Below are 55,631 nucleotides of genomic sequence, written 5' to 3'. Positions count from 1 at the left end.
TTGAGCAAGCAGGCAACGACGTGTTGTTGCTGGAAGAACCCGGCATGACCCACGACTTTATGCGCATGAGCGGCTTGCTGGAGGAAGTGCCGGGGATCCATGCGCGGGTGGTGGGGTGGTTGGATGCTCAACTGGGGAATTAGTCCCCAAACCCGATTTGCGCAATCATGGTTTACCGTGCAGGCGCTACTTTCAGTTGCCACGGTTTAAAGCTCAGCCACAACAACATCCCCGGCATCTGTAACGCAATCATGATTCCCAGCGACCACTGATAAGCCTCCACTGGGTGTCCTTGTTCGGTTGACGGCCACAGACTCAGAATTTCCCCCATCAGCCACTGCAAGATAAACGCAAGTACGAATACCACCAGATTGAACGATGAACTGACCCGTCCTGCCAGTTCAGGAGATACCGACTGAGCGACTATCGCGTAGTTCATGGTGGTAGAGGTGCCGAAGAAGCTAAATCCCATAGCAATCAACAGTGGTGATATGGGCAGCCCGCTGATCATTAGTGATTGAAACGAGATGAAGACCAGAACCCCGGTACCGCACACCATGATGGGCTGTACGCCAAAGCGCCGCAGATAGTCGGTAATCGAACCAAACACCAGCGAACCAGCCACCATGGCGACGGTCCCCCAGAGCAAGGTATTGGCCATGCCGGAACCGCTTAATTGAGCGACGTCCCGTAGCCACGGCCCCATCCAGAGCGACAGCACTGACATATAGATCGCATGGGCAAACACTGAGTACAACGCAAGACGCCAGAATACCCACGAGGAATAAAGTGCCCCCACGGCCTTGGACATTTCCGCGAGCGTGGTTTGTTTGGGTTTATAGGTGCGCGGTACGCTGAGATGAATGATCACGCAGACGAATAACGTCAGTAGCGCCAGAATTAAGAATGCTTCTCGCCAAGAGATCCACTTGAGTAGCTCATGCAGCGGAGTGGTAGACGCCATGGCACCCAAGCCGCCGACTGACAACAGGCACGCAGTACTTAGCGGCAGGCGTTCAACGGGCAGCCAGATAGCGCACGCTTTGATCGCACTCATCAGCGAACCAGCAACCCCTAAACCAATCAGGCCGCGACCCATCATCAAGCCCAGTTCGGTGTGGGAGAGACTGAAAATCAGCGAACCCACCACAGCGAATAGCAGCATGGGGGCCTGCACGCTACGTGGACCGTAACGGTCGAGCATGACGCCGAGCGGGATTTGCGCTGCCGCAAAAGTCAGAAAGTACACACCCGTCAGCAGGCCTAGACTACTGGCGGGCAGGTGCAGTTCTCGCTCTAGGTCTACATAGATCAAGGCGTTGACCGTGCGAAACAGATACGACACGAAATGACCGAGGCCAAACGGAATGAATATGGTCAAAAACAGGTACAAGAATGTTTGCTTGATCTCTGGGTCGGCCTTGGTGCAAGAGTTTGTATTCTCATTGCTCATATTGGAACAGCCTCATCTGTTGAGAAGGTTGTGCGTATTTCACAGCAGAAGCGACCCCGTGTGTCTTCAAGCCACAGCTATTGTCGTATGGTCCGGTCTGTCGATTTGAACTGGAAAAAGGCATCGACTGGACGACTTTGGATTCCTGGCGGGCACTTGGGCAAAGGCTTCTCAGTGGGGAGGCGCAGCCCATCGCAGCCTGCAGCAGCGGCTACAAGGAGTTGTGGGAATCAATCCCCAAACCCGATCTGCGCAATCAGCCACACATTCGCCCCGCTGATCACGGCAAACAGGAACCACGCCAGCAGCTTTGTAGGCAGCCGATTCGCGAAAGGCCCCATGAGCTGTTTATCGCTGGTCATGCGGATCAGTGGGTACAGGGCAAAGGGTAATTGCAGGCTCAGTACCACTTGGCTGAGGATCAGCAGTTTGCCTACTGCGTCGTCGCCCATCAGCCATACACCGAGAAATGCCGGGATCAAGGCCAGCCCTCGGGTGATCAGACGGCGCTGCCAGCACGGGATTCGCAGGTCCAGGTAGCCTTCCATGATCACTTGCCCGGCAATGGTGCCAGTGAAGGTCGAGCTTTGCCCCGAGGCCAGTAGTGCCACGCCAAACAGGATGCTGGCCATTGCGCCGCCGACCAGTGGGTCGAGCATGCGGTAGGCGTCTTGTATTTCGACAACGTCGGAGTGGCCGGTCTGGTGGAAGGCGGCCGCAGCAAGGATCAGGATGGCCGCGTTGACCAGCAAGGCCAATGCCAGCGAGCCGATGGTGTCGATGCGCGACAGGCGCACGGCGTCCAGTTTGCTGGCGTAGTCGGTGCCGGTCAGGCGGGTTTGCACGATGGAGGTGTGCAGGTACAGGTTGTGCGGCATGACGGTGGCGCCAACGATGCCGATTGCGATGTACAGCGGCGCTGCGTCACTGATGGCTGCGAGTGAAGGCTTGAAGCCTTCGAACACGTCCGGCCAGTAGGGTTTGATCAAGACCAGTTCGACAAAGAAGCATGCGGCGATGGTCATGACCAGTGCCAGCATGATGGCTTCCAGGCGGCGAAAGCCTTTGCCTTGCAGGGCCAGGATCAGCAGGGTGTCGAAGGCGGTGAGGGCGATGCCGAAGGTCATCGAGCAGCCCAGCAGCAGGTGGAAGGCCAGTGCACAGCCCAGGACTTCAGCAAGGTCGGTGGCGATGATTGAGATTTCCGCCAGTAACCATTGCACCCGCGCCGAGCGTTTGCTGTAGCGCTCGCGGCACAGTTGCGCGAGGTCGCGGCCGGTGGCGATGCCCAGCCGTGAACACAGGCATTGCACGGCCATCCCAGCCAGGCTGGCGAGCAGCACCACAAACAGCAGGTTGTAGCCGTAACGTGAACCCGCTTCGATGGCGGTGGCCCAGTTGCCGGGGTCCATGTAGCCGATGCTGATCAGCAGGCCAGGGCCGGCAAAACGCAGTACGCGCTTCCAGAAGGGTGCACTGGCGTTGACGGGGACGCTGCCACTGACCTCTGGAGGACAGAAGGGGGCAGTGGCCATTTTTGGCAGGCTGAATTTCAAGCGCGGGCTCCGCAGGTTTAAGAATCAGGCGGGCTCAGGCAGCGCCACGGGAGTCAGTACGGGCTGGTCGGCAAAAAATGCCAGCAGATTTTTGACCACCAGTTGCACGGTGCCTTCGACCGCTTCGGGCGATTGCCCGGCCACGTGCGGGGTCATGACCACATTGCCGAGGGTTTTGAGTGCATCCGGTACCAGTGGCTCTGTTTCAAAGACATCCAGCCCGGCCCCGGCGATCCGGCCGGTGGCAAGGGCGTCGATCAGGGCGTCAGTGTCGACGACGCTGCCGCGTGCGATGTTGACCAAATAGCCGTCAGGGCCCAGCGCATCGAGCACGCTCGCGTTGACTAAATGATGGGTGGAGTCGCCCCCGGGGGCGGCGATGATCAGAAAATCGACCGCGCTGGCCAGTTCGAGCGCATTGGCGCAGTAGGTGTAGGGTGAGTCGTCGCGTGGCTGGCGCGTGTGGTAGCTGATGTGCATGTCAAAGCCTTGGCCTGCGCGTTTGGCGATGGCTTGGCCGATGGCCCCCAGGCCGATGATGCCCAGACGTTTGCCGGTCAGCGACGGTTGGCGCACTTTGACCCATTCATTGCGGCGGATGCTCGCGTCGGCCTGAGGAATGCCGCGCACCGCTGAAAACAGCAAGGCCATGGCATGGTCGGCCACGGAGGAGGCGTTGGCGCCTGCACCGTTGGTGACGATGATGCCGCGATTGCTGGCGGCTTGCAGGTCCACGGCCTCATAGCCGGCGCCGATCACACAGATGATTTTGAGCAAGGGCAGGGCGCCAATCTCATCTGCGCGCAAGCCCAACGGACCTCGGGTCAGTACGACGTCGATGCGGTCAGCGTGTTGGGCGATGGCTTCGGCGCGGCTGGCGGGGGTGGGTGCAAGGATCAACTGGTAACCCTGGTGCTCCAGCAGGTGCAAATAATCATCAACGGTTTCAACCAGCACCAGCACTACGTGGGTCATTGCGTGTCTCCTGACAGGGAATACCGGGAATGGGCCGAGATTAGCATCTATGCCGTGGGGCTTTCCCTGTATCAATTCGATACAACTGCTCTATTTAAGGTTTTTTCATCTATGTGTCGGGTCATCTGTCTTTGGCGGCGTACTGCGCTGGAGCCAAGCCGGGTCGGCCTGTTAAGATTCGCCCTTTGTTTTATCTCTACTTCGAGACCGCCCATGACCACCGTTCGCACGCGCATCGCGCCATCGCCTACCGGCGACCCCCACGTAGGCACTGCCTACATCGCTTTGTTCAACTACTGCTTTGCCAAGCAGCATGGCGGCGAGTTCATCCTGCGGATCGAAGACACCGACCAACTGCGTTCGACCCGCGAGTCTGAGCAGCAGATCTACGATGCCTTGCGCTGGTTGGGGATCACCTGGAGCGAAGGCCCGGACGTAGGTGGCCCGCACGGCCCGTATCGCCAAAGCGAACGTAGCGACATCTATAAGCAGTACACCCAGCAACTGGTTGACATGGGCCACGCCTTCCCGTGCTTCTGCACCGCCGAAGAATTGGACCAGATGCGCGCCGAGCAAATGGCCAAAGGCGAAACGCCACGCTACGACGGCCGTGCCTTGCTGCTGTCCAAAGAAGAAGTGGCCAGCCGTCTGGCTGCTGGCGAACCACACGTGATCCGCATGAAAGTGCCGACCGAAGGCGTGTGCGTGGTGCCTGACCTGTTGCGCGGTGACGTTGAGATCCCATGGGACCGCATGGACATGCAAGTGCTGATGAAGACCGACGGTCTGCCAACGTACTTTCTGGCCAACGTGGTCGATGACCATTTGATGGGCATCACCCACGTATTGCGTGGCGAAGAGTGGCTGCCATCGGCGCCAAAACTGATCCTGCTGTACGAATACTTTGGCTGGGAACAGCCGCAGCTGTGCTACATGCCGCTGCTGCGCAACCCGGACAAGAGCAAGCTGTCCAAGCGCAAGAACCCGACCTCGGTGACGTTTTACGAGCGCATGGGCTTTATGCCTGAAGCGATGCTCAACTACCTGGGCCGCATGGGCTGGTCGATGCCGGACGAGCGCGAGAAGTTTTCGCTGCAAGAAATGGTCGATAACTTTGACCTGTCCCGCGTCTCCCTGGGCGGGCCGATCTTTGATGTGGAGAAGCTGTCGTGGTTGAACGGTCAGTGGCTTCGTGATCTGCCGCTGAACGAGTTCGCCAGCCGTGTTCAGCAGTGGGCGTTGAACCCCGAGTACATGATGAAGATCGCGCCGCTGGTGCAGGGTCGGGTCGAGACGTTCAGCCAGATCGCGCCACTGGCCGGGTTCTTCTTCTCGGGCGGCCTGCAACTGGACGCCAAGCTGTTTGAGCACAAGAAGCTGTCCAACGAGCAAGTGCGTCAGTTGATGCAACTGATTCTGTGGAAGCTCGAAAGCCTGCGTCAGTGGGAAAAGGACGCGATCACCGGCTGCATTCAAGCCGTGGTGGAATCCCTTGAGCTGAAGCTGCGTGATGCCATGCCGCTGATGTTTGCTTCGATCACCGGCCAGGCCAGTTCGGTATCGGTGCTGGATGCGATGGAGATTCTGGGGCCGGACCTGACGCGTTTCCGTCTGCGTCAGGCGCTGGACCTGCTGGGCGGTGTGTCGAAGAAAGAGAACAAAGAGTGGGAAAAGCTGTTTAACGCAATGGCTTGATTTGCTTTTATGTGTAGCCGCTGCCGTAGGCTGCGATAAGGTCCGAAGGACCTTCGCTTTCTATTTAAGGACAGTAGGGCCGTTGGGCAGCCCATCGCAGCCTGCGGCAGCGGCTACATTTTTTGCATGCGTCAACCCGTGTTTTCGGGGTTTTAAGGGTAAGTGGTTGTTCTCTCGATAGATTTTTTTAAAAAACTTTGAAAATAAGTTTGACAGCCTACCGATCCAGTCTTAATATGCGCCCCGTCCACACAGCAACACGCAACACTGACTGTTTGGGGCTATAGCTCAGCTGGGAGAGCGCTTGCATGGCATGCAAGAGGTCAACGGTTCGATCCCGTTTAGCTCCACCAAATTTACAGTTCAATGCCTGGCCACACCGGCATTGAATCGATCAGCACTCAGCGCTGATCAGTTAGGAGGTTTGTGTCCCCTTCGTCTAGTGGCCTAGGACACCGCCCTTTCACGGCGGTAACAGGGGTTCGAGTCCCCTAGGGGACGCCAGTTTTACAGAAGCAGCACTTCGGTGTTGCTCCGCCGCCAGGCGATAAATCGGGGCTATAGCTCAGCTGGGAGAGCGCTTGCATGGCATGCAAGAGGTCAACGGTTCGATCCCGTTTAGCTCCACCAATTTACAGTTCAATGCCGGGCCACACTGGCATTGAATCGATCAGCACTCAGTGTTGATCACTGTTAGAAGGGTTTGTGTCCCCTTCGTCTAGTGGCCTAGGACACCGCCCTTTCACGGCGGTAACAGGGGTTCGAGTCCCCTAGGGGACGCCACGATTACCCGCTCTGCGGGATTTTTAAGGGTCATTCAATTATTGAATGGCCCTTTTGTTTGTCTGGCGTTTACCAAATCCATCCCCCTTTTCTCTAAGCTCTCATCCCGATCGTGCCTTTGTGCAGAAGGGGTGCGTTACACTGCGCGCTTCATTTGTGTGCAGGGAGACAGGCATGAGTTGGGATCTGGCAACGCCGTTCATTATTGATCTGCACGTGCAGGCTGAAGACATTGACGGCTTTGGTCATGCCAATAACGCCGCCTATGTGGTTTGGCTGGAGCGTTGCGCCTGGCGCCACTCGCAGCGTCTTGGGCTGGATTTAACCGAGTACCGCAGACTCGATCGGGCAATGGCTGTTGCGCGCCATGAGATCGATTACCTGGCCAGCGCCTATGAAGATGATGAGTTGCAACTGGCGACCTGGATTGTCGATTGCGACAAGCGCCTGCGCATGACTCGGCACTTTCAATTGGTCCGGCCTGCTGACGGCGCCACCTTGCTGCGTGCGCAAACCACGTTCGTCTGCATCGAATTGTCGACGGGCAAACCCAAGCGTCTGCCGCCCGAGTTCATTGAAGGCTACGGCCCGGCGGTCGTGACGGCCTGATCACGATACCGATTGGCCGCAGAACCCCGTAAACTGCGGCACGTTTTTTATGAGAGTCACCCATGCAAATTGCTTTGGCGCCGATGGAAGGGTTGGTTGACAACATCCTGCGTGATGTCCTGACCCGCACCGGCGGTATTGATTGGTGCGTGACCGAATTTATTCGGGTCACTGAGCGAGTATTGCCAGAAGCGTACTTCCACAAATTCGCCCCGGAACTCAAGCATGGCGCGCAAACCCGCTCTGGCGTGCCGCTGCGCGTGCAATTGCTGGGCTCCGATCCGGCCTGTCTGGCGGATAACGCGGCGTTGGCCTGTGAGTTGGGTTCCGGGGTCATTGACCTTAACTTTGGTTGCCCGGCCAAGACCGTGAATAAATCCCGTGGCGGTGCGGTGCTGCTTAAAGAGCCCGAGTTGCTGCACGCGATCTTGCTGCAGGTTCGGCGCACGGTGCCTGCGCATATTCCGGTCACTGCGAAGATGCGTTTGGGCTTTGATACGCCTGACAGCGCCAATGAGTGCGCGATTGCCCTGGCAGAAGGCGGCGCGAGTCAGATCGTGGTGCATGCGCGGACCAAGATGGACGGCTACAAGCCGCCTGCGCACTGGGAATATATCGCCCAGGTGCAAGATGTGGTCAAGGTGCCGGTGTTCGCCAATGGCGACATCTGGTCGGTTGAAGATTGGCGCCGTTGCCGCGAAATTAGCGGTGCAGAAGACATCATGCTGGGTCGCGGGCTGGTGTCGCGTCCCGATCTGGCGCGGCAAATTGCTGCTGCCCGTGCAGGCGAAGAAGTGGTCGAGATGACCTGGGCAGATTTGCAGCCAATGATTCGCGATTTCTGGGCGCAGGCCGAAGCGCAACTGACGCCACGCTCAGCGCCGGGGCGGCTCAAGCAGTGGCTGGCCATGCTGACTCGTAACTATCCTGAAGCTGTGGTGTTGTTCAATGCCATGCGCCGTGAGACAGACTGCGAGAAGGTCCGGCATATGGTCAATAATCCGCCTGCGGACGCTGCTTGAAGCGTCTGAAAAAAATTCAAAAAACCCCCTTGAAATGGTTATGCCGGTCCCTATTTAGGGGTTAAGCGATGCCGAAACCGGGTCGCGGAGACAAAATCTCGCTGAAATCAGGAGGCTAAATTATGAGCAACGCATTTTCCATGGCGCCACTGTTCCGTAATTCTGTCGGCTTTGACCGTTTTAGTGATTTGTTTGAAACCGCGCTGCGCAATGAGCCAGGCAGCAGCTATCCACCTTACAACGTCGAAAAGCACGGTGAAGACAGTTATCGCATCGTGATCGCGACGGCAGGTTTCACTCAGGAAGATCTGGACCTGCAAGTAGAAAAAGGTGTGTTGAGCGTCAGTGGCAGCAAGCGTGAAACCTTCGGTGACAACACCGAGAGCAGCACTGAGAGAAGTGCATCAGGCGTGACCTATTTGCATCAGGGGATCGCGCAACGGGCATTTAAGCTGTCCTTCCGTCTCGACGATCATATCGAGATCAAAGGCGCGAACTTGAGCAATGGCTTGCTGAGCATCGACCTGCAGCGGGTGGTGCCAGAAGAAGCAAAAGCCAAACGTATCCCGATCAATGGGGATCAACAGCCTGCTCTGCAAAACTGATCTGAGCCTGTGCTAGTCAAGAACCCCGTCTTTTAGGCGGGGTTCTTGTTAGGCTCTGTACGAAATGTATCTGCGCTCGGTTATGCCGCGTTGAAAACAGGCTCGGAATGCTCATTTACAACTAGTAAACTCCGCTTCCTCGCCTGTTTTTGCCTTGCCTAACCTTCGCTCGAAAACATTTCGTACAGAGCCTAGCGGGAGAGAGGGCTTCAACTGATCTGCAAGCACGTGTTTCTGAGGCCCGAAAAGGTGCCTGACGTCGACTAGTCTGCTGGGACCGACCTCATTGGAGGGTCTCTCACTGGAACTTAAGATGAAGAACAAGCGCGCACGTGATTCAGAAACAGGTCTGTTTATTCCGTTGGATGAGGCCAAACGTCGTCCGAAAGAAACCACCGTCGAAACCATCAAAAAAACGCCTAGGCCTGCACCCAAGCGTTAACGAGCAGCACGCAGGCATTTGCTTCCGACTCTCTCCCCGGGGCAAGTGCCTGCTTTTTTTCGCCTGTTATTGTGCAGTGTTGCTGCGCTCAGGGCCCAATAGCAGCCAATACAGCACTTCCCGATTGCAGGCCAGCGTCGCGCTGCTGACCGGGCCATGCGCAGGCCTGAACAAACACCTGAGATACGCTAAGCCAGGCCCGGGATGCCGGGCCTGGTCCACGAGGATTACTTTGCGGCCTGAGCCACATTGCCCTGGCGGTGTTGCAGGTTTTTGTCCGCTTTATAGCGCAGGGCTACGTCAGGCACGCTACCGGTCTTGCCGGTTTCAACCCAGTTGCGAATCCGTCCTGCATCGGCAAAGTGGGTGTACTTGCCGAACGCATCAAGAATGACCAGCGATACAGGGCGATTGCCCATTTCGGTCACCAGTACCAGGCAGTGGCCGGCCTGATTGGTGAAGCCGGTTTTGGTGATCTTGATGTCCCATTTATCTTTGTTGATCAAGTGGTCGGTGTTATGGAAGCCCAGTGTGTAGTTGGGTTTGCGGAATGTAACGGATTTTTCTTTGGTGGTGCTCAACTGGCTGAGCATGGGGTAGTGGCGTGCGGCGGCCAGCAGCTTGCTCAAGTCGCGTGCGGTAGAGACGTTGCGAGGCGACAGGCCGGTCGGCTCAACATAATGCGTATTCATCATGCCCAAGCTCTTGGCCTTGGCATTCATCGCCGCAATAAACTTTACATAGCCGCCCGGGTAGTGGTGCGCCAGGCTGGCCGCTGCGCGGTTTTCCGATGACATGAGGGTGATCAGCATCATTTCGTGGCGCGACAGTTCACTGCCCAGTTTCACGCGTGAAAACACGCCTTTCATTTCCGGGGTGTCGCTGATATTGACCGAGATGTACTCGTCCATCGATTGCTTGGCGTCCAGCACCACCATCGCGGTCATCAGCTTGGAAACCGAGGCGATAGGTACGATCACGTCCGGGTTGCTGGCGTAAATGACTTTATTGGTTTGCAGGTCGATCAACAGGGCACTGCCCGAGGCAATGTGCAATTTGGAGCTGTCCCGTGGGGACGAAGTGCTTTCAGTCGCTGCGGCGATTGAGGGAGCGGCTGTGCCTGTGAGAACTAAAAATAGGCTCAAAATCGAAAGATGAATTTTCACGCAGATTGACTCAATGGTGGTTAGGGAATTCTGGGCTGTAGCCGTTCGTATACATATAACGTTACATTTTTTGAGTATGGATTAATAACGTCAAAAATGCCTGATTTAGCAGGGGTTTAGCAGAGATATTTCGCGCTATAGGTGATGAGCGGTTTTTAACCTTGCAGACGTGGGCTCTGCGGGTTCCTCTGCCAATGAAGCGTGCATCGCACGAGCCTAGCAGCGCAATGCTGTTCGCTGGCTGAACAGACTTGAGGGTTGGGGGCTGAATGCACTGTGCAGCGCAAAGCGCCCGTGAGGTGTCTATCTCACGGGCGCAATGGCAGTTGAGTGGGGGTGGCAAGAGCGGTTTTATGACTCTGGTCGATAGTGCAGCAAGTCCCCTGGCTGGCAATCCAGTGCGATGCAAATGGCTTCCAGAGTCGCGAGCCTTATACCTTTGACCTTTCCTTGCTTGAGCAGTGAAAGGTTTTGCTCAGTAATCCCGATCATTTGCGCGAGGTCTTTGGACTTGACCTTGCGTGTGGCCAGCATGACGTCCAGCTTTATATCTATCGGCATCTTGCCCTCTTAAACAAACTGCTGATTCTCTCGTGCCAACGAGCAGGCGTTGTACAAGCTGCGGGCGATGATCATAAGAGAGGCGGAGAGAAATAAGGCAACAATATGTGACGGATCAAAGCTCAGCGTAAACAAGCGTTCGCCAACAGGGCGGGTAAACGTGAGCCAGACACTCATGACCGGTGTCAGCAACAGGCTGGCCAGTACCCATAACGTCACGCTTTTGCCGACTTTGCCCAGCAGTTCGGCAGACTCGGCAGAGAAGTATTCTCCTTTGCTGTAGGCCAGGAACAAGCTGCGCAATGCCAGCAAGCCTCTAGCCAGTATCAGCAAGGGGATGCTGGACAGAACGATTCCGCCCGCCGCCTGCCACCAAGGCATGAGAAGGATGTCTGCCTGCAATGTTTCGGTCAGAGCGCTCAAGCTAAAGCTGCCCACGTACATGCCGATGGCGGCAGGGAAAATCCAGTAGGCGATATTGGTCAGCAGCATGCTGACGACCAATACCAATGTGGCTGTTGCCAGGACCCGGCTGCGATTGGCCAAGAGATCTGTTTTCATCGAACAATCCTTTTGAGTTGTAGTCATCGATTTAAGTGTCCGGACACTGCGCAGTTCTTCCGGGTAGATCCACGCAGTGATCGCATCGTAATTCGATAATAAATGATTGTAAAACGATAATTTCGTGGCGTTGCAAGTGCGCTTCGTAAGTGGATTGCTCTGTATCAGTCAGGCCGCTGTTACGTGTTGGTTAGGTGCGCCCCGGCAATTGTGTAAAATGCCGGCCCTTGAAATTGACCGGCCAGCCCGATGACCCCTGAAGCCTTAACGACCCTGCATCTGCACTTATTAACGGCCCTGGAGACTGCGCCCAGTGAAACCCGGCGTATTTTCCATGGGCGCGGCCGCTGCTGGCCCGGTCTTGAGCAGTTAACGGTGGACTGGCTGCAGGGCGTGGTCCTGGTTTCGTTATTCAAAGAGCCTGAGCCCGCGCAGCTTGATGCGCTGAAGCAGTTGCTGCTCAATCTCGCGCAGTCGCCCGTGTGGCAAGCCAGTGGAGCTCACACCCTGGCGCTGCAACATCGCTATACGTTGCAAAGTGATACCGAGTGGCTGGTCGGTGAGGTGATCGATGAGTGGACCCTCACCGAGGGTGGGTTGCGCTATCGGGTGGACTTGGGCCGCAAGCAGAACAACGGCCTGTTCCTCGACATGCGCTACGGCCGCGACTGGGTGCGGGGCCATGCCGAGGGCAAGCGGGTATTGAATCTGTTTGCCTACACCTGCGGTTTTTCGGTCGCCGCCATTGAGGGCGGTGCGCAGCACGTGGTCAACCTCGACATGTCACGGGCGGCGTTGAGCCGCGGCCGCGATAACCACCGGCTGAACGGGCATGACATGAGTAAGGTGAGTTTTCTCGGGCATGAGTTGTTCAAGTCGTGGGGCAAGGTCAAGAGCATGGGGCCTTACGACATGGTCATCATCGATCCGCCTTCCTTCCAGAAGGGCAGCTTTTTGCTGACCAAGGACTACCAGCGTGTGGTGCGCCGCTTGCCAGAGCTGCTCAGTGAGAACGGCACGGTACTGGCCTGCATGAATGACCCGGCGCAGGGTTCGGATTTTCTGATTGATGGCATGACCCAGGATGCTCCGAGCCTGCGTTTTGAGCAGCGACTGGATAACCCGCCGGAGTTTCCGGACGCTGATGCTGAGTGCGGTTTGAAAGCCCTGGTGTTCAAGCAAGGCGTTTGATGGACGAAAAAAAGCCCGCGGGGGAGAGTGCGGGCAAAGGGTTCATTGAATGAGCGGGGCCAATATACAAGTCGCCGTCTGTAATGAGGGTGAAACAAAATTCATCATTCGGTAGCCGCTGCGCTCGCCATCGAAGCCTGCGGTAGCGGCTAAAGAGTGCTTGGTTTATTGGGTGCGCGAGGACTCAAACAGGAACCAGACGCGGCGTTCGGCCTCGTCGATCCAGTTTTCCAGCAGGCTGGCGGTCGCTACGTCGCCCAGTTCAGAGCACATGTCGTGGGTGGTGCGCATGTAGGCAGCCAGCTGGATGTTGTCTTCGCGCAGCTCGGCCAGCATGTCTGCCGGGGTCACAAAGTCAGCATCGTTGTCCAGCAGGCGCTGTAGCTTCTTGATGTGGCCTATCGAGCGAATGGTGGTGCGCCCCAGCTTGCGCACGCGTTCGGCAATGGCGTCGGTGGTGGCAAAAATCTGATCGGATTGTTCGTCCAGCAGCAGGTGGAAATCACGAAAGTGCGGGCCGGACATGTGCCAGTGGAAATTCTTGGTTTTGATGTAAATGGCAAAGGTGTCTGCCAGCAGTGCATTCACTTCTGCAGCAATGTTGATGCAAGCTTCTTCGCTCAGCGCCGAAGGTGTCCGCAGATCGGCCTTTCTGCTTTCCTTGGCGGATTTCAGGTCTTTCATGGTCGTTCCTCGTGTTGGCTGTGAATGGGCTTAAACGAATGAATTGTGGGGCTGACTAAAGACCACGTTCGGTGCTGCGTCAAACCCGGCGAGTCGCTCAACAAGGGCGGCTAATGGTTGCGACCGGGCGAAGAGCAAGATCGTTCAAGACATTTCACGTTCAAGTTGCGACTCTTTGTCACTGTTAACTGCCGGGATGTTTTTTGATGTCTACTTCGCTTCCTCGCGTCGCTTTCATGCGCGGCGCGATTGCTTGCCTGCCATTGACGTTGGCGTGCGCGCCCTGGGGGCTGCTGGCCGGATCGACAGCAATTGATGCTCAGTTGACCCCGATGCAAAGTCAGGGCCTGTCGCTGTTTGTGTTCGCCGGTGCGGCCCAGTTAGTGGCCATTGGGATGATCAAGGGTGGCGCCAGTGCGCTGTCCATTTTGCTGACGACCTTACTGCTCACCTCGCAACACTTGCTCTATGCGATGCATCTGCGACCACTGGTATCGCCCATGGAGCCGAAGTGGCGCATGGGGCTTGGCTTTTTGCTCACCGATGAGTTTTTTGCGCTGGTGAGCCCATTCGATCGCCAGACGTTCAACCGCTGGTACGCGCTGGGCGTTGGCCTGTGCATGTATGTGGGCTGGAACCTGTTCACTTGCCTGGGCGTGATTGTCGGCAAGAGTATTCCGGGGCTGGATCAACTGGGGCTGGAGTTTTCGATTGCTGCGACGTTTATTGCTCTGATCACGCCGATTGTGCGCGACGTGCCAACGGTCATCTGTGTTGCAGTTTCGTTGTTGAGCGTGGTGCTGTTCAGTTATTGGCAGTGGGAGTCGGCGATTGTCCTGGCCGGGCTGGCGGGCATGGCGGCCGGGTATCTTGGCAAGCGAGTGGGAGCGTATTTCGCATGATGATATGGCTGATTATTGGCGGGATGACGCTGATTCTGTTTTTCAACCGCTACCTGTTTCTGGAGCCGCGCTTGCCGATTCGCTTGAATCGCGGGGTCAGGGAGTTTCTGGGGTTTGCGGTGCCGGGCATGCTGACTGCGATTTGCGGGCCGATCATTTTTATCAAGGATCACACGCTCGATTTGAGCCTGGCCAACCCCTACCTGCTGGCGGGGTTGTGCGCGATAGGGTTGATGCTCTGGACCCGCAATGTGTTGCTCAGTGTCGTGTTAAGTGTGGCGTTGTTTTATCTGTTTCGCGCGTGGCTTTGAGTTGGGCGGCGGCGCGTGAAGTAAAAGGGCCGCTGACGGGGACGCCGTCGCTGACCACATACCAGCACGCCAACAGGCCGTCCGCGCGAAGCGGTGCGGGGACTGCGCTGCCGATAACCGACATGATATGGACCTTGGCCATAGGAACCTCCTGCAAATAATGTGGCTACCTTACGGCCTGAGCTGCAGCGCAAAAAATCATTACGCGTGATAGTCGCCATTGATGCTGATGAGGTTATGTGTGCAATGGCTTAATCGACGACTTGATCGAGCATGTGCATGACGTCCTGGTCGCTCAACAAACCCTGATTGACGAGGTGTTGGGTCAAGAGTGAAACGAGCTTTGCCGTGCGGTGACCTTCGAGCTGCTTGAGTTCGGTCAGCGTGTTGTAAACCTTGCTCGACGTGCACAGTCCTGCAGTGTGGTGCGGGTTTTGTGTCGGCATACAGGTCGTCCTTATTTTTATAAAGTGCAAATGGTTACGGTAAGAGCATCAAATGTTCGCGCATGGGTGATGCCGTAGTTTGAGTCAATACTGTGTATTGGCCGTGACATTCGCAACCTTTAATAATCAGACCTGCCGGCAGCTGTACAAGCCTGCCGGTGCACCAGGGGGGGATTACCAGCGCGGTGGGCCGTAATAACCGCGTGGTGGGCCGTAATACACCGGGTGTGGCCGGCCGTAATAGGCAGGTTCATAAACGGTTTGTGTTTGTACGTACACCGGCTGCGGCTGGTAGTACACCGGCGGTGCTTGTACATAAACCGGTTGTGGCTGCACATAAACGGGCTGCTGGACGTAAACCGGGCGCTGTTGGCTGGCGACTATCGAACCAACAACCGTAGCACCGACCACAGCGCCTAATATCGCCGGGCCAGCACCCCAACCGCCACCATGGGCGGATGCCTGGCCAGCGACTGCCAGGGCGCCGATAAGCAAAGCAACTTTGGGGAAGGTAAGCATCATGAGGATCCTCTGATTTCAACCCCACGACTTGGCCTGCACCAGGCCACATAAATAGCGGGGATAACACTAAGACAGTCATTTTCAAAAAAATTGCAAAGTGTTTCGGTAAAGTTTGTGTAAGGTCTGCGGTCGCTGACACGTTTCAGCGAGCCCGATCAGGCTATGATCCGGCAAAACTACCTTGGCGGCTTGAGCCGTTTATCCGAAAGCACATTGCGAGGAGATGAGTATGCAAATGAATCCGAACAAAGACACCCGGCTGTGTATCTCGCTGTCAGGCAGACCCGGAAATTTCGGACTGCGTTTTCATAATCATCTGTACGAGCAACTGGGTCTGAATTTTTACTACAAAGCCTTCACCAGCAAGGACCTTAAAGGTGCGGTGACCGGTATTCGGGCCCTGGGGATTCGCGGTTGCGGGGTGTCGATGCCCTTTAAAGAAGACTGCATTGCGCTGGTCGATGAGCTGGACGCTTCAGCGCAGGCTATTGCGTCGATCAACACCATCGTCAACACCGATGGCCACCTCAAGGCTTACAACACCGATTACATCGCCATTGCGCAATTGCTGCGCAAACACGAGGTGGCCCTGGACACTACGTTTGCCGTGCTTGGCAGTGGCGGCATGGCCAAGGCGGTTGCATCGGCCTTGCGCGACGGCGGTTATCGTAACGGCCTGATCGTGGCGCGCAATGAGGTGACGGGCTCGGCGCTGGCTAAAAATTGTGGCTATGAATGGCAAGCAGAGCTGGGGCAGTACAGGCCGCAAATGCTGATCAACGTAACGCCGGTGGGCATGGCGGGCGGGGCAGAGGCACATGATCTGGCGTTTTCAGAAGCGGCGATTGATCACGCCGAGATTCTTTTCGATGTGGTGGCGATTCCGGTCGAAACCCCGCTGATTATTCGTGGCCGCGCACAAGGCAAGCGGGTGATTACAGGCCTTGAAGTCATTGCGATTCAGGCGCTTGAGCAATTTGTGTTGTACACCGGGGTCCGCCCGACCCCTGAGCAGTTCGAGGCCGCAGTGGCGTTTGCGCGCAGTTGAGTAAAGAGCAGGGCGAGGCAACTCGCCCTGCCAGGCGTTTTATTCGAGTTCCGCCAGGCGGGCTTCGAGGGCTGCGATGCGTGCCTCCAGCGCTTCAAAGCGCTCCAGCGACACCCCGGACGCGTTACTGCGTTCGCTGGGGTGCTGGCGGGCCGCCATGATTGAATCGATGTCTGCCGGGTCGCCCAGCGCGTGGGTGTAGCGATCTTCGCGCTGGCCGGACTGACGCGGTATTAGCAGCGCCAAATCGCGGGCTATCAGACGTTCGAGCTGATGCTGGACTTGTTCGGTGTCTTCAAAGTCATGCATGCGGCTGCTGCGGGTCAGTAGTTCGCTCAAGGTTTGCGGGCCACGCAGAAACAATAATCCCAGCAGCACGACCTGCGCAGGTACCAATTCCAGTGCCTTGTCGACCTTGTGTTCCCAGCGATCAGCGCGACTGCCCATGACCAGACGGGTAAAGCCACGGCCTTCAAGGGCACGCAGGCTTTGGCCGACTTGACCTTGGGTGAGGTTCATGACCGGCTCGCGGCTGGTCTTCTGATTGCAGGCCAGCACCAGTGCATTAAGGGTCAGCGGATAGGTTTCAGGATTAGTGGCTTGTTTCTCGATCAAGGAACCGAGGATGCGGATTTCGGTGCTGTTGAGCTGAGGTCCGGTGTCGGTATCGTGTTCAGTGCTCATCACGCTTTCCTTGTGCGTTGTAAAGGTAGTTAGCCTAGGTTCATCTGTTGTCAAAAGACAAGCCGCTTCGTGTGCGTCGTATGACTATAATCTGCGCGCATTAACTTCCTGCCCACAGACTGTCGAGACTTTCATGACTATCTCTCTGTACGCTGCTTCCGTTCCTGTTTTCAAGCAAATGCTCACTGCCCTGAGCGGTGTGCTGAGCAAAGCCGAAGCCCATGCGACTGCCAAGAGCATTGATCCTAGTGTGTTCCTGCAAGCACGTTTGGCGCCGGACATGTTCCCACTGGTGCGTCAGGTACAAATCGCTGTTGATTTCGCCAAGGGTGTTTCGAGCCGTCTGGCTGAAATCGAAGTGCCAAAATACGAAGACAACGAACTTACGTTTGCTGACTTGCAGGCGCTGATCAGTAAGGTTCTGGCACATCTCGATGCGCTCAAGCCTGAGCAAATCGATGGCAAGGAAGGCATCGAAATCATCACCCGCGAAGGCACCCCGAAAGAAAAGCGCTTCACTGGCCAGGCTTACTTGCTGACCTACGGTCTGCCACAGTTCTTCTTCCACGTGACCACCGCTTACGCAATTCTGCGCCACAACGGCGTTGAAATCGGCAAGCGCGACTACATGGGCGCGTTCTGATCGGGTGGTTTGACTGTCCGCGCTGACTGCGCGGCTGGTTACAGCTTCAGGAGTCGCCGTACAGGCGCTCCTGAATCTGCCAAGGCTTAGCCTTGTTGGGTGGTTTGCTCTTCCTGGGCCAGGCAGACCGCAGCAGTGAACAGCACGTCGGTAGAGGAGTTGAGCGCGGTTTCGGCCGAATCCTGCAGGATGCCGATGATGAAACCGACGGCCACAACTTGCATCGCAATTTCGCTCGGGATACCGAACAGGCTGCACGCCAGCGGGATCAACAGCAGCGAACCGCCCGCTACACCCGAGGCGCCACAGGCGCACACGGCTGCCACCACGCTGAGCAAAATAGCGGTTGGCAGGTCAACCTGAATGCCTAGTGTGTGAACGGCTGCCAGGCTCAAAACGGTGATGGTGATTGCAGCACCCGCCATGTTGATGGTCGCACCCAGCGGGATCGACACTGAGTACGTGTCTTCATGCAAGCCCAAACGCTCGCTCAACGCCATGTTTACCGGAATGTTGGCCGCAGAGCTGCGGGTGAAAAACGCGGTAATTCCGCTTTCACGCAAGCACAGAAACACCAGCGGATACGGGTTGCGACGCAGCTTCCAGAACACGATCAACGGGTTGACCACCAGCGCGACGAACAGCATGCAGCCAATCAGTACCGTGAGCAGGTGCAGGTAGCCCAGCAGGGCGCCGAAGCCCGAAGTCGCCAGGGTCGAGGCAACCAGGCCGAAGATGCCCAACGGAGCGAAGCGAATGACCACGCGCACAATCAAGGTCACGCCGTTCGATAAGTCGCTGAGCACGGTGCGGGTGGTGTCGCCTGCATGGCGAATGGCAATGCCGATGCCGATGGCCCACGCCAGGATGCCAATAAAGTTAGCGTTCATCAGCGCGCTGACCGGGTTGTCGACCACGCTCAGCAGCAGGCTTTGCAGGACTTCACTGATGCCGCCAGGCGCGGACACGGCGATATTTTCAGTGGCCAATACGAGGCTGGACGGAAACAGCATGCTGGCGATTACCGCCACGACGGCGGCGGCAAAGGTGCCGAACAAATACAGCACCAGGATGGGGCGGATATGAGTTTCTTGCCCATGTTTATGGTTGGCAATGGAAGCCATGACCAAAACAAACACCAGAATAGGCGCAACGGCTTTCAAGGCGCTGACGAACACTTTGCCGATAAAGGCCACTGAAAGTGCCGCAGCCGGGAAAAGCCAGGCCAGTAAAATGCCGGCGATCAGGCCAATGACAATCTGGGTCACCAGGCTGGTGCGTTTGAGCTTCTGCAGCAGAGTAGGCGGAGCGTCAGTCATTAAAATGTCTCTAGTTGTTGTGGGTGGCGCATTCAAGACTCTGGTTAAGCCAAGAGAGCACTTAAACGTAATGAGTAAAGCCGAGTGGAAGGGTCGAGTTTAGTCGTGCGTGCTGAACACGTCTGTCTGACTAAGACCAGCGCGGGGGGGCGGACTTTACCATACAGAAGTAGGCGCTTTCCTAAACAGGGCAATCTGTCACACGGTGGCGCGTCGTACGTTTTGGCGAGCCGCCTTTGTAGTGAATCATTCTGTTACCATTGCGCATCCCTACTTTTCTTCACGTCAGCGGGCCTTTTGGGCTTTCGCTGATGCCGTCGTTTTGGAGTTATTCATGCTGTTGCCCATCCTGCTCTTGTCTGCGGCCGGTTTCACCGTGCTGACGACGGAGTTCATTATTGTCGGCCTGCTGCCTGCGATTGCCCGCGATCTTGAGGTCAGCGTGTCTCAGGCAGGCTTGCTGGTCACCTTGTTTGCTTTCACCGTGGCAGCGCTGGGGCCGTTCCTGACGGCTTACTTCGCGCGCTTTGAGCGCAAACGCCTGTTTATCTGCATTTTGTTGATGTTTGCCTTTGCCAATACCGTTGCCGCCTTGGCACCGACTATTTGGGTGATGGCCTTTGCGCGCTTGCTGCCGGCGCTGGGCTTGCCAGTGTTTTGGGCGTTGGCCAGCGAAACAGCAGTGGACATCGTAGGGCCGGAGTATGCCGGGCGTGCGATTGCGAAAATCGGCTTCGGTATTGTCTGTGCGACGGTATTTGGTATCCCTGTCGGTACGTTGATCTCCGATGCGTGGGGCTGGCGCAGTGCGTTCGCGATTCTGGCCGCAGTTGCGCTGGCCAAAGCCTTGTTGCTGTGGGTGTATTTGCCTGCGGTCAAGGGCGTCAAAGACGGCATCACACTGCGTTCACAGTTCGCCCTGCTGCGCAGCCCGTTGATGATTGGCCACATCGTGCTGTCCGTGCTGGTATTTAGCGGCATGTTTACCGCCTACACCTACCTGGCTGACATCCTTGAGCGCCTGGCGGGTTTTGACGGCACCTTGGTGGGCTGGTGCCTGATGGGCTTTGGTGCTGTCGGCTTGATTGGCAATTCGTTGGGCGGGCGCATGGTGGACCGGCACCCGCTGATGGCCTCGATAGTGTTTTGCGCCTTTATGATTGGCGGGATGCTGGCCTTGATGCCCAGCATTCATTCCTCACTGGGGCTGGCGGCGACCATGGCCGTGTTGGGCATCACACAGGCCGCGTTGTTTTTGGTCAGTCACGTGCGGCTGATGAAGGCCGCGCCCCACGCACCGGCGTTTGCGGCGTCACTGAACATTGCCGGGGGCAACTTGGGGATCGGCCTGGGGGCCCTGTTCGGTGGGCATGTGATTGACACCTACGGCTTGGGCAGCCTCGGGGTTGCCGGTGCCGGTTTTATTCTGGTGTCGATCATGCTGGCGCTGCTGTTGATGACGATGAAGCCGCGTGTGGCCAGCGCCTAGTCGCTGGTGTCGCTAAACAGCTCGCGTCGGGCTCCCTCGGTGATCGCAATGATGCCGGGGTGGCGGCTCTTGCGCTCCACGGTGATGGCGTAAAACGACTCGGTGACGGCCTCGGTCTGGCCGATCAGTTCAACGTCGAATTGGCGCATGACTTCCTGGGCAATCACGCTGGGGGCAATAAACACCCCGATACCCGACTGACCAAAGGCCTGCATCAAGGCGCTGTCATCGAATTCGCCGACAATGCGCGGCTGGATTTTCAGCTCTGCCAACCAGCGCAGCAAGCGACTGCGAATCACCGTTTCAGGCCCCGGGATCAGCAGTGGCGCGTTTTGCAGGCACTGCGGGAAATTCTCTGCATAGCCTTGGGCCAAGGCTGAGGTGGCAAAAAAACTGATGCCGCATTCGCCCAGTTTTTGGCTCAAGCCTTTAATGTCGAGATGAGGTGGCATTGGGCTGTCGGAAATCACCAGATCAAGGCGCTGAATGGCCAGATCTGCCAGTAGCCGATCCAGCTTGTCTTCGCGGCAGGTGATACGAATCGGCTTTTCCAGTTCCATCGTCGGGGCGATCAAGCGGTAGACAATCGACTTGGGAACCACATCGGCAACGCCGACCCGGAATAAAACCTGCTGCTCCTTGGGCGCCATGCGCAGCATGCTTTCCAGGTCGCTGCCGACCTGAAAGATCTGCTCGGCATAGGGCAAGACCTGGCGCCCGGTTTCAGTCAGCTCCAATTGCCGCCCGACCCGGCGAAACAACGGCAAGCCATAGGTTTCTTCCAGCAGGCTGATTTGCCCGCTGATGGTCTGCGCAGTGAGGTTCAATTGCTCGCAGGCACGAACGATACTGCCGGTTTTGGCAACGACCCAAAAATAATGGAGTTGGCGGTAATTAAGCATCAGGTCTGTAATACTTCGTAAAAATCGAAGTATAGCGCTTATAAAAACGAATTTTCCTGAAGTGTTTGACTCTCTAAAATCTCGCGTCACTCGCTGGCCACTTCGCTGGCTGCTGATTTTAAAAAGGGTAAATCACAATGAACATTAAAAACGCAGGGTATGTAGCGCTGCTGGCGTCGGCCTTGTTGCTGATGAGCGGTTGTGATCAGGCTGAAAAAGCGGCGCAGCAAATGCTCAGCAAAACCGCTGAAACGGCAAAGCAGGCGATCGATGACACGCACAAAGCCGCCGAACAGGCACTTAACGATGCCACTGGGGGGCGCTTGATCGAGAAAGAAAAGCCAGCGCAAGAAAACAAAGATTCATCGCATACTATTTAAATTGTCTTACTGCAGAGTCAGAACGTACTTATGGAATACCTTTTAGAACTGGCTGCCAGCCCTACAGCTTGGATCGCCTTGGCCACGCTGATCGTAATGGAAGTTGTGCTCGGGATAGACAACCTGATCTTTATTTCCATCTTGACCAACAAGTTGCCGGCGCAATTTCGCACCAAAGCACGACGCATCGGTATTGGCCTGGCACTGATTCTGCGTTTGGGCTTGCTCAGCACCATCGCCTACATCGTGCAACTGACCACGCCCGTGTTTGAAGTGTTGGGTCAGGCCTTCTCCTGGAAGGACATGATTTTGATCGCCGGTGGCCTGTTCCTGGTCTGGAAGGCCACCAGTGAAATTCACCACAGCATGAGTCCGGACGCAGAAGACAAAGCTGAGGATGTGTCGTCCAAAGTGGCCATTGGTTTTGCTGCTGCGATTGGGCAGATTTTGATGCTGGACCTGGTGTTTTCCATCGACAGCATTGTTACCGCGGTCGGTATGACCGAGCACTTGCCGATCATGGTAATTGCTGTCGTGGTGGCGGTGTTGGTGATGCTGCTGGCTTCGGAGCCTCTGGCCAAGTTCATCAATGAAAACCCGACCGTGGTGATGTTGGCGCTGGCGTTCCTGATCATGATTGGCATGACCCTGATCGCTGAAGGCTTTGGTGCCCATGTGCCAAAAGGTTATGTGTATGCGGCCATGGCGTTCTCCGCCACGGTTGAAACACTGAACATTCTGGCGCGGCGGGTACGGGAAAAACGTCAGGCGTCGCTGACGAAGTAATCGCGGGTTGTCACTGAAAACCGTCCATCCTTTCTAGGGTGGACGGTTTTTTTTGCTAAGGACTTTAGTGGGCGCTGGCAGTCGTAGCTGCCGGTTGGTCGGGTGTTTCTTGCTTTTTTGGCTCTACCTGCGGGTGATGATGGCGGCTGATGCGCATCAGCCCCCAGAACATGGCGCCGGCGACGGTTAGCCAGCCAGTAATCAGCAGGATTATGGTCAATGTAGGGCTCATAAGTGCCTCCTTTGCCCGTGGCGGGCATAAACACTCTGCAGGTCACAGTCTAGCGTTAGCTGTGTTGCAGTCTATTGACCAAAGGTCGTGATTAACCAACTGATTGGCTCTATGGATGCGCCCTCGCTGTGGTTTAAGGCTATACCTTGCCTTATTGGCGCCCTATGATCGACGTCCATGTCGGACCTCAAGGTTTGGCGCTCATTCAAAGCGAGGGAGTATGCAGGGAGTGACTGTATTGAAAACTGCGCGACTGTGGCTGATGGCCGCACTGGCCTTGGCCGTAGTGGGCTGCGCCAGTGTTGATCAGACTCAAATGCGCCGTTTGCCAGAACGAGTCGAGCTTAATGGGGTGCCCTTTTTTCGTGGCAATGCCCATCAAAGCGGTCCGCAAGTATTGGCCAGCATGCTGGGTGAGCAACACATCAGAATCACTCCAGGCCTTTTGACCAAGCCATTGAAACTGCCTGAAGCCGAATCGTCACTGCAGGCCAACATGGAGCAATTGGCCGGACAGTACGGGCTTATGGTCTACCCGCTGGACTCATCACTTTCGGCGTTATTGACTCAGGTTGCAGCGGGGCATCCGGTGATGGTTCGCTTCATGGACGGCACCGTCTGGACTGAACCGCGTTATGCCGTGCTGGCGGGCTATGACCGTACCAAAGAGACCGTGTTATTGCGGGCGGGGATGGAGCGCCGGCGGCTTATGGACTTCAAGAAATTCGAGTCCCGCTGGAAAGACGCGGGGAGCTGGGCAGTGTTGATCTTGTCCCCGGACCAATTGCCGGCCAATGTCGACAAGGCACGCTGGTTAAAAGTCGCTAACCAATTGTCTCGCTCGGGACAGGAGCAGGCAGGCAGCAAGGCCATTCAGGCACTTAACGCGCAGAAATAACCGGGCAACAGGCTGCGATCTTTAACGACCCCAAGATCGCAGCAGGCACGGCTTAAGTAGGTGCATAAGCCCCTTAAAACCCGAACTTGTCCCGCAGGCTGTAATACCAGGCGCCTAGTGCAGTCAGCGGTGTACGCAGCAGCTGCCCGCCGGGGAACGGATAGTGCGGCAGATCAGCAAACGCATCAAAGCGCTCAGCCTGCCCACGCAGCGCCTCAGCCAGCACCTTGCCCGCCAGATGGGTATACGTTACCCCGTGGCCGCTGCACCCCTGCGAGTAATAAATGTTGTCGCCGATACGCCCAACCTGAGGCAAGCGTGACAGCGTCAGCAGGAAGTTGCCCGTCCACGCGTAGTCAATCTTCACGTCCTTGAGTTGCGGGAAGGCCTTGAGCATTTTCGGGCGAATGATCGCTTCAATGTTGGCCGGATCACGTGCGCCATAGACCACGCCGCCACCGAAGATCAGTCGCTTGTCGCCGGACAAACGATAGTAATCGAGCAAATAGTTACAGTCCTCGACGCAATAGTCTTGCGGCAGCAATGCTTTGGCCAGCTCATCACTCAGCGGTTCAGTGGTGATGACTTGCGTGCCGCACGGCATTGATTTGGAGGCGAGTTCTGGTACCAGATTACCCAGATACGCGTTGCCCGCAACGATGATGAACTTGGCCCTGACCTTGCCTTGCGGCGTATGCACCACCGGGTTGGCGCCACGCTCAATACGCACGGCTGGCGACTGTTCGTAAATAGTGCCGCCTAGCGACTCGACCGCTGCTGCTTCGCCCAGCGCCAGGTTAAGCGGATGAATATGCCCGCCGCTCATGTCCAGCAGCCCGCCCTGATATTGATCGCAAGCCACCACTTCACGAATCCGGCGCTGGTCCAGCAACTCCAGTTGAGTATTGCCATACCGTTCCCAAAGCTTTTTCTGCGCTTCGAGATGGCCCATCTGCTTGCTGGTGATCGCTGCAAACACGCCGCCGTCTTTCAAATCACACTGGATCTGATACTTGGCGACACGCTCGCGGATAATCTTGCCGCCTTCAAACGCCATCTGGCCTAACAGTTGTGCCTGCTTGGCGCCGACAGTGCGTTCAATCACATCAATGTCGCGGCTATAACTGTTAACGATTTGCCCGCCGTTACGCCCTGAGGCACCAAAACCGACTTTGGCCGCTTCCAGAACGGTGACTTTAAAACCGTTCTCCAGCAGAAACAGAGCGCTCGACAGCCCGGTATAACCAGCGCCGATGACACAGACATCCGTTTCAACCTCATCCTGCAGGGCAGGGCGCTCCGGGGTCGTGTTAGCCGAAGCGGCATAGTAAGACTGGGGACAAGGTGTGTTCGCCATTCTGGAACCTCTGTTTTATATTTTTTACGAGTGCAGCCGATGCTACCTGAGTTGAAATCCACCCGCTAGCCAGCGCCAGCAGCGTATTTTTAGGGCTCAAATAAATAATTCGACTATTCATAGGGTTAGCAGCAAAAAAGGTGTTGACACCCCTCTGCAAATCTATAGAATGCGACCCCACAGCAGGCACGTAGCTCAGTTGGTTAGAGCACCACCTTGACATGGTGGGGGTCGTTGGTTCGAGTCCAATCGCGCCTACCAAACAAAATCCGCTCTGCTGGGCGGTCTAGAAGGGCTCACCGAAAGGTGGGCCCTTTTTTGTTTTCTGCGATTTTTTCAGGCGTGATGTGGGCGATTTCGACGGCTGCACTATAGGTCTGTCCAAATCTGTCGCGCTGTCCTCGCCGCCTCATTCAATGCAGATCGGATAATTCATTTTTATCTCTTTAGTGGTTGTGGCGTTTTATATCGGGTTATATCAACCCGCTCATTCTTTAATTGCTTTGCAGTCTTAGCGTGATGCAAAGACCGACAAAAACCCGCTTCGGCGGGTTTTTTGTGCCTGATGAAAAGACCGCGAAACTCATGCCAGTTGACTAGGGTGGCGAGTTGCAGCTCGGGAATAGCTGCCAAATTTGTCGCAGGTCAAGCTTTTATGGCTTGATTTTATGTAGGCCAAGTCGCGATTTATTGGCTAACGAAAGGAAATATTCTGTAGGACAGTGGTGTTTGGTGATTACCAGCTAGAGTCAGATATTAAGGGCGATATTAATGTTGTGTGCGATGTAAAGCTTTTGGACGGTGTTGTTCTATTGGTTGTTGGGGCAGTGATATTCAAATGACTCTAGTTGCGCGTATTTAGCTTCTGTTTGGGGTTGTGGTCTGAGAATTGCTGTGTGCAGCCGATTATCGCGAAGTGCGGGCCCGTCAATTCAATGCCGACATGTATCACGATCATGAAAACCCTTTAGATTTTATGCATAATCCTCTAGCTTCTGCCGCGAGACCTGTAGATCGGGGCTTTCAGCTCGGCGGGCAGGGTTGGCTGAGCTGAAACGACTCAGTAGCGTCAATTAAGAAAAAGCCTTATATGTCAAAAATATGGCGCTGCACATGGGTTTTTTTAATTGGAACAAAGATTTTATGTCTGGCATATTCAAAATATTGACGATGTCATTTTGATAGCTTATTTTGACGTCCGTAATGTGGCGAGGCATATGCCCTTAATAAAAAGTCAGCGTCACGGGAATTCTCTATGAATCGTACAGACGACATATCGAATCTTTTCAGTAGGTTCGGAGCTAGCTCGGACAGTTATCACGAGTTCGAAAGTCAGTTCGATTACAAAGAGAAGCAAGAGGCGCTGGAACTGGAAAAGGCAGCGGTCACGCCGCAAGCGATGCCTGAACCTGAAGTTGTGGCTGTACCGGTGGTTGAGGCTGTGCCTGACGTTGTCGTTGAGGCCGCGCCTGTGCCGGTTGTAGCGCCTCTGGTTGTTCCAGAGGTTGAACTGACGCCGCAAGCCCAAGAAATCCCTTCGGCCCCGCAAACTTCGTCGCTCTCACCTGCTTTACAAGAGGTGGACACTTCAACGCTCTCGGAAGTTGCACACGCTGCGCCAATCGCAGAGCTTCCTGAGGTCATTGAAGTCCTGGAGACCCCAGAGACCCCAGAGACCCCAGAGGCTCCAGCGGTAGTGGCCGCTCCTGTCACAGCAGAGATCCCGGCGGCTGTTCCTGTACCCGAAAATCTGGCGGCACCAGAGGCTTGTGAAGAACAGCCGCTGCACGTTGCTGCTGCAACGGCTCCAGCCAAACTGCGCAACTTGCTCGCCGAAGTGATCCAGGCCCGCCAGGTCGAGGCGCACGTCTTGAGCGAAGAGGCATTGCGTCAGGCAACTGCCAAGGCGCGTCCGGCGAAGTGTAAGGCGCATATCGTGGTGTTGGTCTCACTCAAGGGCGGGGTGGGCAAAACCACGCTGAGTGCCGGGCTTGCCAGCAGTTTGAGGATAGGTGGCGGTCGAACGCTGGCCATCGACCTTGATCCGCAAAACGCGTTGCAATTTCACCTCGGTGTCGAGCACAGCGTGTCGGGTATCGGCAGTGCCAATATGGCCGGGCAGAACTGGAACGACAGGTTGCAGCACGGCTTTGATGATTCGCTGTTGCTGCCTTACGGCGTTTTAAGTGACGACGAGCGCCGTTCTCTCGGTAGCGAAATGACGGAGGACCGGCATTGGCTGGCGCGTCAGTTGGATCGCATGAATCTGGATGAGCAGGATGTGGTGATCATCGACACGCCGACGGGCTCCACGCAGTTCCTGGAACAGGCGCTGGATGTAGCCGATGAAGTGATTGTGGTCACCACCGCCGATGCCGCCAGTTTCATCACTCTGGATCAAATAGATCGCGTGCTGGGGGCCACTGATGTGCGTCCGGCGTATTCGCACTGCAATTATGTGGTCAATCAGTTCGATGCCAGCCGTGAGTTTTCCCGCGACATGCTCCAGGTACTCAAACGACGTCTGGGGGAACAATTGATGGCAGTTGTTTCTCTGGATAACACGCTGGGTGAAGCACTGGCTTATGGGCGTAACCCATTGGCCATGGCTCAAACCTCAGCTGCGTGTGAGGACCTGTTGCTGCTGGGGGAACAACTCAAGGCCCGATTCGAAGCCTCGCGCGCTCAAGGGATTGAAGCCCAGTGATAAACACAACACCGGAATCTGAAGCAGCCGCCGAGCCCACTCGCATCCAGCGTTTGGCTCAGGCGTTTTCCGATCGCATCGATCAATGGCCGGATGCGGCACGCCGCACGCTGATTATTGGCACCACGCTGGTGTGTAGCGTGCTGGCGATTTTTATCATCATGGCGCCGTTCGAGTTGTACGCGCAGTGCATCTTCGCGCTGGGCTGCTTCACGGCGGCGATGATCCTGCGCAAGATCCCGGGGCGTCTGACCGTGCTGATCATGATCGGCCTCTCGCTGACTGCCTCGCTGCGTTACATGTACTGGCGGCTGACCTCGACTTTGGGGTTCGAAAGCTGGGTCGACATGGCGTTCGGTTACGGCTTGGTGCTGGCAGAAATTTACGCGTTGATAGTGCTGGTATTCGGCTACCTGCAAACAGCCTGGCCGCTGCGCCGGCAACCGGTTCTGCTCAAGGGCCCGCCGAGTGAATGGCCGGTGGTTGACGTGTTTATCCCGTCCTACAACGAAGCCCTCGACATCGTAAAACTGACGATTTTTGCCGCTCAGGCCATTGACTGGCCCAAGGACAAATTGCGCGTCCATGTACTCGACGATGGCCGTCGCGAAGACTTCCGCGAGTTCTGCGAGCAGATCGGCGTCAACTACATCACACGTGACAACAACCGCCACGCCAAGGCCGGTAACCTCAACGAAGCATTGAAGGTCACCAGCGGCGAATTCGTGGCCTTTTTCGACGCTGACCACGTACCGACCCGTTCGTTTCTGCAAGTGAGCATTGGCTGGTTTTTGAAAGATCCCAAGCTTGCGATGTTGCAAACGCCGCACTTCTTCTTTTCGCCGGACCCGTTCGAGAAAAACCTCAATACCTTCCGTTCAGTGCCGAACGAAGGCGAGTTGTTTTACGGCCTGGTGCAAGACGGTAACGACCTGTGGAACGCGACCTTCTTCTGCGGTTCTTGCGCAGTGCTGCGCCGTAAGCCTTTGCTGGAAGTGGGCGGCGTTGCGGTAGAAACCGTGACCGAGGATGCCCACACCGCACTGAAACTCAACCGTGCGGGTTACAACACGGCCTATCTGGCGATCCCGCAGGCGGCAGGTTTGGCGACAGAGAGCTTGTCGCGCCATATCAGCCAGCGGATTCGCTGGGCTCGGGGCATGGCGCAGATTTTCCGAACCGATAACCCGCTGTTCGGCAGGGGCCTGAACATGGGACAGCGCTTGTGCTACCTCAACGCCATGTTGCACTTCTTCTATGGATTGCCGCGTTTGGTGTTCTTGACCGCACCGCTGGCATTCCTGTTTTTTGATGCGCAAATCTTCCATGCGACGGGGCTGATGATCACGGCCTACGCGTTGCCGCACATCTTTCACGCCAGTTTGACCAACTCCAGCATCCAGGGGCGTTTCCGGCATTCGTTCTGGAACGAGGTCTACGAGACAGTACTGGCCTGGTACATCATGGGCCCGGTATTGATGGCGCTGGTCAATCCCAAGTTCGGTGGTTTCAACGTAACGGACAAGGGCGGCATCATCGACGAGACCTTCTTCGACTGGAAGCTGGCCCGTCCGTACATCATTCTGCTGGTGCTCAACCTGGCAGGGATGATTTTCGGTTTCGTACGGCTTGCACAAGGCGATGATTCCGCCGTTACCACGTTGCTGATCAACCTGATCTGGACCATCTACAACCTGATCATCACCAGCGCCGCCGTGGCGGTAGCGAGTGAAACCCGTCAGGTACGCTCGGAACCCCGGGTTGCGGCTGAGTTGCCAGCGCTGCTGACGCTTGCCGATGGTCGCGTGGTTCGGGGCGTGACCCAAGACTTCTCGCAAAAAGGTATGGGCCTGCGTTTGCCAGAAGGCGTCAGCGTGCCTCAGGGCGCACGGGTGCAACTGTCCTTGTTCCGTAATGACCAGCCGAGTGTCTTTCCGGCTGTCATCGCCTTCAGCCGTGGCTCGTTGCTGGGCGTGCAGTTCGATCATTTGACCTTGCGTCAGCAAAGCGACTTGATACGCCTCACGTTCTCGCGTGCCGATACCTGGGCTTCAACCTGGGGACACGGTCAGGTCGATACCCCGTTGACTGCCTTGCGTGCGGTCACCCGTATCGGCTGGCGCGGTATCTGTGCACTTTTTAAAGCCACGACCATAGAAGTGGGCAGTCATCTGCACCGTCGTCGTGTCGCCCCATCCACTCTAGAAAACGTAATGGACAAGTGATGAACTCAAAGTCTTTCGCTTTCAGTAATCTGCGCGACTCACGTCGTGCACTGGCAGGCCTGACATGTGCCTGGCTGGCGTTGAGTGGCGGCACTGCATTCGCCGAGACTGCTTCTGCGCCTGCTGCTCCTGCAGCCACTCCTAACAGCTACACGGTGACCCTCAAGCAATTGGGGCGTAATTACCCCATGACCTTGCGCGGTGTTGATTCGACCGACAGCGTCAACTTCAACGTGCGTGCCGACTCTATCGTCACGGGTGCCAAGTTGAACTTGCAGTACGCTTATTCGCCTGCATTGCTGGCGGATCTGTCGCAGATCAACGTGCTGGTCAACGATGAAGTGGCCGCCAGCCTGCCATTGCCCAAAGACAAGGCCGGGCAGCCTCAGCAGCAGACGATTGATATTCCTGCGCACCTCATCACTGAATTCAACCGTTTGAGCCTGCAATTTATCGGGCACTACACGATGAGTTGTGAAGACCCGCAGCACTCAAGCTTGTGGGCCAAAATCAGCAATGACACCCGCTTGAATATCGACGTGGCGCCCTTGGCATTGCCGAACGATCTGTCGATTTTGCCGTTGCCGTTCTTTGATCGTCGGGATGCGCGACCACTGAACCTGCCGTTCGTGTTTGCGACCTCGCCCGATAACGTCACGCTGGAGGCTGCCGGTGCGCTGTCTTCCTGGTTCGGCGCCATGGCCAGCTATCGCGGGGCCCGGTTTTCGTCGAGTGTGAACCAAATCCCTGCCGCGGGTAATGCCGTGGTGTTGCTGAGCGGCCCGGGTGATCTGCAAGTGGGGGGGGTGACGTTGCCGGCGGCCAAGGGGCCGACCTTGAACATCATCACTAACCCTAACGACCCGAATGGCAAGCTGTTGGTGATCAGCGGCCGTGACAGTGCTGAACTCAAGCGTGCCGCGACGGCACTGGTGTTGGGTAGTCAGGCGTTGTCGGGCAACAATGTGGTCATTGACAGCCTCACTGTCGTGCAGCCGCGCAAGCCCTATGACGCGCCGAACTGGTTGCCGACTGATCGCAAGGTCAAGCTCGGCGAGCTGTTGCCTGCACAGCAATTCAATGTGTCGGGCTACAACCCGGGCGACATTACCGTGCCACTGAACTTCCCGCCGGATCTGTTCACCTGGCGTGATGACGGGGCCCCGCTGGACCTCAAGTACCGCTACACGCCACAAGAAAAATCCAACAACTCGTCGTTCATTGTCAGTTTCAACGACGCTCTGATTCAGTCGCAGAGTCTGCCGTCCGAAGACAAACTCGACAGCGGCGTGCTCAGTGCCTTGAAAGCCAACAATGGCAATCTTGAGCGCGAAATCAACGTGCGTCTGCCACTGAACTCGGTGGCCCTGCAGTCACGTCTGCAACTGCGTTACATGTTCGACTACATCAAACAGGGTGAATGCCGCGACATCATCATCGATAACATGCGCGGCTCAATCGACCCTGAGTCGACCCTGGATTTGACCGGCTACGATCACTTTATGGCGATGCCGAACCTGGGCGTGTTCAAAGACGCCGGTTTCCCGTTTACCCGTATGGCTGACCTGTCAGAAACCGCCGTGGTACTGCCGGACCATCCCGGCACCGCAGAGCTGGATGCCTTCTTGGCCGTGCTTGGCCGTTTTGGCCAGTCCACCGGTTACCCGGCAGTCGGTGTGCAGGTGATCGAGGCCGCTCAGGTGGCAAGCGCCGCAGACAAGGACCTGCTGGTATTCGGTTCTGGTAATAATCAGCCGTTGCTGACGCAGTGGGCCGACCGCCTGCCTGCCTACGATGCAGATGGTCAGCAGAAATTTCATTTGTCCGATTTGCCAATGCGCGTTCGTGACTGGTTCAGCCCGGACCCGGAAGCCAATCTGCGTAAAACCAAACTGGCCATGGCGTTCTCGGGAGGGGCTCGCAGCACTTACCTGACGGGCTTTGAGTCGCCGCTCAAGAGCGGTCGCAGTGTGGTCGTGATCGCCAGCGGCCAACCTGAAGGCCTGGCTGATGTGACCAATGCCTTGATTGGTGGTGATGACTATACCCAGTCCATTCAGGGCAGTCTGGTGGTGGTGCGGGGTAAAGCCATCGAGCCATTGGTGGCGGATGAGAGCTACTACGTCGGCAGCATGGGCACCATCAAATACCTGCAATGGCTGATGTCGCGTCATGTGCTATGGGTGCTGGTACTGACCGGGTTGGGCGTGGTGCTGCTCAGTGGCCTGGCTTACCTGGCGTTGCGTGCACGTGCCAACAAACGTCTTAAAGGATAAACCCTCGTGCCTTTGATGACGCGTGTGAAGGGTGTGCCTATCCGCTTGCAAGGGCTCGCGCTGTTGGCGTTGCTGTTGAGCTGGCTGTTGCCGGTAACAGCACGCGCCGACAGTTGCAACGCCTCGCCCTGGCCGCTATGGCAGACCTTTGTCGAGCACTTTGTGCAGCCGGACGGCCGTGTCATGGATGCCAGCACGCCACAGCGTCACAGTTCTTCAGAGGGGCAGTCGTACGCGATGTTTTTTGCGTTGGTGGCCAACGACCGCGAGACCTTCGAAAAACTCTGGCGCTGGAGCGAGAACAACTTGGCGCAAGGTGACATCAAGACGCACTTGCCCGGCTGGTTCTGGGGGTTGGACGAGAAAGGCGAGTGGGTCTTGCTGGACAGCAACTCGGCGTCTGATGGCGACTTGTGGTTTGCCTACGCGTTACTTGAAGCCGGGCGTCTGTGGCATCGCCCCGACTACATAGAGGCGGGGCGGCATCTTCTGCGCAATGTCGCGGAGCAGGAAGTCGCCACGTTGCCGGGTTTAGGCAAGATGCTGATGCCGGGCAAGTTTGGCTTTATCAAGCCGGACCTGACCACGCCAGATCAATGGCAACTCAACCCCAGTTACATGCCGATCCCGATACTGCGGCGTTTTGCTGAAGTCGATCCCAAAGGGCCGTGGGCGCAGATAGCGAAAAATACCGCGACTTTGATCAAAGCCGTTTCTCACAACGGTTTTGTTGCGGATTGGGTCACTTATCGGGCTACCGGGCCTAAAACCGGCGAATTTATTGTTGATCCGACCAAGGGCGACCTGGGCAGTTACGACGCGATCCGCACCTATATGTGGGTCGGTTTGATGCCTGCCCGCGACCGCCTGCGTAAACCTATGCTCGACAACCTGGGCGGCATGCTGCAAGCCACCATCGAAGATGGCGTACCACCGGAAAAAGTTCAGGTCGTGAGTGGTGAGCGTAGCGGGGTAGGGCCGTTTGGTTTTTCCGCTGCGCTGCTCCCGTACTTCAACGCCTTGGGCAAAACGAAACAGCAACAGCAAGAAGCCTTGCGGGTCGAGCAACTGATGGCGCAAACCCTGACGCCTGAAGCGGTCAAGATTGCGCAGCCGCCGTATTACTTTTTTGTACTGAGCCTGTTTTCGCTGGGCTATATGGATAACCGCTACCACTTCCTTGATGACGGGAAGTTGCAACCGATGTGGGAGATGAAATGCCAGCGCGCCCTCACGCAATAGCTTTTGGGATATTTGCTGCCTTGATTAGCAGCAGCAGTTTTGCCGCATTGGATGATGCGGGCAAGGCGCTGCTGCAACAGGGTAAATATTGGCAGACTCAGAATGACCCGGCTCGGGCCGCAGAGGTCTGGAAAAAGCTGTTGCTGATTGATCCGCAACAAGTCGATGCGCTCTATGGCTTGGGTTTGCTTGAACTCAAGGCGAAACGGCCTGCGGGTGCAAGCACTTACTTGGCGCAGATGAAGCAGTCTCATCCGAGCGATCCGCTGACGTTGCAACTGGAGCAAGCCATTGCGTTGCAGGCCGGTAATAACCCGGACCTGCTGGACCAGGCGCGCACACAGGCCCGCAGTGGCGATCTGGACAAATCGGTAGCGCTGTATCGGCAGGCGTTTGCAGGCAAGGCGCCGCAAGGCGAGCTGGCCCTGGAGTTCTACAACTACCTGAGCTACACCCCCGGCGGCGCCAATGAAGCGCGACAGGGGTTGGAGCGTTTGCTGCAACAGAACCCGAACAACGTTCAGGCCAAGCTGGTGCTGGCCAAGTTGCTGATTCGCAATGAAGGCACTCGTCCTGAAGGTTTGAGGCGTCTTGCGCAACTGTCCACCCTGCCTGAAGTGAGTGGAGAAGCGAACGAGAGCTGGCGTCAGGGTCTGGTTTGGCTGGGTACGCCGCGACCCTCGGATATTCCATTGTTTGAGGCTTATCTCAAGGCCAATCCGAACGACGCTGAAATTCGTGCACAAATGCAACGCCGTGCCACGGCGGGCACGGCTGCCAACATGAACCCAAACCTGGCGCGCGGGTTCAAGGCGCTGCAAAACAATCAGTTGAACGTCGCTGAGCAAGCGTTTCAGGCGCGTCTGAAAGAACAGTCGCAAGACCCGGATGCGCTGGGGGGCCTGGGTCTGGTGCGCCAGCGCCAAGGACGCTTGAGCGATGCCAATGAATTGCTGACCCGTGCGGCCTCTCGCGGTCCAGATAAGCGCTGGCAAACGGCACTCGACAGCAACCGCTACTGGAGCCTGCTCAGTCAGGCCGAGAAGGCGCAAGCCAGTCAAGACCTGCCGCGTGCGCGCAATCTGTTGCAGCAAGCCATTGCCAGCAAACCGCGGCAGCCTGAAGGCTACATCGCCCTTGGCGGGATCCAGGCAGAGCAAAATCAGCTGAACAACGCCGAAACCAGCTATCGCCAGGCCCTGAATCTGGACAACGACAATCCTGACGCCTTGTTGGGGCTGATCACCGTAATGTCGCAAAACGGTCAGGCCAGTCAGGCGATGCAGATGGTCGATCGCATGACACCCGCTCAACAGGCGCGTCTGGGTGATCTGCGTCCGTTGAAAGCGGCAGTGGCCGTTGGCAAGGCCAAAAATGCTGCTCGCAGTGGCGACCTCAAGGGCGCGATTGCGGCTCAGCAAGAGGCCGTGCGCAATGACCCGGGCAACGTCTGGACAAACTACGACCTGGCGCTTTATTACCTGCAAGCCAAGACGCCGGACAAAGCTCGGCAAACCATGGCTGATCTGCTCAAGGTGAACCCGCAAAGCGCTGAGGCGTTGTACGCCAATGCCTTGCTTTCGAGTCAGTTGGGTGAGTGGTCTGCCGCGCAAAGCACTCTGGATCGCATACCTTTCAGTCAGCGAACGGCCCCCATGCAGCAATTGGCCAACGAAGCCCAGGTGCAGGCGCTGGTGAGTCAGGCCTCGGTGCTGGCCAAGCAGGGCGACCGCGCCCAGGCGCTGACGTTGCTGCGTCGTGCCGAGCTGGCTGCCAATGGCAGGCCTCAATCCATGGGCATGCTGGCGTCGGCTTACGTGGATGCCGGTTACCCTGATCACGCGCTGTCGATGTTGCGTAACGCGATTGCGCAAAGCAGCAACCCGCCGATGTCGTTGCGTCTGGCTTACGCCGGTTTACTGCTCAAAACGGGTGACGATGCGCAGGTCAACCAGCTCCTGCACGAATTGCAGAGCCAGCCTTTGAGCACTGCTGATCAACGTACCTACGACGAAGTGCTGTTCTTGTACACCGTGCGTCAGGCTGACGTATTGCGCGAGAAGGGCGACTTGGTTGCTGCCTACGACACCTTGGCCCCGGCCTTGGCCCAGCGGCCAAATGACCCGTTGGCCAACGGTGCTCTGGCCCGTATGTACCTGGCCAATGGTGACATTGCCAAAGCCATCGCACTTTACAAACCCTTGCTTCGAAACGCGCCCAATGACCCGCAATTGCAAATCGGCATGGCTCAGGCCTTGAGCAAAGCGGGTGATAAGAGCGGGGCTGCTGACGCGGCGGATAAAGCGTTGGAACTGGCGCCTAACGACGCGTCAATTCTTGCCAGTGCGGCCGGTATCTTCCGTGCCCAGGGCAAGAGTGCCAAGGCTCAGGACCTGTACACCCGTGCGCTGGCATTGCAGGCACCGGTCAATAAGCCAGATACCAATCCGTTCGCGAGCACGGCGTCTGCCAACCCATTTGTCGGGGCTGCTGGTCAGCGTCGTCAGTCGCGCTTGTCTCAGGGCTCGTCGCAGATTCCAGAGCCCGCGCAGGCACAGCTTGCAGCAGCGGATGATGTGATCGAGCCCGCCCCGCGTCTTTACGCGGCCAATCCGGGCAACCCGGCGCGCATTGCGCCAGCACCGGGTGCCAGTCAAGGGCGGTATGCGATCCCGCCGCTGGAGGATGAGTACCTTGATACTCGCCGTGTAGCGCCAACCCCGCCGAGTGATCCGCAGGAAGATGCGCGTCAGGCGATGCAAACCGCTTTGAGCGAGATCAAGCAAGAGCGTAGCCCGCGTATTACCCAGGGCGTAGCCATTCGCAGCAATGACAGCGAATCGGGCTTGAGCAAAATGACCGACGTTGAGGCACCTCTGGAGATCAGCCTGCCGGTGGGCGATGACCGCGTTGCCTTGCGCGTCACGCCGGTGTCATTGAATGCCGGCAGCGTGGGCGACGACGCTAAAACCCGCTTTGGTGGCCCTAACGCTGCACAAATAGCGGCCGTACAAACGGTCTTGGCCGGAACCGATCCGACCACTGCCGAGCTGGCGGCGGCCAGTGGAGTCAACGGCTCGACAGGTCGTCAAAAAGACACCGGCGTCGGTGTGGCGGTGGGTTATGAAATGCCCTCTGAAGGCCTCAAGGCTGACATCGGTGTGACCCCGCTGGGCTTTTTGTACAACACCGCAGTGGGTGGCGTGAGCATTGATCGCGCGTTCAGCGAAGACAGCCTGTTCCGCTACGGCGTGACGCTGTCACGTCGGGCGGTCAACGACAGTCTGGTGTCCTTTGCCGGTGCCGAAGATGCTCGCAGCGGGCTTAAATGGGGTGGCGTGACTGCCAATGGCGCGCGCGTGCAGGTGGGCTATGACAACGGTGAGTACGGCGCGTATGGCTATGGCGGTTTGTACAAGCTGCTGGGCAACAACGTTAAAGACAACACCCGTGCCGAAGGCGGCGCCGGAATCTATTGGTACTTGGCCAAAGACGACACGCGGCAGTTGACTGCGGGTCTGGGCGCCACGGCCATGAAATACGACAACAATCAGGGCGTTTACACCTACGGCAGCGGCGGCTACTTCAGCCCGCAGAACTACTTCTCCATCGGGGTGCCCGTCAGTTGGTCGCAGCGTACTGACCGCTTGAGCTACACCTTGCGCGGCTCGGTCGGTCTGCAACACATCGAACAGGATTCAACGCCGTACTTCGCTAACGACAGCGCCATGCAGACGGCGCTGGAACAGGCAGCAGTGGGTTATGCCACTGCGGGCTCTTCGTTGCTGACCCAGTATTCAAGCCAGAACAAGACAGGCATTGGCTACAATCTTGGCGCGGCGGCCGAGTATCGCCTGGGCAGCAACATGATTCTGGGCGGCAGCTTCGGGATGGACAACGCCCAGGATTACAAGCAGTGGACGGGAGGTTTATACCTGCGTTACACGCTTGAAGACTTCACCGGGCGCATGCCAATGCCGGTCAATCCGTACCTTTCCCCTTATTCGAATTAAAACGCAGGAGCTACACCGTGGCAGGACCTCTTCTTTTGGCAGGCATGACGATTTTGATGATTGGCGACAGCCACCTGGCGACGCCTGGATATTTGATTACCTCGTTGCATGAAGACCTCGTGGCCCGCGGGGCCAAAGTACACACCCTGGGGATTTGCGGCTCTAATGCGGGTGATTGGCTCAAAGCCTCCAAAGCGGGGGAGTGCGGGGCGGCCGAGCGCAAAGACGCTGGCAAGGTTGTGGTGTTGAGTGACAAGACCTATACCACACCCATCAGTGACTTGATCGCTGCCGACAAGCCGGATCTGGTACTGGTTGTGCTGGGCGATACGATGGCAGGTTACGACAAGCCGCAATTCCCTAAAAACTGGGCCTGGCAGCAGACCACTGGCCTGGCCAAAGCGATTGGGGCGACTGGCACGCGTTGCGTCTGGGTGGGGCCGAACTGGGGCTCTGAGGGCAATCGATACAAAAAGACTCCGGAGCGGGTCCTGCAGGTGTCAAATTTTCTGGCGGCTAACGTCGCACCCTGCGATTACATCAACTCATTGAACTTTTCGAAGCAGGGGCAAAAAGAGTGGGCAACGGTCGACGGCCAACACATGACCGCGCCCGGCTACAAACTCTGGGGTGACGCTATCGACAAGGCTTTGCTGGACACGCCTGCGGTCAAGGGTCTGAAAAAATGAACAAACACTTTTCGGTGTTAATGGCCCTTCCCGTTTTGGCATGCAGTGCCTTCGCAACTGCTGCCCCTGCGCTGTACGCCACAGGCCCTGCTGAAGACGCGGCGTTTATTCGCTTCGTCAACGCCAGCCCAGCGCCACTGGAGGTGATTGCTCAGCCTGGGCAAGCACCACTGCTTCTGGAAACGGCAGAGCCGGTGTCGCTGTTGTTTCCCGTGGATTCCAGCAAATCGATCAAGGGCACGCTGGTCAGTGGTGAGCATAAGTTGCCCATCGACCTGAAAATTGAGCCCAGTGAGTTTGTGACGGTGTTTGCTGTGCCGGATGGCGCAGGTATTCAACAGGCGGTGGTGCGTGAGCCCGACACTGACTTCAACGCTTTAAAGGCGTCGCTGGCGTTTTTTAACGTCGATGCGTCGTGTGCCGATGCAGGGCTGCTTGCTGCGGGCCGTAACGCTGAGTTGTTCAAGTCTGTACCGGTCAACACCGCCCAGCGCCGTTTGATCAATCCGGTGACATTGTCGGTGCAACTGGTGTGTGCAAATGCCAATGTCGGCGCTCCAGTGGATTTGGGTGAACTCAAGGCGAACGAGCGTTACAGCGTGATGTTGGTGCCTTCTGCCAACGGGCCGCGGTTGTTGCATGCAACGGACACTCTATCTCACTGATCGGATTCTACCGCCGCCATGGTCTTCGCCTCTCTCGAGTTTCTGACGTTATTCCTGCCTGCTTTCTTGCTCATCTATGCATTGGGCAAGCCGCAGTGGCGTAACGTCATTTTGTTGATCGGCAGCTGGTTGTTTTACGGCTGGCTGAACCCGATGTTTCTCGCGCTGCATATGGCGTTGACGGTGGTGGCATGGGTCGGCGGGCTGTTGATTGACCGCTCGCGGGAGGACTCCAAGGGGCGCGTGCGGCTGTTGATTGCACTGATTGTGTTCAACACAGCGGTGCTGTGCTGGTACAAATACGCCAACATCCTGGCTGCCACCTGGATTGAGTGGATTACTTATCCCGGTGCCATGCCGCTGGAGTGGCAACGCGTCGCGTTGCCAGCCGGGTTGTCGTTTATTGTGTTGCAGGCGATTTCCTATCTGGTGGACGTCCACCGGCATACCGTGCCGGTGGAGCGTAGCTTCATCAATTACGCCACCTACATCTCGATGTTCGGCCACTCGATTGCCGGTCCGATCATTCGTTATGACTGGGTGCGTCGTGAGCTGACCAAGCGTTACTTCGACTGGCAGAACTTCTCCCTCGGCGCGCGCCGTTTCATGATCGGCATGTGCATGAAAGTGTTGGTGGCCGACACCCTGTCGCCGCTGGTGGACGTGGCGTTTCACTTGGACAATCCGTCCTTTGTCGACGCTTGGATCGGTTGCCTGGCGTATTCGCTGCAACTGTTTTTCGACTTTGCTGGTTACAGCGCCATGGCCATCGGCCTGGGCTTGATGCTGGGCTTTCACTTCCCGGAAAACTTCAACCAGCCTTATCTGGCTCGCAGTATTCAGGATTTCTGGCGCCGCTGGCATTTGTCGCTGTCCAGTTGGTTGCGTGACTACTTGTACATCGCCCTTGGCGGCAACCGCAAAGGCGCCTGGAACACCTATCGCAACCTGTTTTTGACCATGGCTATTGCGGGTCTGTGGCATGGCGGTGATAGCTGGAACTACCTGTTGTGGGGTTCGGCCCATGGCATCGCGTTGTGCGTCGACCGTTTGTGGTCGCGCTCGACCTTGCCGAGCATTCCACCCGTGCTGGCGCATACTCTGACTCTGTTGTTTGTGTTTATGGCCTGGACCCTGTTCCGCGCGCCGGACTTCCATTCGGCGCTGAACATGTACGCGGGGCAGTTCGGGCTGCATGGCTTCGCTTTGGGTGATGCGCTGGCGGTGACGTTGCGTTCGGCGCATGGCCTGGCAGCATTGCTCGGTATCGCCTGCATCATCGCGCCAGCGTTCAAGAGTCGTTACGAACAATGCTTCGGCGGCTCCGTTCTGTATGCACCGATAGCGGCCGTGTGGCCGGTGGCGGGTTTTCTGCTTTCGTTCGCGTTGATCGCGAGCCGTGAAGCGGTGCCTTTCCTGTACTTCCAGTTCTGATGGCCGAGCCTATGCCTGACTCATCCCCAAAACCGGCCATGCCGAGTGAATTCACTGCCCGAATCAGCAAGCTGTCCGGCTGGGTTTTTGCCGCGTTTATGCTGGTGAGCTTTGCCTCGGTTGTCTGGCTGTTGCTCAGCGGCAAGGTTGAACTGTTGCCGCCCAATCTGACGCGTGACGCGGTGCTGCATGGCGAAGTAACCCACAAAATTGCCAAGCAATTGTCGATGGCGGCCGTGCCCGAACGCGCTGCCGACCTGGAGCGCGCAGCGAGCTGGCTGACGTTTCACGACACTGGTGCTCGGGTGCGTCCGGGATGTGATGGCTGGTTATTTTTGACCGACGAAATGCGCATCAACCGTCACGCGCAAGACAATGCGGACGCCAAGGCAGCAGCGATACTCGATATTCAGCAACGTTTGGCCAAGCGCGGCATTGCGTTGCTGGTGGCTGTGGTGCCGGATAAAAGCCGCATTGCCAGTGCGCAACTGTGCGATCTGCGTCGCCCGGCGCAATTGCAAAACCGCGCCGTGGCGTGGGTCGACGCGTTGAACAAAGCGGGCGTCAAGGCGATTGACCTCGCACCGGTGCTGCAACCGTTGGGGGCCGAAGCGTTCTTGCGCACCGACACCCACTGGAGCGAAATCGGCTCGTCGGCGGCTGCCAAGGCAATCGCGCAGCACGTGCAGGCGATGGGCATCAGCGCCACGCCGCACAAGGAATTTGAGGTGAGTGTGCAAAGCCCGGCACGACGCCCGGGGGATCTGGTGCGTTTGGCAGGCCTCGATTGGTTGCCAGTGACCTCGCAACCGGCCTCGGAAACCGTGGCGGCGAGCCAGATAGGTGAGAAGAAAGTTGACGCTCAGAGCGGTGTAGAAAGCCTTGATGACCTGTTCGGTGATAGCAACTTGCCTAACGTTGCGCTGATTGGCACTTCGTTTTCGCGTAACTCCAATTTCCTCGGCTTCTTACAGCAAGCGCTTAGCGCCCCAGTAGGAGATTTCTCCAAGGATGGCGGAGAGTTTTCCGGTGGTGCGAATAACTACTTCAACAACCCAGCCTTCAAGCAGACCCCTGCCAAGTTAGTGATCTGGGAGATTCCCGAGCGCGATATTCAAACGCCTTACAGTGAAGTGATTGAGTGGGGCAAGTAGGCCTGCGATAACGGTCGAGCACTGTCAAGGATCTGCCTAAGGCAGCGCCTGCAGGATTCTTTAACCCTCAGCCTTCGGTAGCAACGGCGCGAGGACTTCTGTGCGACAGGCATCGAGGATTTCGTCCGCCAAGGGCGAGTCATCCGGGCAGGCGCGTGATAGCACTACAGCGCCGACGGCATGGGCCAGCGCGTCGAGCATCTTGGCTCGGCGCGTCTGTGGGTCTACGTCAACCAGTGTTTTGCCAGAGCGCTCTACGCCAGCCAGCATGCCTTCGATTCCGTGTGCAAAGGCGGCCTTGATCGCTTCAGGTTGACGCGCTGCATCTGCGCAAAGAGCCGCCAATGTGCAGCCTGTGCCTCGCGTATCACGGTGCTCGCGTGAGAGGTACATGTCGAAAAATTGGACAATATCCTGCCCTGCGTATTCGTCCAGGCTCTGCGTCAGCCCGCAGGTGGCGGCTTCGGCCATCAGGTCGGCTTTTGAGGCGAAATGCTTGTAGAACCCGCCATGGGTAAACCCTGCGGCGGCCATCAGATCCGCGATACCTACGCCGTCATAGCCACGTTCACGAAACAGCACCGATGCGGTTTCAACGATGTGCGCTCGATTCGCCTGTGCCTGTGCTTTGGTAACCCTCATCGCTAAATACCTCTTCAATGGTGTGCAGTGTCAGGCGCGCAATATACATGGATGACGGTCATCATCAAAGCGCTTGACGATTTAGATTGTGGTCATCATCATAACGGCTCGCCACTTTCTTAAAGGATGACTGCCGTGACCCACAAGACTTTGTTTGAGCCCTATGCCCTTGGATCTCTCGCGCTTGCCAATCGAATGGTGCATGCGCCGCTGACCCGTAATCGCGCAGGTAAAGGCGCGGGTTCAAGCGGCCGCCCATAAAGGCGGCCTGGGTCGACACATTGTTTGATTTTCTTTTTAGCGAGAACCCTATGACCACTCATTCGACTGTTTTAATTACCGGTGCTTCCAGCGGTATTGGCGCTACCTACGCCGAGCGTTTCGCCCGCCGTGGCCACAATCTGGTAGTGGTTGCTCGCGACAAGGCGCGCCTGGAAACCCTGGCAACCCATCTGCACAAGCAATACGGGGTGGCGGTGGACGTGTTGCAGGCTGACCTCACTCAATCGGCTGATGTGGCTGCTGTTGAGGCGCGCCTGCGTGATGACGCCAGCATCGGCATCCTCATCAACAATGCAGGGGCGGCTCAGTCAGGCGGTATTCTTGAGCAGACGCCTGAGAGCATCACAAGCCTGATCACCCTTAACACCACTGCATTGGCGCGACTGGCCAGTGCAATTGCCCCACGGCTGGTAAAAGCTGGCGAAGGTGCGATCGTCAATATTGGGTCGGTCGTCGGTTTGGCGCCTGAGTTCGGCATGACGGTCTATGGGGCAACCAAGGCGTTTGTGCAGTTCCTGTCCCAAGGCTTGAACCAAGAGTTGGCTGCCAAGGGGGTTTATATTCAGGCGGTGCTGCCTGCGGCCACCCGCACTGAGATCTGGGAGCGAGCGGGCATTGATATCAATACGCTGAGCGAGGTGATGGACGTAGGCGAATTGGTCGATGCGGCGTTGGTCGGCTTTGACCGCCGTGAGCAGGTGACTATTCCGCCATTGCATGACGCGGCACGCTGGGATGCTCTTGAGGGCGCGCGTCAGGGGCTGCTTGGGGAACTACGGCAGGCACACGCGGCAGAGCGTTATCAGAAGGCTTAGTGAAAAAGGAGAGAGTCGTTATTCGTAAAGCGCCTGGCGGCTGAATAACGCGGATTTGAATCTTGAAAATGGCAGGGGCGGCTGGATTTGAACCAACGCATGGCAGGATCAAAACCTGCTGCCTTACCGCTTGGCGACGCCCCTGTATCTGTTGCGAGAGTGCTTGGCACTCTGTGTGACGCTGCTTACTGCGAGGTTTTTAAGGTCTGCTGTAAGAGTGCGCGAGAATTTATCAACATTTTCTCCATCTGGGAACCCCTCAACGAAAAAAATCACGTAAAAACAGCCGCTTACTGCCATTTAAGGGGATGTCGAACGCCTTTTGGCCTTGAATCCGGCTGGCCCGTGAATAAATGACCTTGCAGTCGTGAAATTTACCGCGTATTTTTTCATGAAATTAAATGTATTAAATTTCATGGCGATCTAAATGTTCAAACTCACCTGTGGGTTATTTAACGGATTCAGCGCGTGAACAAAGAAGAAGAAATCGCCGCGTTAGCGATCCTTATCCACGACCTGCGCAAGCACAAGAAAATCACCCTGAAGGAACTGGCCGATAAAATTGGCCGCTCGGTGGGTTTTCTGTCGCAAGTTGAGCGCGGTTTGTCACGGCCCACGGTGGCCGATCTGACAGCCATCAGCGAAACGCTGGACGTGCCAACCACCTATTTCTACAACATGCCCAAGCCTAAGCAATTGTCGTGGGTCACCCGCCCGGACGAACGCCGCACCTTGTACCTGGCCAACGGCATTACCGACATTCTCGTTTCGCCAAAGATCAGGGCTTCGTTTTCCATGCTCGAAAGTGTGCTGGAGGCGGGTGCCACCAGCGGCGAGCGGCACATGCTCGACAGCTCTGAGCAGGGCGGGTATGTGCTCGAAGGCGAATTGACCTTATGGCTGGGCGATGACGATGAGCCGGTGACCTTGCGTGCCGGCGACAGTTTTCAGTTCGACAGCCACACCCTGTGCCGTTACGCCAATCTGACCGAGCATCTCGCGCGAGTGCTTTGGGTCTACACCTGATTAAGGATGAACAATGATGGATGCTGCCTGCTCTGATCTGCTGGCTGAAGTGCGTGCCTTTCGCCAGCGCCACCCTGATGTGCGGTATGTCGACCTGATCTCCCTGGACATTGCGGGGCATTTCTACGGCAAGCGTTACCCCGTCGACATGCTGGAAAAAGTCGCGTCCGGCAGCGTCCTTAAATTGCCGCAAAACTGTGTGCTGTTGGGCGTGCAGGGCGGGCTGTTCAAAATCGGTGATTATTGCTTTAACGATGGCGACCCGGATGCTGTGCGGCGTCTGGTGCCGGGCACGCTCAAGCCGGTGACGTGGGAAGGGCAGCCGCTGGGGCAGATGTTGATCACCTCGGACGGCACTGAAAAACCCATCGAATTTGAGCCGCGTGAAGTGCTGGCGCACGTGCTGAACCGGCTAGCGCGCAAAGGCATTCACCCGGTGGTGGCGTTTGAACTGGAGTTTTATCTGTTCGACAGGCAACTGCGCGATGGCTTGCCGCAGTTCCCGCGGGATCAGCTGAGCGACGATGCCGATGACCAGCCCAACATGCATATCGAGCGCCTGTCACGTTTTGCGCCGGTGCTCAATGAGATGGTTGAGGCGGCGCAGGCTCAGGGCATTGATGCGACAGTGATCACCGCCGAGCTGGGGCCGGGTCAGTTCGAAATCAATTTTGGCCACCTGGATGACGGTTTGCGTGCCGCAGACTGGTCGGCGCTGTTCTGTCGCAGCACCCGGGGCGTTGCCTTGAAACACGGCTATCGGGCCAGCTTTATGGCCAAACCCTACTTGCAGCAGCCGGGCAGTGGCATGCATGTGCACGTCAGCCTGTACGACGCGGCAGGCAACAACCTGCTCGCGGCCAATCAGCAACAACCGCTGCGCCATGCCATTGCGGGCTGTCTTGAGCTGTTGCCGGCGTGCATGCCGATCTTCGCCCCGAACCACAACGCCTTTCGCCGTCTGGGCGGCACCACCAATATCGCCACCCGCGCGAGCTGGGGGTTTGAAGACCGCGACGCCTGCTTGCGGATTCCGGAATCGGACGCCAAAAACCTGCGGGTTGAGTACCGTCTGGCAGGGGCCGATGCCAACCCGTATCTGGTGCTGGCGGCGATTCTGATCGGGCTTGAGCATGGGCTTGAAACTGCTAAAGAACCGATCCCGCCGCTCAACGAAGACCGCAACAGCGGCATCGACTTCCCGCTCGACCTGCTTGAGGCGGTACGTGTGATGCAGCATCAGCCGTCACTGCGTGCAGGTTTGGGGGCGGAATTTGTGGACGTTTATTGCGAAAACAAGCGTCAGGACCATCTGGCCTTCATGCAGGACATCAGCGCGCGGGAATATCGCTGGTTTCTGTAAATCGGTGCCTGCGGGTGTGCAGTATTGTGGCTAGACTGTACGAAATGTTTCAGCGCGCAGATGCATTTCGTGCAGCGCCAGGTTAGCGATCAGGTAAAGACCATGCTCAGCGATGTTACGTGCGTAACCCCCAGATTCTGGCGGGACGCACAGTTGCCTTTCATTGAGGCACGCTCAATCGGCGATGGCCGCAAGGTTCATTACTCCCGGCACTCGCATGAAATATTCTCTATTGGCGCCATCACCTCCGGGCGGTGCCTGTACCTGCACGAGAAAACCCGGCAGGCAATCAGTGTCGGCACCGTGGTCTTGATGAACCCGGGCGCAGTGCATGCCTGCAATCCCATTGACGATCAACCATGGTCGTACTTGATGCTGTATGTCGACCCGCACTGGCTGGCGGGTATTCAGCACGACGGCGAGCGGGGCGAGCAGCAGGGGTTTCAGCCCATAGCGGCCACTCATACGCAGTCGCCTGAACTGTTTAATGGCGTGATCGACTTGTATGAGCAACTGACCGATCCGGATCAAGACGTTCTGGCCAAGCATCAAGCGGCTGTTGGTTTTTTCTCGATGGTGCAACAGTCGCTGGGCCGCTCGATGTCGACCCCCAAGGCTGCCAATGTGCGAGTGGAGCGTGTTGCTGAGTATATCGATGCACATTTCATGCGTTCGATTCGCCTTGAAGACATGTGCGCAGCCGCCAGCTTGTCAGAGGCCTACCTGATTCGTGCGTTTGAACAGCGCTACCACATGACGCCCCATGCCTATCTGACTAACCGGCGGGTTCAGTACGCCCAGACGCAACTGCGTGACGGCGCAACCATCGCTGCCATCGCACAGCAAAGCGGCTTTTCCGACCAGGCCCATTTGCAGCGCGTGTTCAAAAAGCATCTTGCGGCCACGCCCGGTCAATACAAGGCTTAAAACCACAGTAACGAGACCGCGCACCCTGAGAGCATGACGGCCATGCAGCGGTTGAACAGGCGAATGCGTGACGGGTTGTGCAGATAGCGGTTCAGAAAAGCCCCGGCATAGGCCCAGCAGGCCACCGACACATAACAGGCCACAAAGTAGATCAGCGCGAACGACCAGATCAGTGAGGCTTCACCGCTGGCCACGAACGCCCCCATGCCCGCAACTGCTGCCAGCCAGGCTTTAGGGTTAAGCCACTGCATGATCGCGCCATTGATGAAAGACGGTTGCAGGGTTGTCGCGCCATCGACATCGATTCGCCCGTTATCGGCGGCCAGCTTCCAGGCCAGATACAGCAAAAAAGCCATCCCGCCCCAGCGAATCAAATCAGTCAGCAGCGGCCACTGTTTCAACACCTCATGCAGGCCGAAACCGGTGAACAACAGCAGCACCACAAACCCCACAGTGGCGCCGAGAACGTGATTCAGGCTGGGGCCCAGCCCGAACTGCCTGCCGCTGCTCAACGCCACGATATTCACCGGCCCCGGTGAAATAGAGGCCGCCAGGGCGAATGCGGCCATAGAAATCAATACGCTCATTGCTGGGCTCCTTCTGGTGAGTGAGCCTGCAGATTGCGGGTTTGCACCGCACGCGTATTGAACAAAACTCCCCATATACAAGAGGCTGGCGAGCATTCTTCTGTAGGGAGCCAACGCTGTTTCAGAAACCTGTGGGAGCCTGGCTTGCCAGCGATGCAAGCGATGCGGTTTTACTGTTAAACCGCGTCGCTACCATCGCGGGCAAGCCCGCTCCCACAGGGGGTGATGCTGTAGATGTTTGAGCGTATTACGCTGCACAAGGCAGGCATTTTAGAACGTCTGCCCCAGCGAGAACTGGAACACTTGGGTCTCGGCATCCGAAGGCTTGCGAACCGGGAATGCCAGGTTGACGCTCAATGGCCCCATCGGGCTGTACCACGTCACGCCAACCCCTACCGAACTGGCCATCTGGCTCAGGTCAACGCCGTCGCAACCGGTTGTCGTGGTCAGGTAGCACTTGTCCGAATACACGCTGCCGACATCCCAGAACAAGGAGGTGCGCAGCGATTTGTTGTCTTTGATAAACGGCATCGGAAACAGGTATTCCACGCCACCGGTGAGCATGATGTTGCCGCCCAGCGCTTCGGTGTCGCGGTCGGAGTAGTACGCTTGCCCCATGCTCGAGTAGTTGCCCGTGGCCGGGGTGTTGCGTGGGCCAAGGGTGCCGCTTTCAAACCCGCGCACCGAGCCTTCGCCACCAGCGGTGTAGTTTTCATAGAACGGCAAACCATCGGTTGAACCGTAGCCGTTGCCATACCCCAGCTTGGTATGAAAGCGCAGCGAGGTGGACGTGCTGAGTGGCAGGAAGGTCTGGCCGCTGTAATCGATTTTGTAAAAGCTCAGGTCGCTGCCCGGTACCGTGACCATCAGGTTCAGGTTCTGCGAGTACCCGCGAGTCGCCAATATCCCTTTGTTCAGGGTCGATTCCGACCAGCCCAGGTTGGCCTTGAAGTTGGTGAACTGCTTGCCTTCACGCTCGATGAAGTCGTAGATCTCATCCGCACTGTAAGTGCCGGGTTCGATGGTGTCGTGCTGCGCGGTCAGGCCAAAACTCAAGCGCGAGGTTTCGTTGATCGGGTAACCCAGGGTGACGCCAGCGCCGTAGCTGTTGATCGAGTAATACGACACGCCATCGTCGTAGTAATCGTTGTAGTCGGTTTTGTTGTAGAACGCGTTGTAACCCAGGCTCACCCCGTCTGCGGTGAAGTAGGGGTCGGTAAAGCCGATGTTGTACTTGCTCTGGTACTCGGAGCGGGTCAAGCCAATGCTGGCGGAGTTACCCGTGCCTAAAAAGTTGTTCTGGGTGATCGAGCCGCCCAGGATCAAACCGGCGCTCTGGGCAAAGCCGACGCTGGCGGTGATCGAGCCGGAAGCTTGTTCTTCAACGGTGTAATTCACGTCAACCTGGTCATCAACACCCGCCACGGCCGGTGTTTCAACGTTGACTTCCTTGAAGTAACCCAAGCGCTCAAGGCGCACTTTGGACTGGTCAATCAGGTAGGTCGACGCCCAGCCACCTTCCATCTGCCGCATTTCACGGCGCAGCACCTTGTCGTCGGTTTTGGTGTTGCCACGGAAATTGATGCGGTTGGCGTACGCGCGCTTGGCCGGGTCGACCACAAATACGATGTCGACTGTGTGGTCTTGATTGTTCGGGGTTGGCACGGCGTTGACGTTGGCGAAGGTATAACCCTCGTTACCCAGGCGACGGGTGATCAGGTCCGAGGTGCTGGTCATGAGTTTGCGTGAAAACACCTGACCCTTTTGCACCAGTAACAGCGCTTTGATCTGCTCCTCGGGGACTTTCAAGTCGCCGCGCAGGGCGACGTCACGCACGGTGTATTTATCACCTTCATTAATATTGACGGTGATGAATACCTGCTTCTTGTCCGGCGTGATCGACACCTGAGTCGAGACGATTTCCATGTTGATATAGCCACGGTCCAAGTAGTAGGAGCGTAGACGCTCCAGGTCGCCGGACAGCTTCTCGCGGGCATACTTGTCATCGTTCTTGAAAAACGACAGCCAATTGGTGGTCTTCAGGGTGAACTGGTCGTCCAGCTCGGCCTGGTCAAACACAGTATTGCCGACTACGTTGATGTGCTTGATCGCCGCGACTTCACCTTCGTCGATCTTGATTTTCAGGCCCACGCGGTTACGCGGCTGGGCAACGACTTCGGTATCAACCGAGGCCGAGTAGCGACCCTGGGCCACGTACTGGCGCAATAGTTCGTTGCGCACGCCTTCAAGGGTGGCTTTTTGGAAGATCTCGCCTTCGGCCAGGCCCGACTGTTTGAGACCTTTCATCAGGTCGTCGGTGGAGATGGCCTTGTTGCCTTCGATATCAATACTGGCGACGGACGGTCGCTCGACCACGGTGATGATCAGCACATCGCCATCGCGACCCAGCTGGATGTCCTGGAAAAACCCGGTTTTGAATAGTGCGCGTGTGGACTCGACCAAGCGCTGGTCATCCGCTTCTTCACCGACATTCAGGGGCAGGGCACCGAACACGCTGCCAGCGGAAACCCGCTGTAACCCGTTGATTCGAATATCAGAAATTTTGAAACCTTGGGCGTGTGCCAGTGTGGCATTGAGCAGCAGTGCAACCGAGCAGAGCAGGCGCGGAAAATTCATCAAGATCTATATTTCCAGGACACATCGACAAGCAGCGTAAGCGGGCGCGGAGATGACTCAACAAGACGGCATGCACCGCGAGGCAAGCAGGCTGGTGGAGTACCAGCATAAAAGCTCGGGGCGTTTGGTGCGGTTAACCCAATGTCAAGTTAGGTAAAGGTTGGCGTGGGGCGATGACTGTGCGCCATTCCAGTACGATAATGCGTCGATCCCCTTTAAAGAGTTCGCCATGATCCGTGTATTGCTCGTCGACGATGACCAGGAGCTGACTGCCTTGCTCAGTGAGTACCTTGAGCGTGAAGGTTTTACAGCAACTGCGGTGCACACCGGCGAGGAGGGCGAGGTTGAAGCGTTGTCCGGTCGTTACAGCATTGTGGTGCTGGACGTCATGTTGCCAAGGCTGTCGGGCATCGAAGTGCTCAGGCGCATCCGTGCGCACAGTCAGGTACCGGTGGTGTTGCTCACCGCCCGTGGCGACAACATAGACCGCATCACCGGCCTTGAGCTGGGCGCTGACGACTACGTGCCCAAACCCAGCTCGCCAGGTGAACTGGTCGCACGCTTGCGGGCCATCATGCGCCGGGTGAACCCCGCCACCGATCAGCCCGCCACCGACGTGATCAGAACCGGGCATTTGGTCCTGTGGCCCGGCAGGCGCCAGGCGCTGTGGCAGGGCAATGAGTTGGGGGTCACCAGCACCGAATTCAGCCTGCTTGAAGAGCTGGCTCGCAGTGCCGGGCAAGTGGTGAGCAAGCAGGACTTGTCACTCAATGCCTTGGGCTGCCCGCTGACGCGCTACGACCGACGCATCGACGTGCATATCAGCAGCATTCGCCAAAAGCTGGGTCCACGCGACGACGCCAAAGCCTGGATTCAGAGCGTGCGCGGCCTCGGCTACCTGTTGATTGCTGAATGATTAAACTGAGTCGGCTGTTCTGGAAACTGTTCCTGGCGTTCTGGCTGGCGACCACGCTGACATTTTTTGTCGGCATGGCGTTTGTGATCGTCAGCAAATCAAAGCCGGGCGATCCGCACCTGGACACCATTCTCACCAGTGAAATTCACTTGCTGGAAGAGTTCGGTGTCGAGTCGGGCATGCAACTGCTGACGGTTTGGCGCCATCCCGATGACCAGGCCATTGGCGTGTATGACAGCAACGAACAGTTGCTGGCTGGCTCGCCGGTGTTGCACCCGGTGTTTGAACGCACGGTCATCAGCAAGGAAGGCATCGAACTGTCCCTGCGATCTACCCGCGCTCCGGGTGGGCCCAAGGGCGGCGGCACGGGGCCCGGGCCAGGCATGGGAGAAGGGCCGGGCCTGATGCCGTTGATCATTGGCACGGTGATGAGCGCGCTGTTCAGTGGCTACATGGCTTTTTATCTGACCTGGCCGCTGGCCTTCCTGCGCCGGGCAATGAGTGATGTGGCCCAGGGCCGTTTTGGCACCCGGGTCAAGCCGATGATGGGCGGGCGGCGTGACGAGATTGTCGACTTGGCCGAAGACTGCGACCGCATGGCCAACCAGCTCAAACTGCTGGTCGACGCCCAGCAGAACTTACTGCACGACATCTCCCACGAACTGCGCTCACCGCTGACCCGCATGCAAGCGGCCATCGGGCTGTTGCATCAAGACCCGGCACGTACGGAAATGGTCGAACGCATCGAGCGCGAGTCGGTGCGCATGGACACCCTGATCGAAGCCCTGCTGACCCTGGCCCGGGTTCAGGGGCGGCCAGACAGCATCGAGCGCGAACCGGTCGACATCCTCGAACTGCTGACGCTGATCGTTGAAGATGCGCAGTTCGAGGCGGGCATCAAAGAATCCAGGGTCGTCCTGCAGGCGTGCCCGCCGTTTGTCAGTCAGGTCAGTGGCGAGTTGTTGTATCGCTGCTTTGAAAACGTGATTCGCAACGCCGTGCGTTATACCCAGCCCGGCTCGGTCGTGCTGGTGGCGGCCGAGATGAACCTGGCGGGCACGAGTCTGCGGGTACGCATCACTGATCAGGGGCCGGGTGTTGAAGAGCAGCGGCTACAGCGTATTTTTCAGCCGTTTGAACGCGGTACGAGCGAACCCGGCAGCGGATTCGGGCTGGGCCTAGCGATCGCCTTGAGGGCTGTGGAAATGCACGGTGGCACGATCAGTGCGCACAACCAGCCATCGGGTGGCCTGACCGTCGAAATCAACCTGCCGCGGCAGGCGTAACGTGATCTTTACACGATATTACATAGCCTTGACGGCCCTGTACGCCTTGCCCCAGTAGACTTCCACCTCAAACTGGCCTCAGCGAAGGCTGATGTTTTAGTGATGCCATTGAGTGGAGGTGGGCATGTTTCTGGTGCATAAAAAGGGGTTTGTCGCGGGTAAGAAAATGGTCGACGGGCTGGTGCCTTACGATTTTTTCTGCGAAGACAATCCGGCCATAAATCTGTTTGTGTTCACCGGCTCGGCGGCACAAGGCAAATCGGTTGCCGAACAGACATTGTGGGGGTTTACCCGTCTTGAGCGTTTTGAAGCGTTGACCGATACCCTGGTATCGAACAAGAAAAACCAGGACTGGTTCCAGACCGTCAACGTGCTGACCGGTCCCGCGCAGAACGGCACCCAGAGCGTCAAATTTCAGCGTGTGCTGAAAATCATCAAGCACGTGAGCGTTTCGAACCGCGTGGTCAGCAAGGCTCAATACGAGATCCTCACGGATGAGGGTGACACTTACTTCACCCTCAAGTCCGTGGCTGCGGACAGCACGCAAACGGTTATTTACGCGGCTGACCAGTAACAGTCAGTTCAGCGCCTCGCGGCTAGGCTGACCGTTGAGCAAGCGCTGAATGCCCAGCGGGTTGGCGTTTTTGAGCGCATCGGGCAGCAGGCTGTCCGGGTAGTTCTGGAAGCAGATCGGGCGCAAAAAGCGATCGATAGCCAGGCTGCCCACTGATGTCCCACGGGCATCTGATGTCGCCGGGTAGGGCCCGCCGTGGACCATCGCATCACTCACCTCCACCCCGGTCGGGTAGCCGTTGATCAGCAGGCGACCTGCCTTGTGCTCAAGTACCGGCACTACGTCAGCGAACGCCTGCAAATCGGCCGGCTCACTAATCAGCGTCGCCGTCAGTTGGCCACGCAGGCTGTGTAACGCTTGCAGCAACTGCGCCTTGTCAGCCACTTCGATGACGAGGGTGGTCGGGCCGAAGACTTCTTCCTGCAACACGTCTGCGCCATTGATCAGCAAGCTGACATCGGCCTGAAACAGCTGCGGATTGGCCTGATTGCCCTGTTGCGGCGAACCAGCGATATGGCGGATGCCATCGACTGAGGCCAAATGGCTGACCCCTTTGACGTAGCTTTTCAGGCCTCCGGCATTGAGCAGGGTGTGTGCCGGTTGCGCGCTGAAAAACTGGCCCAGCGCGTCGACAAAGGCACTGAACTCTGGCGAGGCAATCCCCAGTACCAGGCCCGGGCTGGTGCAGAACTGCCCGGCGCCCAGCATCACTGAGCCGCCCAGGTCTTTGGCGATTTGCGCGCCGCGCTGTTTCAAGGCTTCTGGCAGCAGCACCACCGGGTTGATGCTCGACATCTCGGCAAACACCGGGATCGGTTGTGGCCGGGCAGCGGCCATGTCGCACAGGGCGCGCCCGCCCGACAGCGAGCCGGTAAAACCGACTGCTTGAATCAACGGGTGCTTGACCAGCGTTGCGCCAACCCCGGCGCCGTAGATCATGTTGAACACGCCAGCTGGCATGTCAGTGCGTTCGGCGGCACGCACAATGGCCTGCGCCACCCACTCGGCCGTTGCCATGTGCCCGCTGTGCGCCTTGAACACCACAGGGCAACCTGCGGCGAGCGCAGCGGCGGTGTCGCCACCGGCGGTCGAGAATGCCAGCGGAAAGTTACTGGCGCCAAACACCGCCACCGGGCCGACGCCGATGCGGTACTGGCGCAGGTCTACGCGCGGCAGAGGCTGACGGTCGGGCAGGGCTTGGTCGATGCGCGCACCATAAAAATCGCCGCGACGCAGCACTTGGGCGAACAGGCGCATCTGGCCGCTGGTACGCCCGCGTTCGCCCTGAATCCGCCCGGCAGGCAAGGCGGTTTCACGGCAGACGGTGGCCACGAAGGCTTCATCCAGCGCGTCGATTTCCTCGGCAATGGCTTCTAAAAACTCGGCGCGGCGAGCGGCTGGCAGGCTGCGAAATGCCGGGAATGCCGCGCTGGCAGCCTTGGCGGCAGCGTCAACTTCAGCGTCTGTGGCTTGAATGAATTGATAAGGCAGCGCCTCACCGGTGGTGGCGTCCAGGCTTTGCAGATGAACAGTGCCAGCGCCGCTGCGCTGGCCGCCAATAAAGTTCTGGCCGGTAATCTGGGTCATATCAGTCTCCTTGAACAAACGGTGAAACCTGTGGGAGAGGGCATTGCCCGCGAGGGGTTCGACGCGGTTCAACAGAAAAACCGCATCGTCTGCATCGCTGGCAAGCCAGGCCACCCACAGGTGGGTGTGTGACTCACAGGCTCAGGTAATCGCCCCGATCTGCCACGGCACAAATTCGTTTTGGCCGTAACCGTGCTGCTCGCTTTTACTGCGCTCCCCAGAGGCGATGCGCAACATCATGCGGTAGATGTATTCGCCGCGTTCTTCGATGGTCATGCTGCCGTCAGCAATCCCGCCGCAGTTCACGTCCATGTCTTCTTCCTGGGTTTCCCACAGGCGGGTGTTGGTGGCCAACTTGATCGACGGCGAGGGCGCACAGCCGTAAGCCGAGCCGCGTCCAGTAGTAAAGGCAATCAGGTTGGCGCCGCCCGCGACTTGTCCGGTGGCAGAAATCGGGTCGTAACCCGGTGTGTCCATAAACACCAGCCCATGGGCCCGCACCGTTTCGGCATATTCGTAAACGTCGACCAAATCGCTGGAGCCAGCCTTGGCCACCGCGCCCAGGGATTTTTCAAGGATGGTGGTCAACCCACCGGCCTTGTTGCCCGCTGACGGGTTGTTGTTCAGCTCGGCGTTCATGCGCGTGCAGTAGTCTTCCCACCAGTGAATGCGCTTGATCAGTTTCTCGCCCACTTCGCGGCTGACGGCACGGCGCGTGAGCAAGTGCTCGGCGCCATAGATTTCCGGGGTTTCGGACAAAATCGCGGTGCCGCCTGCGGCAACCAGGCGGTCTACCGCATTGCCCAGTGCCGGGTTGGCGGTGATGCCCGAGTAGCCATCCGAACCGCCGCACTGCAGGCCGATGATCAAGTGCTTGGCGCTCACCGGCTCACGCTCTACGCGGTTGGCTTCGGCCAGCAGCGACTTGACCTGCTCGATCCCGCTGGCAATGGTCTTCGAGGTGCCGCCGGTGCCCTGAATGGTAAAGGCGCGCAGAAACTCGCCTTTTTCCAGCCCTTGTGCTGCAAGCAAGTCAGCGATCTGGTTAGTTTCGCAGCCCAGGCCGATCATCAGCACCGAGGCGAAGTTTGGGTGGATGGCATAGCCGCCCAAGGTTCGGCGCAACATGGTCAGGGCTTCACCGCTCGGGTCAACGGCACACCCGAAGCTGTGGGTCAGGGCCACCACGCCATCGACGTTGGGGTAGTCGATCAGGGCCTGCGGGTTGATGTCGCGGCGAAAGTGATCAGCGATGGCCTTGGCCACCGTTGCCGAGCAGTTCACCGAGGTCAGAATGCCCACGTAGTTGCGGGTGGCCACGCGGCCATCTGCCCGCACAATACCCATGAACGTGTCGTTGGC

At 57.4% G+C, this 55,631-nt stretch carries 51 protein-coding genes, 6 tRNA genes and 1 pseudogene (2 of these 58 running past the window's edge); 37 read left to right on the top strand and 21 right to left on the bottom strand.

All coding sequences use genetic code 11. The annotated features are described in order from the left end of the window. Window positions 1-143, top strand: partial view of an alpha/beta hydrolase gene (locus RHM56_RS15940; protein WP_322233749.1) — the 3' portion only. The gene continues 820 nt to the left of window position 1, outside the view; the window shows 143 of its 963 coding nt (coding positions 821-963); its start codon lies beyond the left edge, outside the window; it ends in the stop codon at window positions 141-143. Between the two features lie 29 nt (window positions 144-172). Here the strand turns inward: RHM56_RS15940 and RHM56_RS15935 are convergent, their stop codons facing one another. The 3 genes from RHM56_RS15935 to RHM56_RS15925 form a co-directional block, all read right to left on the bottom strand. Beyond that, window positions 173-1,453 carry an MFS transporter gene (locus tag RHM56_RS15935; RefSeq protein WP_322233747.1) on the bottom strand — a complete coding sequence of 427 codons (1,281 nt, stop codon included), beginning with the start codon at window positions 1,451-1,453 and terminating at the stop codon, window positions 173-175. 230 nt (window positions 1,454-1,683) lie between these two features. Continuing rightward, on the bottom strand, window positions 1,684-3,009 hold the full coding sequence (locus tag RHM56_RS15930; protein WP_322233745.1) for an Nramp family divalent metal transporter: 1,326 nt from the start codon (window positions 3,007-3,009) through the stop codon (window positions 1,684-1,686). Window positions 3,010-3,033: 24 nt separating this feature from the next. Further along, the gene (locus RHM56_RS15925; RefSeq protein WP_322233743.1) at window positions 3,034-3,984 is read right to left on the bottom strand and encodes a 2-hydroxyacid dehydrogenase; all 951 of its coding nucleotides are present in this window, start codon (window positions 3,982-3,984) and stop codon (window positions 3,034-3,036) included. 213 nt (window positions 3,985-4,197) lie between these two features. On the opposite strand from RHM56_RS15925, the gene gltX reads away from it, so the two are divergent. From gltX to RHM56_RS15880, 9 genes are all read left to right on the top strand, one after another. Then, window positions 4,198-5,679, top strand: a complete 1,482-nt coding sequence (gene gltX, locus RHM56_RS15920) for a glutamate--tRNA ligase (RefSeq protein ID WP_322233741.1) — start codon at window positions 4,198-4,200, stop codon at window positions 5,677-5,679. Between the two features lie 277 nt (window positions 5,680-5,956). After that, a tRNA-Ala gene (locus tag RHM56_RS15915) sits at window positions 5,957-6,032 on the top strand. A 75-nt stretch (window positions 6,033-6,107) separates the two neighbouring features. Further along, window positions 6,108-6,183: transfer RNA gene (locus tag RHM56_RS15910), tRNA-Glu, on the top strand. A gap of 50 nt (window positions 6,184-6,233) precedes the next feature. Further along, window positions 6,234-6,309: transfer RNA gene (locus tag RHM56_RS15905), tRNA-Ala, on the top strand. A gap of 77 nt (window positions 6,310-6,386) precedes the next feature. Continuing rightward, window positions 6,387-6,462: transfer RNA gene (locus RHM56_RS15900), tRNA-Glu, on the top strand. A gap of 174 nt (window positions 6,463-6,636) precedes the next feature. Further along, complete coding sequence (locus RHM56_RS15895) at window positions 6,637-7,071, top strand: thioesterase family protein (protein ID WP_322233739.1); 435 nt, start codon at window positions 6,637-6,639, stop codon at window positions 7,069-7,071. Between the two features lie 62 nt (window positions 7,072-7,133). After that, window positions 7,134-8,093, top strand: a complete 960-nt coding sequence (locus RHM56_RS15890; protein ID WP_322233736.1) for a tRNA-dihydrouridine synthase — start codon at window positions 7,134-7,136, stop codon at window positions 8,091-8,093. Window positions 8,094-8,215: 122 nt separating this feature from the next. Further along, window positions 8,216-8,698: an Hsp20 family protein gene (locus RHM56_RS15885; protein WP_322233733.1), complete on the top strand. Its 483-nt coding sequence runs from the start codon at window positions 8,216-8,218 to the stop codon at window positions 8,696-8,698. A 313-nt stretch (window positions 8,699-9,011) separates the two neighbouring features. After that, entirely contained in the window at window positions 9,012-9,140 is a 129-nt protein-coding gene (locus tag RHM56_RS15880) for a hypothetical protein (protein WP_322233731.1), read from the top strand. A 227-nt stretch (window positions 9,141-9,367) separates the two neighbouring features. Here RHM56_RS15880 and pbpG read toward each other — a convergent pair whose 3' ends face one another. The 3 genes from pbpG to RHM56_RS15865 form a co-directional block, all read right to left on the bottom strand. Continuing rightward, window positions 9,368-10,306, bottom strand: coding sequence for a D-alanyl-D-alanine endopeptidase (pbpG, locus tag RHM56_RS15875; RefSeq protein WP_322233728.1), 939 nt, complete (start codon window positions 10,304-10,306; stop codon window positions 9,368-9,370). A gap of 351 nt (window positions 10,307-10,657) precedes the next feature. Further along, window positions 10,658-10,867 carry a helix-turn-helix transcriptional regulator gene (locus tag RHM56_RS15870; RefSeq protein WP_322233726.1) on the bottom strand — a complete coding sequence of 70 codons (210 nt, stop codon included), beginning with the start codon at window positions 10,865-10,867 and terminating at the stop codon, window positions 10,658-10,660. 9 nt (window positions 10,868-10,876) lie between these two features. Next, entirely contained in the window at window positions 10,877-11,428 is a 552-nt protein-coding gene (locus RHM56_RS15865) for a DUF2975 domain-containing protein (RefSeq protein WP_322233724.1), read from the bottom strand. 249 nt (window positions 11,429-11,677) lie between these two features. On the opposite strand from RHM56_RS15865, the gene RHM56_RS15860 reads away from it, so the two are divergent. Then, window positions 11,678-12,619, top strand: coding sequence for a class I SAM-dependent methyltransferase (locus tag RHM56_RS15860; protein WP_322233721.1), 942 nt, complete (start codon window positions 11,678-11,680; stop codon window positions 12,617-12,619). 165 nt (window positions 12,620-12,784) lie between these two features. Here RHM56_RS15860 and RHM56_RS15855 read toward each other — a convergent pair whose 3' ends face one another. Continuing rightward, window positions 12,785-13,303: a DNA starvation/stationary phase protection protein gene (locus RHM56_RS15855; protein WP_322233719.1), complete on the bottom strand. Its 519-nt coding sequence runs from the start codon at window positions 13,301-13,303 to the stop codon at window positions 12,785-12,787. Window positions 13,304-13,509: 206 nt separating this feature from the next. Between RHM56_RS15855 and RHM56_RS15850 the strand changes: the two genes are divergently transcribed. Together RHM56_RS15850 and RHM56_RS15845 are read left to right on the top strand one after the other, a co-directional pair. After that, window positions 13,510-14,205: an AzlC family ABC transporter permease gene (locus tag RHM56_RS15850; protein ID WP_322233716.1), complete on the top strand. Its 696-nt coding sequence runs from the start codon at window positions 13,510-13,512 to the stop codon at window positions 14,203-14,205. Further along, the gene (locus tag RHM56_RS15845) at window positions 14,205-14,516 is read left to right on the top strand and encodes an AzlD domain-containing protein (RefSeq protein ID WP_322241794.1); all 312 of its coding nucleotides are present in this window, start codon (window positions 14,205-14,207) and stop codon (window positions 14,514-14,516) included. The genes RHM56_RS15850 and RHM56_RS15845 overlap by 1 nt, the downstream gene beginning before the upstream one ends. Here RHM56_RS15845 and RHM56_RS15840 read toward each other — a convergent pair. From RHM56_RS15840 to RHM56_RS15830, 3 genes are all read right to left on the bottom strand, one after another. After that, window positions 14,464-14,658: a hypothetical protein gene (locus tag RHM56_RS15840; protein ID WP_322233713.1), complete on the bottom strand. Its 195-nt coding sequence runs from the start codon at window positions 14,656-14,658 to the stop codon at window positions 14,464-14,466. The genes RHM56_RS15845 and RHM56_RS15840 overlap by 53 nt on opposite strands. 109 nt (window positions 14,659-14,767) lie before the next feature. Further along, entirely contained in the window at window positions 14,768-14,962 is a 195-nt protein-coding gene (locus tag RHM56_RS15835) for a hypothetical protein (RefSeq protein ID WP_322233710.1), read from the bottom strand. Between the two features lie 174 nt (window positions 14,963-15,136). Beyond that, a complete protein-coding gene (locus RHM56_RS15830) occupies window positions 15,137-15,484 on the bottom strand; it encodes a hypothetical protein (RefSeq protein WP_322233708.1) in 348 nt (115 codons plus the stop codon). Between the two features lie 229 nt (window positions 15,485-15,713). Between RHM56_RS15830 and RHM56_RS15825 the strand changes: the two genes are divergently transcribed. Beyond that, window positions 15,714-16,532 carry a shikimate 5-dehydrogenase gene (locus tag RHM56_RS15825; protein WP_322233705.1) on the top strand — a complete coding sequence of 273 codons (819 nt, stop codon included), beginning with the start codon at window positions 15,714-15,716 and terminating at the stop codon, window positions 16,530-16,532. Window positions 16,533-16,571: 39 nt separating this feature from the next. On the opposite strand, the gene RHM56_RS15820 is transcribed toward RHM56_RS15825, so the two are convergent. Next, window positions 16,572-17,216 carry a YceH family protein gene (locus RHM56_RS15820; protein ID WP_322233703.1) on the bottom strand — a complete coding sequence of 215 codons (645 nt, stop codon included), beginning with the start codon at window positions 17,214-17,216 and terminating at the stop codon, window positions 16,572-16,574. Window positions 17,217-17,349: 133 nt separating this feature from the next. Between RHM56_RS15820 and RHM56_RS15815 the strand changes: the two genes are divergently transcribed. Further along, window positions 17,350-17,859 (top strand): DUF1993 domain-containing protein, encoded by a 510-nt coding sequence (locus tag RHM56_RS15815; RefSeq protein WP_322233700.1) that lies wholly within the window; start codon window positions 17,350-17,352, stop codon window positions 17,857-17,859. Window positions 17,860-17,945: 86 nt separating this feature from the next. On the opposite strand, the gene sstT is transcribed toward RHM56_RS15815, so the two are convergent. Continuing rightward, entirely contained in the window at window positions 17,946-19,178 is a 1,233-nt protein-coding gene (gene sstT / locus RHM56_RS15810; RefSeq protein WP_322233697.1) for a serine/threonine transporter SstT, read from the bottom strand. 334 nt (window positions 19,179-19,512) lie between these two features. Between sstT and RHM56_RS15805 the strand changes: the two genes are divergently transcribed. Beyond that, window positions 19,513-20,667, top strand: coding sequence for an MFS transporter (locus RHM56_RS15805; RefSeq protein ID WP_322233694.1), 1,155 nt, complete (start codon window positions 19,513-19,515; stop codon window positions 20,665-20,667). Here RHM56_RS15805 and nhaR read toward each other — a convergent pair. Then, window positions 20,664-21,569, bottom strand: coding sequence for a transcriptional activator NhaR (gene nhaR / locus RHM56_RS15800; protein ID WP_322233692.1), 906 nt, complete (start codon window positions 21,567-21,569; stop codon window positions 20,664-20,666). The genes RHM56_RS15805 and nhaR overlap by 4 nt on opposite strands. A 137-nt stretch (window positions 21,570-21,706) precedes the next feature. Between nhaR and RHM56_RS15795 the strand changes: the two genes are divergently transcribed. Then, window positions 21,707-21,949: a hypothetical protein gene (locus tag RHM56_RS15795; protein WP_322233689.1), complete on the top strand. Its 243-nt coding sequence runs from the start codon at window positions 21,707-21,709 to the stop codon at window positions 21,947-21,949. Window positions 21,950-21,979: 30 nt separating this feature from the next. Next, window positions 21,980-22,735 carry a TerC family protein gene (locus tag RHM56_RS15790; RefSeq protein ID WP_322233686.1) on the top strand — a complete coding sequence of 252 codons (756 nt, stop codon included), beginning with the start codon at window positions 21,980-21,982 and terminating at the stop codon, window positions 22,733-22,735. Window positions 22,736-22,799: 64 nt separating this feature from the next. On the opposite strand, the gene RHM56_RS15785 is transcribed toward RHM56_RS15790, so the two are convergent. Further along, window positions 22,800-22,967, bottom strand: coding sequence for a hypothetical protein (locus tag RHM56_RS15785; RefSeq protein ID WP_322233684.1), 168 nt, complete (start codon window positions 22,965-22,967; stop codon window positions 22,800-22,802). A gap of 220 nt (window positions 22,968-23,187) precedes the next feature. On the opposite strand from RHM56_RS15785, the gene RHM56_RS15780 reads away from it, so the two are divergent. Next, a complete protein-coding gene (locus tag RHM56_RS15780) occupies window positions 23,188-23,865 on the top strand; it encodes a peptidase C39 family protein (protein WP_322233682.1) in 678 nt (225 codons plus the stop codon). A gap of 73 nt (window positions 23,866-23,938) precedes the next feature. On the opposite strand, the gene RHM56_RS15775 is transcribed toward RHM56_RS15780, so the two are convergent. Next, window positions 23,939-25,222, bottom strand: coding sequence for an FAD-binding oxidoreductase (locus RHM56_RS15775; RefSeq protein ID WP_322233680.1), 1,284 nt, complete (start codon window positions 25,220-25,222; stop codon window positions 23,939-23,941). Between the two features lie 184 nt (window positions 25,223-25,406). Between RHM56_RS15775 and RHM56_RS15770 the strand changes: the two genes are divergently transcribed. From RHM56_RS15770 to RHM56_RS15725, 10 genes are all read left to right on the top strand, one after another. Further along, window positions 25,407-25,483 (top strand) — tRNA-Val (locus RHM56_RS15770). Window positions 25,484-26,477: 994 nt separating this feature from the next. Further along, the gene (gene bcsQ, locus RHM56_RS15765) at window positions 26,478-27,929 is read left to right on the top strand and encodes a cellulose biosynthesis protein BcsQ (RefSeq protein WP_322233677.1); all 1,452 of its coding nucleotides are present in this window, start codon (window positions 26,478-26,480) and stop codon (window positions 27,927-27,929) included. Further along, window positions 27,926-30,154, top strand: a complete 2,229-nt coding sequence (gene bcsA, locus RHM56_RS15760) for a UDP-forming cellulose synthase catalytic subunit (protein WP_416194860.1) — start codon at window positions 27,926-27,928, stop codon at window positions 30,152-30,154. The genes bcsQ and bcsA overlap by 4 nt, the downstream gene beginning before the upstream one ends. Next, complete coding sequence (bcsB, locus tag RHM56_RS15755; protein WP_322233675.1) at window positions 30,154-32,430, top strand: cellulose biosynthesis cyclic di-GMP-binding regulatory protein BcsB; 2,277 nt, start codon at window positions 30,154-30,156, stop codon at window positions 32,428-32,430. The genes bcsA and bcsB overlap by 1 nt, the downstream gene beginning before the upstream one ends. Before the next feature lie 15 nt (window positions 32,431-32,445). Next, window positions 32,446-33,672, top strand: coding sequence for a cellulose synthase complex periplasmic endoglucanase BcsZ (gene bcsZ, locus RHM56_RS15750; RefSeq protein ID WP_322241792.1), 1,227 nt, complete (start codon window positions 32,446-32,448; stop codon window positions 33,670-33,672). A gap of 20 nt (window positions 33,673-33,692) precedes the next feature. Further along, window positions 33,693-37,685, top strand: a complete 3,993-nt coding sequence (locus RHM56_RS15745; RefSeq protein WP_322233673.1) for a cellulose synthase subunit BcsC-related outer membrane protein — start codon at window positions 33,693-33,695, stop codon at window positions 37,683-37,685. A 56-nt stretch (window positions 37,686-37,741) separates the two neighbouring features. After that, window positions 37,742-38,374 carry an SGNH/GDSL hydrolase family protein gene (locus RHM56_RS15740; RefSeq protein ID WP_322241791.1) on the top strand — a complete coding sequence of 211 codons (633 nt, stop codon included), beginning with the start codon at window positions 37,742-37,744 and terminating at the stop codon, window positions 38,372-38,374. After that, window positions 38,371-39,039 carry a cell division protein FtsQ gene (locus RHM56_RS15735; protein ID WP_416194859.1) on the top strand — a complete coding sequence of 223 codons (669 nt, stop codon included), beginning with the start codon at window positions 38,371-38,373 and terminating at the stop codon, window positions 39,037-39,039. The genes RHM56_RS15740 and RHM56_RS15735 overlap by 4 nt, the downstream gene beginning before the upstream one ends. Window positions 39,040-39,057: 18 nt before the next feature. Then, window positions 39,058-40,473 carry an MBOAT family O-acyltransferase gene (locus RHM56_RS15730; protein ID WP_322233671.1) on the top strand — a complete coding sequence of 472 codons (1,416 nt, stop codon included), beginning with the start codon at window positions 39,058-39,060 and terminating at the stop codon, window positions 40,471-40,473. An 11-nt stretch (window positions 40,474-40,484) separates the two neighbouring features. Then, complete coding sequence (locus RHM56_RS15725) at window positions 40,485-41,627, top strand: alginate O-acetyltransferase AlgX-related protein (protein WP_322233669.1); 1,143 nt, start codon at window positions 40,485-40,487, stop codon at window positions 41,625-41,627. Window positions 41,628-41,687: 60 nt separating this feature from the next. On the opposite strand, the gene RHM56_RS15720 is transcribed toward RHM56_RS15725, so the two are convergent. Then, window positions 41,688-42,269, bottom strand: coding sequence for a TetR/AcrR family transcriptional regulator (locus RHM56_RS15720; protein ID WP_322233668.1), 582 nt, complete (start codon window positions 42,267-42,269; stop codon window positions 41,688-41,690). Between the two features lie 135 nt (window positions 42,270-42,404). Between RHM56_RS15720 and RHM56_RS15715 the strand changes: the two are divergent. Next, window positions 42,405-42,506: pseudogene (locus tag RHM56_RS15715) on the top strand (morphinone reductase); the annotation flags it as partial. A gap of 74 nt (window positions 42,507-42,580) precedes the next feature. Beyond that, window positions 42,581-43,366, top strand: a complete 786-nt coding sequence (locus tag RHM56_RS15710) for an SDR family oxidoreductase (RefSeq protein ID WP_322233665.1) — start codon at window positions 42,581-42,583, stop codon at window positions 43,364-43,366. Between the two features lie 69 nt (window positions 43,367-43,435). Here the strand turns inward: RHM56_RS15710 and RHM56_RS15705 are convergent. Continuing rightward, window positions 43,436-43,510, bottom strand: a tRNA-Gln gene (locus RHM56_RS15705). Between the two features lie 324 nt (window positions 43,511-43,834). Between RHM56_RS15705 and RHM56_RS15700 the strand changes: the two genes are divergently transcribed. From RHM56_RS15700 to RHM56_RS15690, 3 genes are all read left to right on the top strand, one after another. Continuing rightward, window positions 43,835-44,392, top strand: coding sequence for a helix-turn-helix domain-containing protein (locus RHM56_RS15700; protein WP_322233664.1), 558 nt, complete (start codon window positions 43,835-43,837; stop codon window positions 44,390-44,392). A 16-nt stretch (window positions 44,393-44,408) separates the two neighbouring features. After that, window positions 44,409-45,755, top strand: a complete 1,347-nt coding sequence (locus RHM56_RS15695) for a glutamine synthetase family protein (protein ID WP_322241789.1) — start codon at window positions 44,409-44,411, stop codon at window positions 45,753-45,755. Window positions 45,756-45,857: 102 nt separating this feature from the next. Next, on the top strand, window positions 45,858-46,682 hold the full coding sequence (locus tag RHM56_RS15690) for an AraC family transcriptional regulator (protein ID WP_322233661.1): 825 nt from the start codon (window positions 45,858-45,860) through the stop codon (window positions 46,680-46,682). Here the strand turns inward: RHM56_RS15690 and RHM56_RS15685 are convergent. Both RHM56_RS15685 and bamA read right to left on the bottom strand, forming a co-directional pair. Beyond that, window positions 46,679-47,269 (bottom strand): LysE family translocator, encoded by a 591-nt coding sequence (locus tag RHM56_RS15685; protein ID WP_322233659.1) that lies wholly within the window; start codon window positions 47,267-47,269, stop codon window positions 46,679-46,681. The two genes, RHM56_RS15690 and RHM56_RS15685, sit on opposite strands and share 4 nt — an antisense overlap. A gap of 270 nt (window positions 47,270-47,539) precedes the next feature. Next, complete coding sequence (bamA, locus tag RHM56_RS15680; RefSeq protein WP_322233657.1) at window positions 47,540-49,906, bottom strand: outer membrane protein assembly factor BamA; 2,367 nt, start codon at window positions 49,904-49,906, stop codon at window positions 47,540-47,542. Between the two features lie 229 nt (window positions 49,907-50,135). Between bamA and RHM56_RS15675 the strand changes: the two genes are divergently transcribed. The 3 genes from RHM56_RS15675 to RHM56_RS15665 all read left to right on the top strand — a co-directional run bounded on the left by RHM56_RS15675 (window position 50,136) and on the right by RHM56_RS15665 (window position 52,682). Continuing rightward, complete coding sequence (locus RHM56_RS15675; RefSeq protein ID WP_322233655.1) at window positions 50,136-50,822, top strand: response regulator transcription factor; 687 nt, start codon at window positions 50,136-50,138, stop codon at window positions 50,820-50,822. Then, on the top strand, window positions 50,819-52,108 hold the full coding sequence (locus RHM56_RS15670) for a HAMP domain-containing sensor histidine kinase (protein WP_322233652.1): 1,290 nt from the start codon (window positions 50,819-50,821) through the stop codon (window positions 52,106-52,108). Before RHM56_RS15675 ends, RHM56_RS15670 begins: the two co-directional genes overlap by 4 nt. A gap of 124 nt (window positions 52,109-52,232) precedes the next feature. Next, on the top strand, window positions 52,233-52,682 hold the full coding sequence (locus RHM56_RS15665; protein WP_322233650.1) for a hypothetical protein: 450 nt from the start codon (window positions 52,233-52,235) through the stop codon (window positions 52,680-52,682). 3 nt (window positions 52,683-52,685) lie between these two features. On the opposite strand, the gene RHM56_RS15660 is transcribed toward RHM56_RS15665, so the two are convergent. Beyond that, on the bottom strand, window positions 52,686-54,269 hold the full coding sequence (locus RHM56_RS15660; protein ID WP_322233649.1) for an aldehyde dehydrogenase (NADP(+)): 1,584 nt from the start codon (window positions 54,267-54,269) through the stop codon (window positions 52,686-52,688). 141 nt (window positions 54,270-54,410) lie between these two features. Beyond that, window positions 54,411-55,631, bottom strand: partial view of an altronate dehydratase family protein gene (locus tag RHM56_RS15655; RefSeq protein WP_322233647.1) — the 3' portion only. The gene runs 336 nt beyond the window's last position; the window shows 1,221 of its 1,557 coding nt (coding positions 337-1,557); its start codon lies beyond the right edge, outside the window; it ends in the stop codon at window positions 54,411-54,413.

Origin of the sequence: Pseudomonas sp. CCC3.1 (assembly GCF_034347405.1) — a bacterium.
Taxonomy (GTDB): domain Bacteria; phylum Pseudomonadota; class Gammaproteobacteria; order Pseudomonadales; family Pseudomonadaceae; genus Aquipseudomonas.
The sequence above is the reverse complement of the archived record's forward strand: the minus strand, read 5'-3'. Positions and strand labels throughout refer to the sequence as shown.

What these genes read in the sequence shown, in the direction of transcription:
- RHM56_RS15820 (WP_322233703.1), bottom strand. Translation starts at nt 17,216, where the DNA reads ATGAGCACTGAACACGATACCGACACCGGACCTCAGCTCAACAGCACC.
- RHM56_RS15850 (WP_322233716.1), top strand. Translation starts at nt 13,510, where the DNA reads ATGTCTACTTCGCTTCCTCGCGTCGCTTTCATGCGCGGCGCGATTGCT.
- RHM56_RS15685 (WP_322233659.1), bottom strand. Translation starts at nt 47,269, where the DNA reads ATGAGCGTATTGATTTCTATGGCCGCATTCGCCCTGGCGGCCTCTATT.
- RHM56_RS15720 (WP_322233668.1), bottom strand. Translation starts at nt 42,269, where the DNA reads ATGAGGGTTACCAAAGCACAGGCACAGGCGAATCGAGCGCACATCGTT.
- RHM56_RS15695 (WP_322241789.1), top strand. Translation starts at nt 44,409, where the DNA reads ATGGATGCTGCCTGCTCTGATCTGCTGGCTGAAGTGCGTGCCTTTCGC.
- RHM56_RS15935 (WP_322233747.1), bottom strand. Translation starts at nt 1,453, where the DNA reads ATGAGCAATGAGAATACAAACTCTTGCACCAAGGCCGACCCAGAGATC.
- RHM56_RS15865 (WP_322233724.1), bottom strand. Translation starts at nt 11,428, where the DNA reads ATGAAAACAGATCTCTTGGCCAATCGCAGCCGGGTCCTGGCAACAGCC.
- RHM56_RS15870 (WP_322233726.1), bottom strand. Translation starts at nt 10,867, where the DNA reads ATGCCGATAGATATAAAGCTGGACGTCATGCTGGCCACACGCAAGGTC.
- RHM56_RS15710 (WP_322233665.1), top strand. Translation starts at nt 42,581, where the DNA reads ATGACCACTCATTCGACTGTTTTAATTACCGGTGCTTCCAGCGGTATT.
- RHM56_RS15895 (WP_322233739.1), top strand. Translation starts at nt 6,637, where the DNA reads ATGAGTTGGGATCTGGCAACGCCGTTCATTATTGATCTGCACGTGCAG.
- RHM56_RS15690 (WP_322233661.1), top strand. Translation starts at nt 45,858, where the DNA reads ATGCTCAGCGATGTTACGTGCGTAACCCCCAGATTCTGGCGGGACGCA.
- RHM56_RS15725 (WP_322233669.1), top strand. Translation starts at nt 40,485, where the DNA reads ATGCCTGACTCATCCCCAAAACCGGCCATGCCGAGTGAATTCACTGCC.
- bcsB (WP_322233675.1), top strand. Translation starts at nt 30,154, where the DNA reads ATGAACTCAAAGTCTTTCGCTTTCAGTAATCTGCGCGACTCACGTCGT.
- RHM56_RS15670 (WP_322233652.1), top strand. Translation starts at nt 50,819, where the DNA reads ATGATTAAACTGAGTCGGCTGTTCTGGAAACTGTTCCTGGCGTTCTGG.
- RHM56_RS15890 (WP_322233736.1), top strand. Translation starts at nt 7,134, where the DNA reads ATGCAAATTGCTTTGGCGCCGATGGAAGGGTTGGTTGACAACATCCTG.
- sstT (WP_322233697.1), bottom strand. Translation starts at nt 19,178, where the DNA reads ATGACTGACGCTCCGCCTACTCTGCTGCAGAAGCTCAAACGCACCAGC.
- RHM56_RS15860 (WP_322233721.1), top strand. Translation starts at nt 11,678, where the DNA reads ATGACCCCTGAAGCCTTAACGACCCTGCATCTGCACTTATTAACGGCC.
- bcsQ (WP_322233677.1), top strand. Translation starts at nt 26,478, where the DNA reads ATGAATCGTACAGACGACATATCGAATCTTTTCAGTAGGTTCGGAGCT.
- RHM56_RS15790 (WP_322233686.1), top strand. Translation starts at nt 21,980, where the DNA reads ATGGAATACCTTTTAGAACTGGCTGCCAGCCCTACAGCTTGGATCGCC.
- RHM56_RS15730 (WP_322233671.1), top strand. Translation starts at nt 39,058, where the DNA reads ATGGTCTTCGCCTCTCTCGAGTTTCTGACGTTATTCCTGCCTGCTTTC.
- bcsZ (WP_322241792.1), top strand. Translation starts at nt 32,446, where the DNA reads ATGACGCGTGTGAAGGGTGTGCCTATCCGCTTGCAAGGGCTCGCGCTG.
- RHM56_RS15785 (WP_322233684.1), bottom strand. Translation starts at nt 22,967, where the DNA reads ATGAGCCCTACATTGACCATAATCCTGCTGATTACTGGCTGGCTAACC.
- RHM56_RS15665 (WP_322233650.1), top strand. Translation starts at nt 52,233, where the DNA reads ATGTTTCTGGTGCATAAAAAGGGGTTTGTCGCGGGTAAGAAAATGGTC.
- RHM56_RS15675 (WP_322233655.1), top strand. Translation starts at nt 50,136, where the DNA reads ATGATCCGTGTATTGCTCGTCGACGATGACCAGGAGCTGACTGCCTTG.
- RHM56_RS15775 (WP_322233680.1), bottom strand. Translation starts at nt 25,222, where the DNA reads ATGGCGAACACACCTTGTCCCCAGTCTTACTATGCCGCTTCGGCTAAC.
- RHM56_RS15925 (WP_322233743.1), bottom strand. Translation starts at nt 3,984, where the DNA reads ATGACCCACGTAGTGCTGGTGCTGGTTGAAACCGTTGATGATTATTTG.
- RHM56_RS15835 (WP_322233710.1), bottom strand. Translation starts at nt 14,962, where the DNA reads ATGCCGACACAAAACCCGCACCACACTGCAGGACTGTGCACGTCGAGC.
- nhaR (WP_322233692.1), bottom strand. Translation starts at nt 21,569, where the DNA reads ATGCTTAATTACCGCCAACTCCATTATTTTTGGGTCGTTGCCAAAACC.
- gltX (WP_322233741.1), top strand. Translation starts at nt 4,198, where the DNA reads ATGACCACCGTTCGCACGCGCATCGCGCCATCGCCTACCGGCGACCCC.
- bamA (WP_322233657.1), bottom strand. Translation starts at nt 49,906, where the DNA reads ATGAATTTTCCGCGCCTGCTCTGCTCGGTTGCACTGCTGCTCAATGCC.
- RHM56_RS15815 (WP_322233700.1), top strand. Translation starts at nt 17,350, where the DNA reads ATGACTATCTCTCTGTACGCTGCTTCCGTTCCTGTTTTCAAGCAAATG.
- RHM56_RS15830 (WP_322233708.1), bottom strand. Translation starts at nt 15,484, where the DNA reads ATGATGCTTACCTTCCCCAAAGTTGCTTTGCTTATCGGCGCCCTGGCA.
- RHM56_RS15855 (WP_322233719.1), bottom strand. Translation starts at nt 13,303, where the DNA reads ATGAAAGACCTGAAATCCGCCAAGGAAAGCAGAAAGGCCGATCTGCGG.
- RHM56_RS15660 (WP_322233649.1), bottom strand. Translation starts at nt 54,269, where the DNA reads ATGACCCAGATTACCGGCCAGAACTTTATTGGCGGCCAGCGCAGCGGC.
- RHM56_RS15880 (WP_322233731.1), top strand. Translation starts at nt 9,012, where the DNA reads ATGAAGAACAAGCGCGCACGTGATTCAGAAACAGGTCTGTTTATTCCG.
- RHM56_RS15845 (WP_322241794.1), top strand. Translation starts at nt 14,205, where the DNA reads ATGATATGGCTGATTATTGGCGGGATGACGCTGATTCTGTTTTTCAAC.
- RHM56_RS15840 (WP_322233713.1), bottom strand. Translation starts at nt 14,658, where the DNA reads ATGGCCAAGGTCCATATCATGTCGGTTATCGGCAGCGCAGTCCCCGCA.
- RHM56_RS15805 (WP_322233694.1), top strand. Translation starts at nt 19,513, where the DNA reads ATGCTGTTGCCCATCCTGCTCTTGTCTGCGGCCGGTTTCACCGTGCTG.
- RHM56_RS15780 (WP_322233682.1), top strand. Translation starts at nt 23,188, where the DNA reads ATGCAGGGAGTGACTGTATTGAAAACTGCGCGACTGTGGCTGATGGCC.
- RHM56_RS15740 (WP_322241791.1), top strand. Translation starts at nt 37,742, where the DNA reads ATGATTGGCGACAGCCACCTGGCGACGCCTGGATATTTGATTACCTCG.
- RHM56_RS15735 (WP_416194859.1), top strand. Translation starts at nt 38,371, where the DNA reads ATGAACAAACACTTTTCGGTGTTAATGGCCCTTCCCGTTTTGGCATGC.
- RHM56_RS15885 (WP_322233733.1), top strand. Translation starts at nt 8,216, where the DNA reads ATGAGCAACGCATTTTCCATGGCGCCACTGTTCCGTAATTCTGTCGGC.
- RHM56_RS15825 (WP_322233705.1), top strand. Translation starts at nt 15,714, where the DNA reads ATGCAAATGAATCCGAACAAAGACACCCGGCTGTGTATCTCGCTGTCA.
- RHM56_RS15795 (WP_322233689.1), top strand. Translation starts at nt 21,707, where the DNA reads ATGAACATTAAAAACGCAGGGTATGTAGCGCTGCTGGCGTCGGCCTTG.